Annotated in this window: 68 protein-coding genes and 1 pseudogene; 27 read left to right on the forward strand and 42 right to left on the reverse strand. The window is 66.2% G+C overall.

Going from position 1 to position 53,364, the window contains the following annotated elements:
• Both ACGFK1_RS22065 and ACGFK1_RS22070 read right to left on the reverse strand, forming a co-directional pair.
• Positions 1-245 (reverse strand): annotated as a pseudogene (locus tag ACGFK1_RS22065) (HNH nuclease); the annotation flags it as partial.
• A gap of 105 nt (positions 246-350) precedes the next feature.
• A complete protein-coding gene (locus ACGFK1_RS22070; RefSeq protein WP_393434131.1) occupies positions 351-1,736 on the reverse strand; it encodes a DUF4118 domain-containing protein in 1,386 nt (461 codons plus the stop codon).
• Positions 1,737-2,122: 386 nt separating this feature from the next.
• On the opposite strand from ACGFK1_RS22070, the gene ACGFK1_RS22075 reads away from it, so the two are divergent.
• Entirely contained in the window at positions 2,123-2,734 is a 612-nt protein-coding gene (locus ACGFK1_RS22075) for a sigma-70 family RNA polymerase sigma factor (protein WP_393434134.1), read from the forward strand.
• Here ACGFK1_RS22075 and ACGFK1_RS22080 read toward each other — a convergent pair whose 3' ends face one another.
• The 4 genes from ACGFK1_RS22080 to ACGFK1_RS22095 are packed head-to-tail and all read right to left on the reverse strand — an operon-like array spanning position 2,735 to position 6,546.
• Positions 2,735-3,457 (reverse strand): hypothetical protein, encoded by a 723-nt coding sequence (locus ACGFK1_RS22080; RefSeq protein ID WP_393434137.1) that lies wholly within the window; start codon positions 3,455-3,457, stop codon positions 2,735-2,737.
• Complete coding sequence (locus tag ACGFK1_RS22085; protein ID WP_393434140.1) at positions 3,454-4,656, reverse strand: zinc ribbon domain-containing protein; 1,203 nt, start codon at positions 4,654-4,656, stop codon at positions 3,454-3,456. The genes ACGFK1_RS22080 and ACGFK1_RS22085 overlap by 4 nt, the downstream gene beginning before the upstream one ends.
• The gene (locus tag ACGFK1_RS22090; protein WP_393434143.1) at positions 4,653-6,239 is read right to left on the reverse strand and encodes a protease pro-enzyme activation domain-containing protein; all 1,587 of its coding nucleotides are present in this window, start codon (positions 6,237-6,239) and stop codon (positions 4,653-4,655) included. The genes ACGFK1_RS22085 and ACGFK1_RS22090 overlap by 4 nt, the downstream gene beginning before the upstream one ends.
• Before the next feature lie 37 nt (positions 6,240-6,276).
• On the reverse strand, positions 6,277-6,546 hold the full coding sequence (locus ACGFK1_RS22095; protein ID WP_393434146.1) for a hypothetical protein: 270 nt from the start codon (positions 6,544-6,546) through the stop codon (positions 6,277-6,279).
• Between the two features lie 189 nt (positions 6,547-6,735).
• Here ACGFK1_RS22095 and ACGFK1_RS22100 point away from each other — a divergent pair, with 189 nt between their 5' ends.
• On the forward strand, positions 6,736-8,382 hold the full coding sequence (locus ACGFK1_RS22100) for an L-lactate permease (protein WP_393434149.1): 1,647 nt from the start codon (positions 6,736-6,738) through the stop codon (positions 8,380-8,382).
• Positions 8,383-8,409: 27 nt separating this feature from the next.
• Here the strand turns inward: ACGFK1_RS22100 and ACGFK1_RS22105 are convergent, their stop codons facing one another.
• A complete protein-coding gene (locus ACGFK1_RS22105; protein ID WP_393434152.1) occupies positions 8,410-8,766 on the reverse strand; it encodes an STAS domain-containing protein in 357 nt (118 codons plus the stop codon).
• A gap of 129 nt (positions 8,767-8,895) precedes the next feature.
• On the opposite strand from ACGFK1_RS22105, the gene ACGFK1_RS22110 reads away from it, so the two are divergent.
• From ACGFK1_RS22110 to ACGFK1_RS22145, 8 genes are read left to right on the forward strand one after another with little or no spacing between them, the layout of a single operon-like run.
• Positions 8,896-9,792 (forward strand): STAS domain-containing protein, encoded by an 897-nt coding sequence (locus ACGFK1_RS22110; RefSeq protein ID WP_393434155.1) that lies wholly within the window; start codon positions 8,896-8,898, stop codon positions 9,790-9,792.
• Positions 9,793-9,814: 22 nt separating this feature from the next.
• On the forward strand, positions 9,815-10,204 hold the full coding sequence (locus ACGFK1_RS22115; protein WP_393434158.1) for an STAS domain-containing protein: 390 nt from the start codon (positions 9,815-9,817) through the stop codon (positions 10,202-10,204).
• A gap of 7 nt (positions 10,205-10,211) precedes the next feature.
• Positions 10,212-10,625 carry an anti-sigma regulatory factor gene (locus ACGFK1_RS22120; RefSeq protein WP_393434711.1) on the forward strand — a complete coding sequence of 138 codons (414 nt, stop codon included), beginning with the start codon at positions 10,212-10,214 and terminating at the stop codon, positions 10,623-10,625.
• Complete coding sequence (locus ACGFK1_RS22125; RefSeq protein WP_393434161.1) at positions 10,618-11,244, forward strand: SpoIIE family protein phosphatase; 627 nt, start codon at positions 10,618-10,620, stop codon at positions 11,242-11,244. The genes ACGFK1_RS22120 and ACGFK1_RS22125 overlap by 8 nt, the downstream gene beginning before the upstream one ends.
• Positions 11,241-13,436, forward strand: a complete 2,196-nt coding sequence (locus ACGFK1_RS22130) for a SpoIIE family protein phosphatase (protein ID WP_393434164.1) — start codon at positions 11,241-11,243, stop codon at positions 13,434-13,436. The genes ACGFK1_RS22125 and ACGFK1_RS22130 overlap by 4 nt, the downstream gene beginning before the upstream one ends.
• Positions 13,437-13,472: 36 nt before the next feature.
• Positions 13,473-13,892: an ATP-binding protein gene (locus ACGFK1_RS22135; RefSeq protein ID WP_393434167.1), complete on the forward strand. Its 420-nt coding sequence runs from the start codon at positions 13,473-13,475 to the stop codon at positions 13,890-13,892.
• The gene (locus ACGFK1_RS22140) at positions 13,889-14,200 is read left to right on the forward strand and encodes an STAS domain-containing protein (RefSeq protein ID WP_393434170.1); all 312 of its coding nucleotides are present in this window, start codon (positions 13,889-13,891) and stop codon (positions 14,198-14,200) included. The genes ACGFK1_RS22135 and ACGFK1_RS22140 overlap by 4 nt, the downstream gene beginning before the upstream one ends.
• A gap of 14 nt (positions 14,201-14,214) precedes the next feature.
• Positions 14,215-15,015 carry an ANTAR domain-containing protein gene (locus tag ACGFK1_RS22145; protein WP_393434173.1) on the forward strand — a complete coding sequence of 267 codons (801 nt, stop codon included), beginning with the start codon at positions 14,215-14,217 and terminating at the stop codon, positions 15,013-15,015.
• On the opposite strand, the gene ACGFK1_RS22150 is transcribed toward ACGFK1_RS22145, so the two are convergent.
• From ACGFK1_RS22150 to ACGFK1_RS22160, 3 genes are read right to left on the reverse strand one after another with little or no spacing between them, the layout of a single operon-like run.
• Positions 15,004-16,128 (reverse strand): galactokinase, encoded by a 1,125-nt coding sequence (locus ACGFK1_RS22150; protein ID WP_393434176.1) that lies wholly within the window; start codon positions 16,126-16,128, stop codon positions 15,004-15,006. The genes ACGFK1_RS22145 and ACGFK1_RS22150 overlap by 12 nt on opposite strands.
• Positions 16,125-17,219 carry a galactose-1-phosphate uridylyltransferase gene (gene galT / locus ACGFK1_RS22155; RefSeq protein WP_393434179.1) on the reverse strand — a complete coding sequence of 365 codons (1,095 nt, stop codon included), beginning with the start codon at positions 17,217-17,219 and terminating at the stop codon, positions 16,125-16,127. The genes ACGFK1_RS22150 and galT overlap by 4 nt, the downstream gene beginning before the upstream one ends.
• Positions 17,216-18,001 (reverse strand): DeoR/GlpR family DNA-binding transcription regulator, encoded by a 786-nt coding sequence (locus ACGFK1_RS22160; protein ID WP_393434182.1) that lies wholly within the window; start codon positions 17,999-18,001, stop codon positions 17,216-17,218. Before ACGFK1_RS22160 ends, galT begins: the two co-directional genes overlap by 4 nt.
• Before the next feature lie 133 nt (positions 18,002-18,134).
• Between ACGFK1_RS22160 and ACGFK1_RS22165 the strand changes: the two genes are divergently transcribed.
• Together ACGFK1_RS22165 and ACGFK1_RS22170 are read left to right on the forward strand one after the other, a co-directional pair.
• A complete protein-coding gene (locus tag ACGFK1_RS22165) occupies positions 18,135-19,826 on the forward strand; it encodes a sodium:solute symporter family protein (protein WP_393434185.1) in 1,692 nt (563 codons plus the stop codon).
• Between the two features lie 15 nt (positions 19,827-19,841).
• Positions 19,842-20,117 carry a hypothetical protein gene (locus tag ACGFK1_RS22170; RefSeq protein ID WP_393434188.1) on the forward strand — a complete coding sequence of 92 codons (276 nt, stop codon included), beginning with the start codon at positions 19,842-19,844 and terminating at the stop codon, positions 20,115-20,117.
• Here ACGFK1_RS22170 and ACGFK1_RS22175 read toward each other — a convergent pair.
• Positions 20,114-21,007, reverse strand: a complete 894-nt coding sequence (locus ACGFK1_RS22175; protein ID WP_393434714.1) for a DMT family transporter — start codon at positions 21,005-21,007, stop codon at positions 20,114-20,116. The two genes, ACGFK1_RS22170 and ACGFK1_RS22175, sit on opposite strands and share 4 nt — an antisense overlap.
• 127 nt (positions 21,008-21,134) lie before the next feature.
• Between ACGFK1_RS22175 and ACGFK1_RS22180 the strand changes: the two genes are divergently transcribed.
• Positions 21,135-21,476 carry an aminopeptidase gene (locus tag ACGFK1_RS22180; RefSeq protein WP_393434717.1) on the forward strand — a complete coding sequence of 114 codons (342 nt, stop codon included), beginning with the start codon at positions 21,135-21,137 and terminating at the stop codon, positions 21,474-21,476.
• Here ACGFK1_RS22180 and ACGFK1_RS22185 read toward each other — a convergent pair.
• Both ACGFK1_RS22185 and ACGFK1_RS22190 read right to left on the reverse strand, forming a co-directional pair.
• Positions 21,473-21,748, reverse strand: coding sequence for a hypothetical protein (locus tag ACGFK1_RS22185; RefSeq protein ID WP_393434191.1), 276 nt, complete (start codon positions 21,746-21,748; stop codon positions 21,473-21,475). The two genes, ACGFK1_RS22180 and ACGFK1_RS22185, sit on opposite strands and share 4 nt — an antisense overlap.
• Before the next feature lie 56 nt (positions 21,749-21,804).
• Positions 21,805-22,203 carry a hypothetical protein gene (locus ACGFK1_RS22190; protein ID WP_393434194.1) on the reverse strand — a complete coding sequence of 133 codons (399 nt, stop codon included), beginning with the start codon at positions 22,201-22,203 and terminating at the stop codon, positions 21,805-21,807.
• 246 nt (positions 22,204-22,449) lie between these two features.
• Between ACGFK1_RS22190 and ACGFK1_RS22195 the strand changes: the two genes are divergently transcribed.
• Positions 22,450-22,725 carry a hypothetical protein gene (locus ACGFK1_RS22195; RefSeq protein WP_393434196.1) on the forward strand — a complete coding sequence of 92 codons (276 nt, stop codon included), beginning with the start codon at positions 22,450-22,452 and terminating at the stop codon, positions 22,723-22,725.
• A 34-nt stretch (positions 22,726-22,759) separates the two neighbouring features.
• Here ACGFK1_RS22195 and ACGFK1_RS22200 read toward each other — a convergent pair whose 3' ends face one another.
• The 7 genes from ACGFK1_RS22200 to ACGFK1_RS22230 all read right to left on the reverse strand — a co-directional run bounded on the left by ACGFK1_RS22200 (position 22,760) and on the right by ACGFK1_RS22230 (position 28,932).
• Positions 22,760-23,401, reverse strand: a complete 642-nt coding sequence (locus ACGFK1_RS22200) for a TetR/AcrR family transcriptional regulator (RefSeq protein ID WP_393434199.1) — start codon at positions 23,399-23,401, stop codon at positions 22,760-22,762.
• 4 nt (positions 23,402-23,405) lie between these two features.
• The gene (locus ACGFK1_RS22205; protein WP_393434202.1) at positions 23,406-24,713 is read right to left on the reverse strand and encodes an MFS transporter; all 1,308 of its coding nucleotides are present in this window, start codon (positions 24,711-24,713) and stop codon (positions 23,406-23,408) included.
• Positions 24,714-24,794: 81 nt separating this feature from the next.
• The gene (locus tag ACGFK1_RS22210) at positions 24,795-25,238 is read right to left on the reverse strand and encodes a hypothetical protein (RefSeq protein WP_393434204.1); all 444 of its coding nucleotides are present in this window, start codon (positions 25,236-25,238) and stop codon (positions 24,795-24,797) included.
• The gene (locus tag ACGFK1_RS22215; protein ID WP_393434207.1) at positions 25,235-26,524 is read right to left on the reverse strand and encodes a DUF58 domain-containing protein; all 1,290 of its coding nucleotides are present in this window, start codon (positions 26,522-26,524) and stop codon (positions 25,235-25,237) included. The genes ACGFK1_RS22210 and ACGFK1_RS22215 overlap by 4 nt, the downstream gene beginning before the upstream one ends.
• Before the next feature lie 4 nt (positions 26,525-26,528).
• Complete coding sequence (locus ACGFK1_RS22220) at positions 26,529-27,488, reverse strand: AAA family ATPase (RefSeq protein ID WP_393434720.1); 960 nt, start codon at positions 27,486-27,488, stop codon at positions 26,529-26,531.
• Between the two features lie 8 nt (positions 27,489-27,496).
• Positions 27,497-27,979, reverse strand: a complete 483-nt coding sequence (locus tag ACGFK1_RS22225; protein ID WP_393434210.1) for a hypothetical protein — start codon at positions 27,977-27,979, stop codon at positions 27,497-27,499.
• Positions 27,976-28,932 carry a DUF4129 domain-containing protein gene (locus tag ACGFK1_RS22230; RefSeq protein WP_393434213.1) on the reverse strand — a complete coding sequence of 319 codons (957 nt, stop codon included), beginning with the start codon at positions 28,930-28,932 and terminating at the stop codon, positions 27,976-27,978. Before ACGFK1_RS22230 ends, ACGFK1_RS22225 begins: the two co-directional genes overlap by 4 nt.
• An 85-nt stretch (positions 28,933-29,017) precedes the next feature.
• On the opposite strand from ACGFK1_RS22230, the gene ACGFK1_RS22235 reads away from it, so the two are divergent.
• The gene (locus tag ACGFK1_RS22235) at positions 29,018-29,683 is read left to right on the forward strand and encodes a class I SAM-dependent methyltransferase (protein ID WP_393434216.1); all 666 of its coding nucleotides are present in this window, start codon (positions 29,018-29,020) and stop codon (positions 29,681-29,683) included.
• On the opposite strand, the gene ACGFK1_RS22240 is transcribed toward ACGFK1_RS22235, so the two are convergent.
• Positions 29,676-30,473: a hypothetical protein gene (locus tag ACGFK1_RS22240; protein WP_393434220.1), complete on the reverse strand. Its 798-nt coding sequence runs from the start codon at positions 30,471-30,473 to the stop codon at positions 29,676-29,678. The genes ACGFK1_RS22235 and ACGFK1_RS22240 overlap by 8 nt on opposite strands.
• Positions 30,474-30,516: 43 nt before the next feature.
• On the opposite strand from ACGFK1_RS22240, the gene ACGFK1_RS22245 reads away from it, so the two are divergent.
• Positions 30,517-30,825 (forward strand): helix-turn-helix transcriptional regulator, encoded by a 309-nt coding sequence (locus ACGFK1_RS22245; RefSeq protein ID WP_393434723.1) that lies wholly within the window; start codon positions 30,517-30,519, stop codon positions 30,823-30,825.
• On the forward strand, positions 30,815-31,303 hold the full coding sequence (locus tag ACGFK1_RS22250) for a hypothetical protein (protein ID WP_393434223.1): 489 nt from the start codon (positions 30,815-30,817) through the stop codon (positions 31,301-31,303). Before ACGFK1_RS22245 ends, ACGFK1_RS22250 begins: the two co-directional genes overlap by 11 nt.
• Before the next feature lie 4 nt (positions 31,304-31,307).
• On the opposite strand, the gene ACGFK1_RS22255 is transcribed toward ACGFK1_RS22250, so the two are convergent.
• Positions 31,308-32,465, reverse strand: coding sequence for an alpha/beta hydrolase (locus tag ACGFK1_RS22255; RefSeq protein ID WP_393434226.1), 1,158 nt, complete (start codon positions 32,463-32,465; stop codon positions 31,308-31,310).
• 42 nt (positions 32,466-32,507) lie between these two features.
• On the opposite strand from ACGFK1_RS22255, the gene ACGFK1_RS22260 reads away from it, so the two are divergent.
• Positions 32,508-34,409, forward strand: coding sequence for a potassium transporter Kup (locus tag ACGFK1_RS22260; RefSeq protein ID WP_393434229.1), 1,902 nt, complete (start codon positions 32,508-32,510; stop codon positions 34,407-34,409).
• On the opposite strand, the gene ACGFK1_RS22265 is transcribed toward ACGFK1_RS22260, so the two are convergent.
• Complete coding sequence (locus ACGFK1_RS22265) at positions 34,406-34,672, reverse strand: hypothetical protein (RefSeq protein ID WP_393434232.1); 267 nt, start codon at positions 34,670-34,672, stop codon at positions 34,406-34,408. The genes ACGFK1_RS22260 and ACGFK1_RS22265 overlap by 4 nt on opposite strands.
• 28 nt (positions 34,673-34,700) lie before the next feature.
• Positions 34,701-35,417: an SDR family NAD(P)-dependent oxidoreductase gene (locus ACGFK1_RS22270; protein WP_393434235.1), complete on the reverse strand. Its 717-nt coding sequence runs from the start codon at positions 35,415-35,417 to the stop codon at positions 34,701-34,703.
• A 111-nt stretch (positions 35,418-35,528) separates the two neighbouring features.
• Between ACGFK1_RS22270 and ACGFK1_RS22275 the strand changes: the two genes are divergently transcribed.
• Positions 35,529-36,476, forward strand: a complete 948-nt coding sequence (locus ACGFK1_RS22275; RefSeq protein WP_393434238.1) for a sigma-70 family RNA polymerase sigma factor — start codon at positions 35,529-35,531, stop codon at positions 36,474-36,476.
• On the opposite strand, the gene ACGFK1_RS22280 is transcribed toward ACGFK1_RS22275, so the two are convergent.
• From ACGFK1_RS22280 to ACGFK1_RS22300, 5 genes are all read right to left on the reverse strand, one after another.
• Positions 36,418-36,951, reverse strand: a complete 534-nt coding sequence (locus ACGFK1_RS22280) for a GtrA family protein (protein WP_393434241.1) — start codon at positions 36,949-36,951, stop codon at positions 36,418-36,420. The genes ACGFK1_RS22275 and ACGFK1_RS22280 overlap by 59 nt on opposite strands.
• 51 nt (positions 36,952-37,002) lie before the next feature.
• A complete protein-coding gene (locus tag ACGFK1_RS22285; RefSeq protein ID WP_393434244.1) occupies positions 37,003-37,863 on the reverse strand; it encodes a rhomboid family intramembrane serine protease in 861 nt (286 codons plus the stop codon).
• The gene (locus tag ACGFK1_RS22290) at positions 37,860-38,273 is read right to left on the reverse strand and encodes a VOC family protein (protein ID WP_393434247.1); all 414 of its coding nucleotides are present in this window, start codon (positions 38,271-38,273) and stop codon (positions 37,860-37,862) included. The genes ACGFK1_RS22285 and ACGFK1_RS22290 overlap by 4 nt, the downstream gene beginning before the upstream one ends.
• Positions 38,274-38,309: 36 nt before the next feature.
• On the reverse strand, positions 38,310-38,549 hold the full coding sequence (locus ACGFK1_RS22295) for a hypothetical protein (protein ID WP_393434250.1): 240 nt from the start codon (positions 38,547-38,549) through the stop codon (positions 38,310-38,312).
• A 79-nt stretch (positions 38,550-38,628) separates the two neighbouring features.
• Complete coding sequence (locus ACGFK1_RS22300; protein ID WP_393434253.1) at positions 38,629-39,039, reverse strand: VOC family protein; 411 nt, start codon at positions 39,037-39,039, stop codon at positions 38,629-38,631.
• Between the two features lie 279 nt (positions 39,040-39,318).
• Here ACGFK1_RS22300 and ACGFK1_RS22305 point away from each other — a divergent pair, with 279 nt between their 5' ends.
• Entirely contained in the window at positions 39,319-39,717 is a 399-nt protein-coding gene (locus tag ACGFK1_RS22305; protein WP_393434256.1) for a heme-binding protein, read from the forward strand.
• 83 nt (positions 39,718-39,800) lie between these two features.
• The gene (locus ACGFK1_RS22310; RefSeq protein ID WP_393434259.1) at positions 39,801-40,250 is read left to right on the forward strand and encodes a hypothetical protein; all 450 of its coding nucleotides are present in this window, start codon (positions 39,801-39,803) and stop codon (positions 40,248-40,250) included.
• On the opposite strand, the gene ACGFK1_RS22315 is transcribed toward ACGFK1_RS22310, so the two are convergent.
• Positions 40,247-40,678 (reverse strand): PPOX class F420-dependent oxidoreductase, encoded by a 432-nt coding sequence (locus ACGFK1_RS22315; protein ID WP_393434262.1) that lies wholly within the window; start codon positions 40,676-40,678, stop codon positions 40,247-40,249. The genes ACGFK1_RS22310 and ACGFK1_RS22315 overlap by 4 nt on opposite strands.
• A 50-nt stretch (positions 40,679-40,728) precedes the next feature.
• On the opposite strand from ACGFK1_RS22315, the gene ACGFK1_RS22320 reads away from it, so the two are divergent.
• From ACGFK1_RS22320 to ACGFK1_RS22335, 4 genes are all read left to right on the forward strand, one after another.
• Complete coding sequence (locus tag ACGFK1_RS22320; protein ID WP_393434265.1) at positions 40,729-41,214, forward strand: peroxynitrite isomerase; 486 nt, start codon at positions 40,729-40,731, stop codon at positions 41,212-41,214.
• Positions 41,211-42,458 (forward strand): lipase LipE, encoded by a 1,248-nt coding sequence (gene lipE / locus ACGFK1_RS22325; protein WP_393434268.1) that lies wholly within the window; start codon positions 41,211-41,213, stop codon positions 42,456-42,458. Before ACGFK1_RS22320 ends, lipE begins: the two co-directional genes overlap by 4 nt.
• Before the next feature lie 83 nt (positions 42,459-42,541).
• Positions 42,542-42,904, forward strand: a complete 363-nt coding sequence (locus ACGFK1_RS22330; protein ID WP_393434271.1) for an STAS domain-containing protein — start codon at positions 42,542-42,544, stop codon at positions 42,902-42,904.
• A 33-nt stretch (positions 42,905-42,937) separates the two neighbouring features.
• Positions 42,938-43,378: an ATP-binding protein gene (locus ACGFK1_RS22335; protein ID WP_393434273.1), complete on the forward strand. Its 441-nt coding sequence runs from the start codon at positions 42,938-42,940 to the stop codon at positions 43,376-43,378.
• Here the strand turns inward: ACGFK1_RS22335 and ACGFK1_RS22340 are convergent.
• Genes ACGFK1_RS22340 through ACGFK1_RS22350 form a run of 3 tightly spaced genes read right to left on the reverse strand, consistent with a single transcriptional unit; the run spans position 43,375 to position 46,624 of the window.
• Positions 43,375-43,824, reverse strand: coding sequence for a response regulator (locus ACGFK1_RS22340; RefSeq protein ID WP_393434275.1), 450 nt, complete (start codon positions 43,822-43,824; stop codon positions 43,375-43,377). The genes ACGFK1_RS22335 and ACGFK1_RS22340 overlap by 4 nt on opposite strands.
• Positions 43,821-45,419, reverse strand: a complete 1,599-nt coding sequence (locus ACGFK1_RS22345) for an ATP-binding protein (protein ID WP_393434278.1) — start codon at positions 45,417-45,419, stop codon at positions 43,821-43,823. The genes ACGFK1_RS22340 and ACGFK1_RS22345 overlap by 4 nt, the downstream gene beginning before the upstream one ends.
• Positions 45,416-46,624: a PP2C family protein-serine/threonine phosphatase gene (locus ACGFK1_RS22350; protein WP_393434281.1), complete on the reverse strand. Its 1,209-nt coding sequence runs from the start codon at positions 46,622-46,624 to the stop codon at positions 45,416-45,418. Before ACGFK1_RS22350 ends, ACGFK1_RS22345 begins: the two co-directional genes overlap by 4 nt.
• Positions 46,625-46,793: 169 nt before the next feature.
• On the opposite strand from ACGFK1_RS22350, the gene ACGFK1_RS22355 reads away from it, so the two are divergent.
• A complete protein-coding gene (locus tag ACGFK1_RS22355) occupies positions 46,794-47,060 on the forward strand; it encodes a long chain fatty acid-CoA synthetase (protein WP_393434284.1) in 267 nt (88 codons plus the stop codon).
• A gap of 56 nt (positions 47,061-47,116) precedes the next feature.
• Here the strand turns inward: ACGFK1_RS22355 and ACGFK1_RS22360 are convergent, their stop codons facing one another.
• The 4 genes from ACGFK1_RS22360 to ACGFK1_RS22375 all read right to left on the reverse strand — a co-directional run bounded on the left by ACGFK1_RS22360 (position 47,117) and on the right by ACGFK1_RS22375 (position 49,343).
• Positions 47,117-47,284 (reverse strand): hypothetical protein, encoded by a 168-nt coding sequence (locus ACGFK1_RS22360; RefSeq protein WP_393434287.1) that lies wholly within the window; start codon positions 47,282-47,284, stop codon positions 47,117-47,119.
• A 113-nt stretch (positions 47,285-47,397) separates the two neighbouring features.
• On the reverse strand, positions 47,398-48,522 hold the full coding sequence (locus tag ACGFK1_RS22365; protein ID WP_393434290.1) for an FAD-dependent oxidoreductase: 1,125 nt from the start codon (positions 48,520-48,522) through the stop codon (positions 47,398-47,400).
• Between the two features lie 65 nt (positions 48,523-48,587).
• Positions 48,588-48,755: a hypothetical protein gene (locus tag ACGFK1_RS22370; protein WP_393434293.1), complete on the reverse strand. Its 168-nt coding sequence runs from the start codon at positions 48,753-48,755 to the stop codon at positions 48,588-48,590.
• Between the two features lie 135 nt (positions 48,756-48,890).
• Positions 48,891-49,343, reverse strand: a complete 453-nt coding sequence (locus ACGFK1_RS22375) for an Lrp/AsnC family transcriptional regulator (protein ID WP_393434296.1) — start codon at positions 49,341-49,343, stop codon at positions 48,891-48,893.
• An 80-nt stretch (positions 49,344-49,423) separates the two neighbouring features.
• Here ACGFK1_RS22375 and ACGFK1_RS22380 point away from each other — a divergent pair, with 80 nt between their 5' ends.
• Positions 49,424-49,855: a DUF2000 family protein gene (locus ACGFK1_RS22380; protein WP_393434299.1), complete on the forward strand. Its 432-nt coding sequence runs from the start codon at positions 49,424-49,426 to the stop codon at positions 49,853-49,855.
• Here ACGFK1_RS22380 and ACGFK1_RS22385 read toward each other — a convergent pair.
• The 5 genes from ACGFK1_RS22385 to ACGFK1_RS22405 form a co-directional block, all read right to left on the reverse strand.
• Entirely contained in the window at positions 49,827-50,528 is a 702-nt protein-coding gene (locus ACGFK1_RS22385) for a haloacid dehalogenase type II (RefSeq protein ID WP_393434301.1), read from the reverse strand. The two genes, ACGFK1_RS22380 and ACGFK1_RS22385, sit on opposite strands and share 29 nt — an antisense overlap.
• On the reverse strand, positions 50,525-50,953 hold the full coding sequence (locus tag ACGFK1_RS22390) for a VOC family protein (RefSeq protein WP_393434304.1): 429 nt from the start codon (positions 50,951-50,953) through the stop codon (positions 50,525-50,527). Before ACGFK1_RS22390 ends, ACGFK1_RS22385 begins: the two co-directional genes overlap by 4 nt.
• Positions 50,954-50,960: 7 nt before the next feature.
• Positions 50,961-51,824 carry a DUF427 domain-containing protein gene (locus ACGFK1_RS22395; RefSeq protein ID WP_393434307.1) on the reverse strand — a complete coding sequence of 288 codons (864 nt, stop codon included), beginning with the start codon at positions 51,822-51,824 and terminating at the stop codon, positions 50,961-50,963.
• Between the two features lie 94 nt (positions 51,825-51,918).
• Positions 51,919-52,548: a TetR/AcrR family transcriptional regulator gene (locus ACGFK1_RS22400; RefSeq protein WP_393434310.1), complete on the reverse strand. Its 630-nt coding sequence runs from the start codon at positions 52,546-52,548 to the stop codon at positions 51,919-51,921.
• A gap of 45 nt (positions 52,549-52,593) precedes the next feature.
• Positions 52,594-53,271, reverse strand: coding sequence for a TetR/AcrR family transcriptional regulator (locus ACGFK1_RS22405; RefSeq protein WP_393434313.1), 678 nt, complete (start codon positions 53,269-53,271; stop codon positions 52,594-52,596).
• Positions 53,272-53,364 lie beyond the last annotated feature (93 nt).

A 53,364-nucleotide genomic window follows, 5' to 3' on the forward strand; every position in this document is an offset into this window, starting at 1 on the left:
CTGTTGACCATCCTGGGGGCCATCCTGGCCTCATCGGGCGGATCGGCGATCTGACCGAAGAACCGATACATCAACCCCCGATTGGCGCGCGCCTGAGTCTCCAACCGTTCGGCGAACCGGGTCCGATACGCATTACCTACCTCCGTCGAGCACAACTGCCGCATCTGGGCATAAGCGGCATCGACCTGATCGGCCAGCGCGTCAAACTGCTCCCGCGCCGCCGCACCGGTCATGAATTCGCCCACACCACAACGCTATCCACCACCCCCGACCAATCCCAGCGGCCAACCCACCACCTGTGGACAAACACCAGCCTGGGGACAACCACCCCAAAATGTCACACCCAAAAGCTAGGACGCACACGGGATACTCGCGGCCAGCGATGTGCCGACCCCGACCGGGCTGTTCACCCATAGGTGCCCGCCGACCGCTTCGACCCGGTCGACCAATCCGATCAGGCCAGACCCGTTCGACGGGTCGGCGCCGCCGGTGCCGTCGTCCGCGATCATCAAGTCCAGGTTGCCGCCGGACGCCGTCACCGTCACCTTGACCTCGCCGGCATGGGCATGCCTGACAGTATTGGTAAGCGCTTCGGCCACAACGTAATACGCAGCCACTTCAACACGGTCCGGAAGTCGGCATGGCACGTCGACATCCAACACCACCGGCACAGTCGAGCGACACGCCAACGACCGAAGCGCCGGTCCCAGCCCGCCTTTGGACAAGATCACCGGATGAATGCCGCGCGAGATCGCGCGCAATTCCTCGGAAACATCGCCCAGGCCTTGCACTATCTCGTTCAGGTCGTCGCGCAATTCCTGGTGACCGGCCGGCAACGACTGCTCCGTCACTCGAGCCTTCAGCGCCAGCGACACCAGCCGCTGTTGCGCTCCGTCGTGCAGGTCACGCTCCAACCGCTTGCGTGCGTCGTCGGCCGCCGCCACGATTCTCAGCCGCGATGCGGTCAAGTCCGCACGCGCTTGCGCATTCGCGACAGCCATCGCGACATACTTCGCGAAGTCGGCAAGCCGCGCCTCGGTCTCCGCTGGAAACGGTTGAGCGCGAGACGAGCTCACCGCCGCCACGCCCCACTCCTGTCCGTCCACCATGATCGGTGCGGTGCGGCCGTCGCGCAGGACAGCCTCTGCCACGTCGCCGCCCGAATCGTCGTGGGCCGCAACCAGGACCGCACTTCCGTCGAGTTCATAGCGAAACAGCGCCGCCTTCTGGGCGCGCAGCGCGTACGCCAACTCCTTTGTCACCGTGGCGAATACCTCACCCGGCGGCAGACCCTCGGCGACCGCCGTGGCGACCCGGCGGAGCGCGGCCTGCCGTTCGGCCGTGCGCTCGGACTCCGCGGCCCTTGCCCGGGCGACGCCTGCCAACGAGTTCGCGGTCAGTGTGATGACGAGAAAGACACCGATCACCACCCAGTTGCGTAGATCCGCCGCATCGAAGGTGTCGTCCGGCCAGTCGCGGAAGTAGCCGAATCCGAAGGCACTCACCACGGACGTCACCGCGGCCAACCCGGTCCCCCACCCGATCGCGACCACCAATGCACCGAGCAGATAGACCACACCGAAGGTGTCCATCGGGGCAAGGCTTCTGAGCACGACGACCAGAACGGTCTCCGCCGCCGTCGCCGCGGCCGCAACCACCAATCCAAGCCACACCGGGGGTGCGGTGGGACGCACCAGCAACGACAGCAGGTGGCCGCCGGGCCCGCGCGTGAACATTTCATCTGCATAACTCGGGCCGCTGTCAAACGCCTGTGCGCGGCCTGAACGCCGCCTGGGACGTCGACAAGTGGCGCTAGCGGTAACGCCGAATGGCCGCCAGCGCTGACGACATGGGCATGACCATCCGCGATCGTTTCAAGACATGGACACCAGCACCGGTACCCGACTGGTCCGCCATATCGTCGGCACTGCGATTCTCCTCGCATTCGTGGTGGCCGCCGCCTGGCAGGTCCTGTTCACCGGCCCCCCTATGGGGGCTAGCCGGTATACGCAATGTCGGGTTTCCGGTACCGGCGTTAGGGGGGCAGCCATGCAGACAACATCCCGCCGTCACATCAGAGTTGTGAGCAACCATCGAGTTAAGTTGCCGTCAGGAGTGCCGAATGCACAGTAGCGCCGCAACACCCGAGTCCGAGACCGTTCGCGACGAGGCACTGGCCGCGAGATTCACCCGTGACGCGATCCCTTTGCTCGATTCCTTTTATCCGCAGGCAATGAAGATGACCCGCAATCGCACCGAAGCCGAGGATCTGCTGCAGGAGACCGCGGCCAAGGCGTTCGCCGGTTTCCACGGATTCCGTGACGGCACGAACCTCGGTGGCTGGCTGTACCGGATCCTGCTCAACACCCACATCAGCGGCTACCGCAAACAGCAACGCCGGCCGACACAGTGGCTCACCGAGGAGATCACCGACGGCCAACTGCTCGCCGAGGCCAGGCACACGTCCACCGGTCTGCGCTCCGCCGAAGACCAGGTGCTCGACTCTATGGGCGACACCGACGTGCGGGAAGCCATGCGACAGTTGCCCGAAAAGCTACGCACCGCGGTCTACTACGCCGATATCGAAGGCAGGCGGTTCAAGGAGATCGCCGAGTTGACCGGCGCTCCGATCGGAACCGTGATGTCACGGCTACACCGCGGGCGGCACCGGTTACGCACGCAGTTGGCCGACGTGGCACGGGACAGAGGCTACGGCTTGACCGACGTCGCCTGATCAGCGTGGCGGATCTCCCCGCCACGCGAAGCTGTTGACGTACTTACCCATGTCCAAGGCGATCTGCAGGTTTGCCCCCGACGGCTTTCCGCTGCCGAAGTCCGGACCGAACTGACGGAACGGCCCCACCGCCGCGGCGATCAACGCGAGGTCATTCTTGACCGCCACCATCACCAGCACCCGCATTTTCATGTAGCTGCTGTTGGCGCCCTGCGGCCAGCAGTCGGCGGCCTCGCCATATCCGGGCTGGTAACCGACCATCGCATTCGGGATCTTGTAGGCGGTCCGCGCATCCGGAAAGGTCCGGCGTATCAGGCTTTTGGCGATCTGCTCCGGAGAACGGTCCCCCGCAGGCTCGCTGAACAATTGCAACGTGCCGCCGTCACCGGCCTGCAGATCGGCCGTCACCCCGTTGGGCTTTGTGCTGATCTTGTACGCCGTGCCCTCGGCGGGATACGACACCGAGAATGCGCCGTCGGGTGCCATGAACCTGGGATTCGTCTCGACCGGTGTGCCTGTCGGCGGATGCCCGCAACTCGGCGGGCACATGTATCGCGCGGGCGGCTTGCTTCTCAACACGGTGACGCCAACAAGGGCCACGGCGACCACCGCGATCGCGCTGAACCAGATCAGCAGCACGCGGAAACGCGAATGTCGCACCGGCGCAGCGGCATACGTGCTCGACGGAACCGCATAGCCGGGGAAGAATTTCGGTTCGCTCATGTCGCGCCGGTCTCATTGTCACTGCGCACGGGACGCCGGTTACGCCGTGCTGACCGTGATGACCTCGACGACGCCCGCGTCGCCACACCGCACGCCGGGCAGAACGCCATGTCCGGAACGACGTGCCCGCAGTGCGGGCACAGCAGCGGCTCGTCGGACTGGATCTCGTCGTGCGCTTCGTGCAGCAACGCGAGGTGCAGCCCGAGGCGCAGCAGGAACAACGCCGCGGCCGCCAGCACCAGATAGATCACCAGCATCAGCACCTGCGGGAAATGCGAGACGTCGATCAACCCCAGGCCGACATACACGGCCAGCACCGCCACCGCGAAGAACACCAGCAGTGCGCGTACCACGCCGGGGCGCTGTTTCTCCTTGCTCGGCGGCCGCTTGAACCACAGTGCGGCGCCAATCAATCCGCCGGCCGCCGCGGCGGTGAGCGGCACCGCCACTCCTCTGATACCGGCCTCGACGAGCAGGCTGTCCATCGGCCGCTTGCTCACCACGCCGCTGCCGAATTGCGGGGTCAGCCGCGCCAGCGTCGCCGCCGCGGTGAAGGACAGCGCGCCAAGCGCCCCAACCATGAAACCGTCCAACGCCTCCCGCGTCGGCGGTCCCAGCAGTCGAACGAGCACCACGGGCGCCAGCATCAGCAGCACGCCGCCCAGCGGTATTCCGATGCCCGTGCTCAACATCCGGGTCGCGGCAACGCCTGAGTCCAACCCGATACCGTACGACCGGGCCACCATCATTCCGGTCAGCAGCACCCAGCCGACCCCCAGCACGATGCCGACCACCGCCGCGAGCCCCCACGTCCTGGCGGGCAGGTCGTTGAATCCGTCTGACTCGTGCAGATACAGCAGAAACAGCAACGGGAAGCCCAGGGCGGACACAGCCACAAGCGCGCCGGGCATCCGAAGTACCGCGAATGCGACCAGCGCGACCAACACCAGCGCAAGCCCGATCCGAAACACGTTGCGGGACTTCGGCGGTAGGTGCGGGAACAGCGAACTCGACAGCGACGGCTGCAGCAGATGCTCACCGGGCGCCGCGCCGAAATCGCGGATGCGCAACCAGTCCGGTCCTTCACCTGGCCGAGGGGTGAGGTGACACCCGCACAACCCGCAATACTCACCCGCTGGAACGTCGACCTTGCAGATTCGGCATTCTTCGGTCGGGACCTGCTCGTCGTTGGTGCTCATGATGTCGCCTTCTGCGCGACGAGCAGGTTGCGCACCAGGTTGTCGATGTCAGGGGTCCCGAGTCCGGTGACCAAGTCGTAGCCCGGCGCCGCGGTATCGACGGCGTTGCCACCCAGAGTGACGTCCCTGAACCCGGGCAGGGGCGCACCGGCCGCGGTCCGGTACAGCAGCGGGTTGAGGTCGCCGAGTTCGCGGCCGCCGTTCGCGAGCATGTACTGATTCATCACCGCTGCCAGGCCCGCCCACACCGGCGCCGACTGTGACGTGCCGCCCCCGACGAGGTCCTGTTGGTCGAACACGATCCGGACACCGGTGAACGGGTCGGCGACAGCGGCGACGTCTGGGGTCAGCCTGCGATTCGGATCCTTGCCCGTCAGCACGCCTCGCTGCCAGTCGGGTCGGTCGAACAACGACGACACCCCGCCGCCGGTGCCCTGTGACAGCGGTACGTCGAACCAGGCCTGTTCGGCTTGCCACACACCTTTCGCGTCGGTGGACAGCGTGGTGCCGCCGACGTCGACCATCTCCGGCAGCGACGCCACCGAGTCCAGCCCCACGTCGCTTGCTCCCGGCGGCGACGACCAGTCGTCACCGCCTTTGCACTCCAGGCCCGCGAGGTCGCCGCTGGCGTTGAAGGCGGTGGTGCCGTGGGAATGCGCGGTTCGCAACGCCGATCGGGTAGGCGCCAGGTCGGCCGCGGTGATCAGCTTGTCGCAACCCCAGCCGATCGAAAAGCTCCATATCGCTCCGGGAAACTGCCGATCGGCATCCTCGAGCATCCGGCCGATCTTCTCGTAACCGCCGTCGCCTTTGACGGTGGGCCTGGCGTTCCAAACCACCTTGCGCGCGTCCGGGGCGACGGCGTGCGCGACCTCGAGGTCCATCGTCGTCTCACCGCGCGCATGTTCGGGCTTGCCGCCGACGACCGTTGGCGTAAACTTCGGCAGCTTGTAGGTGGTGGCGAACGTGTCGAGGTCGGCCTGCTCGAACCCGTCGAACGCGAAGAAGATGATCGTGGTGCCCTTGCCCGTGTAGCCCTGCGCGGCCAACTTGTCGGCGTTGTAGGTGGTCAACAACGCCGCAGGGGTCAAGCCCCGATCCGGGACGTCGAGCGGCAGGATCGACGGCCGCGACGTGTGGTGCGGCGTGTAGCCGAGGATCCTGCCGAACTCGGTGACCTCGCCGCGAAGCGCTCCTGGAATCGACGGCTGCTGCGGTGACGCGTAGAACACCTGCCCGCGCTGTCCGCGGTAGTCGTGCACCTCGACGTCAAATGCCTTCGCCACGCTCTCGGCGGCGCCCTCGACAACGGCCCACTGGTCGCCCGGCCGCCAACGCACGCCCAGACCGTTGTCCTCGGCCCACCCGTACAGCGCATCGGGCCTGCCCGGGTGGCTCAGCGCGGCGGTCAGTTGGGTGTCGGCGCTGTGCGACGGTCCCAGGTCGGTAGAGCTGGCCAGCAGGTATGCGTACGGTCCGCCGATCAGCCCCGCGGTGCCCGACACCGACGGGCGCAAGTCCGAGACGAGCGCGAACACGCCGACGGCGACAACCGCCAGCGTTGTGAAATGCCGGGCAACCACAGAAGCCAGCGTACGTCCGGGCTGGCCAGGGGGCGTTCTAGTTATCGCCGGGGATGGCGGTAGCCGGCGGCGGCGCCTTCACCGGCGGCGTGAAGAGGTTGCCGCCGGTCGGGTTGATCGACTTCTCGGTGGGCGCGGGCGGCAGCGGCGCCGGGGTGGCCTCCGTCGTGGTGGTGGTGGTCGTGGTGGTGGTCGTCGTCTCCGGCGCCTTTTCCTCTTCCTTCGCGCACGAGGCGGTCAAGCCGACCATCGTGACAATCGCGGCGCCACCGGCAACCGCCGCGATGCGGCGACCCATCCGACCCATGATTCTGTCCTTCCCGACCTTTGCCAGCAGTTTTGAAGATCAATCTGGCTGTCGAAACTCTACCCATATGTGCCAGCAGGCGCACAGCGATTGCGCAGGGACCGGCAAGGGACGAGGGTTGAATGTAGTGCCGCAAGGGTATTACCGTTTGTCCTCCGTGTTTCTGTGCCCTGCGAGGTGGTGGTCGCCGTGTACCAACAGATTCTCGATCCGGTTGCGCATTCTCTGGCGTGGAGTTCGTTGATCGCGGCACTGCCGCTGCTGTCGTTGTTCGTGATGCTTGGCGCCCTGCGGATCACCGCATGGGTGGCATCGCTACTGTCCCTCGCGCTCGCGATCGTGCTGGCGATCTTCGTCTACGGGATGCCGCTGGGGCAGACCTTGTTGGCAGGCACAGAAGGTGCCGCGTTCGGCTTCTTCCCGATCCTGTGGATCGTGATCAACGCGATCTGGGTGTACCAAATGACCGTTGAGACAGGACATTTCGATGTGCTGCGGCGGTCCTTTGCCCGAGTCAGCGACGACCAGCGGGTGCAGGCGGTCATCATCGCGTTCTCGTTCGGCGCACTGCTGGAGGCGCTGGCGGGGTTCGGCACACCGGTCGCGGTGACGTCGGTAATGTTGATGGCGCTCGGATTCAAGCCACTGAAGGCCGCGGCGCTGGCGCTGACCGCCAACACCGCGCCCGTCGCGTTCGGCGCGATGGCCACGCCGATCCTGACGCTCGGCAAGGTGACGGATCTGCCGAGCGACACCCTCGGTGCGATGGTGGGCCGGCAGACCCCGATCCTTGCGCTGTTCGTGCCGTTGGCGCTGGTCGCGATCGTCGACGGTTGGCGCGGGTTGCGCGACACCTGGCCGGTGGCCCTCGTCTGCGGCATCGTGTTCGCGATCGCGCAGTACGCCACCTCGAACTTCGTGTCGGTGCCACTGGCCGACGTGGTCGCGTCGCTGGTGTCGGCCGCCGCGGTGGTCGGCATGGTCCGGGTTTGGCACCCGCGCGGTCAGCACGCACCCTCGGTGGTTGCCGGCGGCGCGGCCGACGAACCAACCCCCGAATTCGCACGGCGCGTGAGCGACTCGGCGGTCGATCCAGACGATCGCGCAGAGGTGGTGAAGGCCTACGCGCCCTACGCCATCATCATCATCGTGTTCGTGATCTGTCAGATCACGGCGGTGAAGAATTTGCTCGACAAGGCGACCGTGAAGATCCGATGGCCGGGGCTGCATATCGTCAGCCCGACCGGAAAGCCGGTGTCGCTCACCGAGTTCACGCTCAACCTGTTGACCACCCCTGGCACACAGATGCTCGTCGCGGGCCTGATCACGATGATCGTGCTCAAGCTCTCGGTGCCCCGTGCGATCAAGGCATATGGCAGCACACTTTTCCAACTGCGCTTCGCGATCCTCACCGTGATGTTGGTGTTGGCGCTGGCGTTCGTGATGAACTTGTCGGGGCAGACCATCACCCTCGGCACCTGGATGGCGGGCGCGGGCGGCGCCTTCGCGTTGCTGTCGCCAGTGCTCGGCTGGCTGGGTGTTGCGGTCACCGGTTCGGACACTTCGGCGAACTCGCTGTTCGGAGCGCTCCAGGTGACAGCGGCCAATCAAGCCGGCTTGTCCGACGTGTTGATGGCGGCATCCAACAGTTCAGGCGGTGTGCTGGGCAAGATGATCTCCCCGCAGAACCTGGCCATCGCGGCGGCCGCGGTCGGCATGAACGGCAGGGAAGGCGACATCTTCCGTCGGGTTGTGGTGTGGAGCCTGGTGTTCCTTGCGATGCTGTGCGTGCTGTCCGCGCTGCAGTCGTCGGTGCTGTCCTGGATGGTGCCCTGACCCAAACGGCTTGTCGGCCAGGCAGTTTCAGCTCGCCAGGATGGCGGCTAGTGCCTCGTCGAGCGTCGGGAACAGATCGAAGATCTTGTCGAGGCCGGTGAGCTGGATCGGCCTACTGGTGGCGGCGCTGTTGGCGACGACGGCGAAGTGCGCGCTTTCACTGACGGTGTTGTGCGTCGCCACCAACGCCTGAAGGCCCGCTGACGCCAGGAACCCGACATCGGTCAGGTCGACAACCAAACCCGTCGGCTTCGATGTCAACGCTTCCTCAATGGCGGCTTCCAGCGTGGGGACCGTGGCCAGGTCGATGTCACCGTCGACTCTGAGCACCGCGACCCCGTCCTGGTAGGCGAGCGCGGTGGCGATCGCTTCGTCGGCGGGCATGGCATGAGCCTAATAGGCGATCGCCCCTGACGATTACCGACTTCGACGCCTGCCTCCCAGGCGCGGGGGCTAATGTCAGCTCAGAGGACTGTGCCCTCCGACCGCGCGTGAGCCGAATTGGGAGCCTGAATGTCTGAATCGACCACAGATTTTCCTGCAGTAGCCACCCAACAGGCCAAACTCGTCGGCGAGGACCTGCTGCCCCAACTCGTCCAGCACCTGCGCCAGAACCGCACGATACTTCGCGAGGAATGGGCGCGCCGGATCACCGAGGCCGAACTGCTGACCGCGATGTCGCCGGAGGAGATCTTCTCCGAGGCGACGACGGTGTACGACAGCTACGTCGAGGTGCTCGAGACCGGCAGCGTCGAAGCGCTCCAGGACTACGCGCGCGACCTGTCGGAACGCATCATCCCGCGCGGGGTGGAAACCGACGAGGTGGTCGGCATCGTGCTGCTGCTGCGCGACGTGCTGGCACGTTCGCTGTTCGAGAAGTACCAGACCGACTTCGATCTACTCAACCGGGTGCTCGACGCATATGAGCCCGCCGCCAACCGGATCGCGAACACCGTGGCCGTCGGCTTCGTGCAGGAGCGCGAGCGCATCATCCGCCAGCAGCAGGAGGCCATCCGCGAGCTGTCCACCCCGGTGCTGCAGGTGCGTGAACAGTTGCTGATCCTGCCGATCATCGGTGTGCTGGACAGCCAGCGCGCCCGCCAGGTCACCGAGCAACTGCTGCGCGCCATCCGCGCCAACCGCGCCAAGGTCGTCGTCATCGACATCACCGGTGTGCCGACCATCGACTCCACCGTGGCCAACCACCTGGTTCAGACCGTGGACGCCTCGGGTCTGATGGGTGCCAGCGTGATCATCACCGGCCTGTCCTCCGACATCGCGCTGACCCTGGTGACCATCGGGCTCGACCTGTCGAAGATGAACGCGGTCGGCGACCTGCAGGGCGGTATCGAAGAGGCCGAGCGCCTGCTCGGCTACGAGGTGACCCGGACCGGCGACCAGAATGGATGACAAGCGCTAGCGCGACCAACTCATGCCTGTCCCCATCCTGAAACAAGGCGCGATCCTGATCGCTTCGGTACAGGCTGCGCTCACCGATTCGGACGCCGAGCGGCTGCGCCACGACCTGATGGAGCGGGTGAGCCGCTACCGCGCCCACGGCATCATCGTCGACGTCACCGCGATCGACGTGATGGACTCGTTCGCCGCCAGGTCGCTACGCACCATCGCGCATATGACGCGGTTGCGCGGGGCGGACACGGTGATCGTCGGCCTGCAACCCGAAGTGGCGTTCGCAATGGTGCAACTCGGGCTCGTCTTCGACGACATGTACACGGCGCTCGATCTCGAAGAAGGCCTCGCGTTTCTCCACCGGCAGCTCGAAGCGCGCCAGCCGACGATCGGACGCGACGGTGCCGATTGACGCCGAGATGACCCCGAGAGGTGAAGTGATCGAGGTCAAGAATTCCGACGACATCGTCGCGGCGCGCCAGGTAGGACATCAGCTCGCGCGCGACCTCGGGTTCTCGTTGACCGATGTCACGATGATCGCAACCGCGATCTCGGAGATCGCGCGCAACATCACCAGCTACGCCGGCTCAGGTGCGATCCGGGTCGGCGTGGCCGAGCGGGACGGCCGCATCGCGCTGGTAGTCCGCGCCGAGGACGAGGGCCCCGGAATCGCCGACATCGAACGAGCGTTGGAGGATGGTTATTCGACCGGAAGAGGACTCGGGCTCGGACTGCCCGGTGCGCGACGTTTGATGGACCGCTTGGTCATCGAGTCGAAACCCGGGCGCGGCACGGTCGTCGAGATGTGGAAGTGGATCCCGGCCAATGCGTAACCAAGGTCAGATCGGGCCCATCGAATGGGCAACGGCGCGTCGCCCCCTACCCGGTGAAAAAGTGTGCGGCGACTATCCGATCGCGGTCGACGTCGCGGGCGGCGCCGCGCTGTTCGGGGTGGCCGACGGGCTGGGCCACGGCGCGGCGGCCGAGACGGCGGCAGTACGCGCTGAGGCTGTGGTGAGCCGTTGCCGCACCGAGCCTCTCGATGTGCTGCTGCAGCTGTGCCACCGCAACCTGACCGACACCCGCGGCGCCACAATCACTTTGGCGCGCATCGACTACGAGCTCGGCACGCTGAGCTGGATCGGCATCGGCAACGTGACGGCCGATCTGGTCGCCAAGCATCCTGGTGGCGCCCGAATTCGGGCATCGGCCCTGCTGGCAGGCGGCATCGTCGGGTATCGCATACCCGACGCCCTCGCCACCCATCAGGTGGCGATCTCGCCCGGTGACCTTCTGGTCATCGCCACCGACGGCATCCTCGAAGACCACATCCAGGGCATCGACTTCGCCGCACCCGCGACGGCGATCGCCGAGCACATCCTCGACGCGTACAGCAGGGAGTCCGATGACGCGCTGGTGCTGGCCGCGCGTCATCGGGGCGTCTCGTCATGACGAGCCCGACGAATGAGGACTTCCATGCTCAGTACGCCGCCGCGCTGAGCGCCCACCTCGCCGACAACGGCGAGGACACCCTGGCCGTCGGCCATGAGCTCGGCCGCCGGGCGCTGGCCGAGCAGATCAGCATGCTGGAGATCATCGAGAACCACTCCCGGTTGGTCGAAGGCGCCGGTGCCGCCGCGGACGCGTCCGCCGCGCTGCAGTTTCTGCTGCAGACACTGGCGGCGCTGGACGTGGCCACCCGCGGATTCATCGACGGGACAAGGCGATACGAACAACAGCGGGCCCGAGCCGACGATCTGGCCGACCGCGACGAGTTTCGCACCGCGTTGGTCAACTCGCTGCAGGAGGGCTTCTTCGTGGCCGACGCCAGCGGGGCGGTCGTCGAGGTCAACGATGCATTCGCCGACGTCACCGGCTACGGGCCTGAAGGGCTGCCCTACACCTGGCCGCACCCGTGGATGGGCGACGACAACCGTTCGGGCGACCCTCTGGCCCGGCTACTCGCGCAGGGCAGGCTCGAATCGGAAGTGCCGATCCGGCACCGCGACGGCCGCATCATCTGGGTGGCGATGAGCGTGAACGCGGTCGCGTCCGCGAACCACGGACAGGACGCCTTCGTCGGCACCATCCGGGACATCACCGCCGCGAGGGCGGCGACCGTCCGCGACCGCGCGGTGGCGCAACTGGCCGCCAAGGTGAGCGTCGCCAAGAGCGTCGACGAGGTGCTGTCCAGCACACTCGACGAGTGCCGCACCGCGCTCGGCGTGGCGCGCGTCGCCGCCGTCATGTGGCCGGCCGTCGAGCACGACCCGACAGTCCACCAGTCTGGAACGCCGTCGACGCCGCAGTGGCGCGACCTCGACCCGCAGTTGCGCTCACGCCTCGACGAAGCGCGTACCTGGCTGCCGCTTACCGTCGAATCCGTAGGGTGGACAACGGATTCCGACGTCGCGAACGGCATGGTGGCGACACTCTCCCGCGACACCGCGCTGTGGCTGGAGTTCAGCACACCGCGCAGGGTTCCCGCCGAGGACGGGCAACTGATGAGCGCTCTGGTCGGCCATCTGAGCCTTGCCATGCAGCATGTCCGCCAGTTCGAGCAGGCACGCGACACGTCGTTGACCCTGCAGCGCGCGATGCTGGCGCCCACCGACCTGCCCGCCGGCTTCGTGGTGCGGTACGAGCCTGCGGTGTCCCCGCTGGAGATCGGAGGGGACTGGTACGACGTGCTGCCGGTCGGCGACGACCGCATCGGCATCATCGTCGGCGACTGTGTCGGCCGCGGCTTGGCCGCCGCCGCGGTGATGGGTCAGCTGCGCAGTTCGGGCCGCGCGCTACTGCTCACCGGGGCGTCGCCTGCCAGGCTGCTCGAGCAACTCGATTCGGTGGCGGGCTTCATCCCCGATGCGTTCTGCACCACGGTGTTCGTCGCGATGCTGGACACCAGGTCCGAGACGTTGACCTACAGCAGCGCGGGCCACGTTCCCGCGGTGCTGACCGCACCCGAGGCGGCCCCGCAGCTGTTGACCGAGGCCAAATCGGTGCCGCTGGCGGTGCACCGGGACGAGCCGCGCCCGCAAGCCACCGCTGCGCTGACCGACGGATCCACGCTGCTGCTCTACACCGACGGCCTCGTCGAGCGTCGTCACGAGCCGATCGACAGGGGGATAGCCCGCGTCGTCGACGTCATGGCCCGGATGACACACTCGCCCATCGACACCGTCGCCGATGTGATGCTGGGCGAGTTGGCGCCGGACTCGGGCTACGACGATGACGTCGCGATGGTGCTGTACCGCCACCCTGATTCGACGCTGGTCATCGAAATCGACGCGGTGCCAGCCCGGTTGACCGATGTGCGGCACCAACTCACAGCGTGGCTTCTCGGCGCGGGGGTGGCCGAGCCACTGGCCGGGGACATCGTGTTGGTGGCCAACGAAGCGTGCAGCAACAGCGCGGAGCACGCGTACCGGGGCCAGCAGCCCGGGCCGATGCGTGTCGAGGCCACGGTGGACGCCGAGCACGTCCACATCCAGGTCATCGACTCCGGGTCATGGAAGACGCCGCCCGCAGATCCCGGCACCCGCGGCAGGGGCATTCTTCTGATGCGGACACTGAGCGAACAGGTCGACGTCGACGGCACCGCGCACGGCACAACCGTAGGCATGCGGTTCCCGGTCGGATAAGTTCAGGCAGTATCGGCTGGTCGGTCGGAGGTGCAGGTGACGAGCGTTTCTGGGGCTGGCGCGCGCCAACCCGCTCCGCTGAGCCTGCGGCTACCGGCCGTGCCTGCCAGCCTCGCGGTCGTCCGCGACCGACTGCGCGGCTGGTTGCCGACCGCAGCGGTCACCGCCGCCGCGGCCGCGGACGTGTTGCTTGCCGTCGGCGAGGCCGCGTCGAACGTCGTCGAACACGCGGTCCGCGGCGCACCCCGCACCGTCATGTTGGAAGTGACGGCCCGCACCACCGAAACCGGACTAGCGTTCACGGTCAAGGACAACGGCCGCTGGCATGCGCCACCGAGTTCGAGGGACCATCGCGGACACGGCAGCAGGTTGATGAAGGCACTCGTTGACAGAGTGACGATCACCCCGTCCCCGCAGGGGACCACGGTGGAATTGCACAAGGAGCTCCATCCATGACGACCAGTCAGTTCCGAATGTCTGCAGCGGAGGCCGAGCAACCGCCGGTCGTCACCGCCAGCGGGGATATCGACCTGGCCAACGTCAACGAGTTCTCCGCCGTGTTGACTGACGCGGCCTGCGGCAGCGAGGCGATCACGGTCGATCTCTCCGAGGTGACGTACTGCGACAGTGCGGCGGTGCGCGCGTTGTTCGCGGTCGCGGCGACAACCAAGCTCAGCCTGATCGTGCCCAGTTCAGGGGCGTTCATCACGCTGCTCAGCATCTCCGGGCTGGATCGCGTCGCCACCGTGGTGACCCGCGACTGACCCTACGACCCACGATGGCCGCCGCGTACTTCCAACCCCATCTGCATCCGCAGTTGGTGGCGTTGATGCATCGCATCCTGGAGCGCATGCAGGCCGATCTGCTCGACGCGCTCGGGCTGGCGATCGTCATCCACGACAAGCGCCACGACCAACCGGCCGCGGTGGTGGCGGCTGCCGGCGTCGGCGCCGATTTCGTCAACGCCCAACTGGGCAGCATCGGGGGCCCGGTCCCCGATGCATTGGCTTACCAGGTGCCGGTGCTCAGCATCGATCTGTGGACCGACGACCGCTGGCCCGATCTGACCTTGGAGACCATCAAAAGCATTGCGCCGCATCATGAATCGTCGTGGGACGAGTCCCACGGTGCCGCGGCCGTTCCCGGTGTCTGGGCCGACGACGCGACCGTCGTGGTCTGCTGCGTGCTCAAGCAGCCCGCAAACGCGGCCACCGTGGCCACCCTGATCACCTACGAACAACTGGTCTCGGCAGCGCTGATCACCTCCGCGGCCGAGAACGCGTCGGCGATCGCCGACATCATCACCGTGTTGCAGTCACGCGGTGCGATCGAACAGGCCAAGGGCGCGCTGATGGGCCTGGTGCGGTGCGACGCCGAACATGCGTGGCGGATGCTGCGGCGCGCCAGCCAGGAGTTCAACGTGAAACTGCGTGAGCTGGCGGTGGCGCTCGTGGAGCACATCAGCGGGGCGCCTGCCGAACAGCCCGACACCGGAACGCCGATCACGCCGGACGAGCGGACCCGCGAGGCGGCCCAGTTGATGTGGGCTGCGCTGTCGGAGACGCCGTCATCGCAGTAGTTCGGCGCCTCGACCGGCTTTGGTGCGCGTGATGGTCGGTGCGTTGAATCCCGCGTCGTCGACCGCTTCGAAGATCGCGTCGGCGATGCCGTCGGCCTTGTCGACGGGAGCGAGCGCGATGACGCATCCGCCGAAGCCGCCGCCGGTCATCCGTGCACCCAGCGCGCCTGCAGCAACGGCGGTGTCGGCGATCAGGTCGATGTGGTCGGTGGTGATCTCGAAGTCGTCACGCATGGATGCCTGCGACTCGGTGAACAGTCGGCCCATCGTGGTGTAGTCGGCGCTCTCAAGGGCGGCAACGACTTCGAGTACACGCTGGTTGTCAGTGAGGACATGCCGGGCTCGGCGCGCGTCGACGGGGTCGGAGACTGCGGTCAGTGCGGCGACGCCGCGGTCCTGGACCTCCCGCAGCGATGAGACACCGAGATCCGCCGCGGCCCGTTCACACGACGCACGGCGCGACGCGTACTCCCCTCCTGCATGCTGATGCGGTGCGCGCGAATTGATCAGCAGCAGAGCGATGCCCGCGGCGGCGGGATCGAACACCACCGGGCGCACGGCCGGGTCGCGGAAGTCGATCAGCAGCGCCCTGTCCGGCTCACCGCACAACGAAGCCAATTGGTCCATCATGCCGGTGGGCGCACCGACGTAGTCGTTCTCGGCACGCTGAGCGAGCCGCGCGAGCTCTATTCGGTCGAGATCGACGCCCGCGCCGGTGATCAGCGCGCCGAGGACCGCACACTCCAATGCCGCCGAGGACGAGACACCGGAACCCATTTCCACGTCGCTGGCGATCGACATGTTGCCGCCACGGACGCGGTGGCCCGCTTGCCGCAGCGCCCAGACCACCCCTGCCACATAGCCTGCCCATCCGCTGACGTCTCCCGGCGCGGTGTCGAGCGATATCGATACGTCGCCGTCCCCGTGGTCGCTTCGCACCGTCAGTTCGGGGCCGTCATCGGGCAGATAGCTGACCACGGTGCGCTCGGGCAGTGCGATGGGCAGCGCGAAACCCAGGTTGTAGTCGGTGTGTTCGCCGATCAGGTTGATCCGGCCCGGTGCCGCATACCTGATCGCGCTCATATCGATGATCCGCTCGCAAGCTTCGCTCATGTTCCGAGCTCTCGCAGTCGCTCGGCCACACTTTCCGGGGTGACATCGCTGATGAAGGCGTCCATCGCCGATTCGGAGCCTGCCAGGAACTTCAGCTTGGTCGCGCTGCGCCGTATCGACATCAGCTCGACGTGGAAATAACCCTCCCGCTGATCCGCGGTGTTGGCGTACTGGTGCAGCGCCGAAATATACGGCAGCGCAGTGGGATACATCCGGTCGAAGCGGCCGAGCACATCGAGATAGATCTGGGCGAAGCCGTCCAACTCGGCGTCGGTGAGGTCGACGATGTTGTGCACGAAGCGGTTCGGATAGATGTGCACCTCCACCGGCCACCGCGCCGCGAACGGGACGAACGCCGTGAACAGCCCGTTGCTGGCAATGACGCGGCTGCCTTCGGCGATCTCACGGGCCAGAATGTCGGTGAACAGGTTGCCACCGGTGCGGTCTGCGTACGCGCGGGCTTCGCGCAGCATCTCCGCCGCCCGCGGCGGAAGATACGGGTAGCCGTAGATCTGACCGTGCGGGTGCGTGAGCGTGACACCGATCTCCTCGCCGCGATTCTCGAAACAGAACACGTAGGCGATGCCGGGCCGCGACATCAGGTCTGCCGTGCGGTGCCGCCACGCGTCCACCACGAGGCGCGCATGCCGGTGCGCCAACTGGCTGAACGAGCCGGTGTGATCGCTCGAGAAACAGATCACCTCACACCGCCCGTGGCCGGCTGCCGACTGGAACAGGTCGCCGACGAGCGCAGGCAGATCAAACGGCGCGGTAGCCGCGCCGGACAGGCTCGGGAAGCGGTTCTCGAACACCGCGACGTCGTAATCGGCCGCGGGGATCTCACTGGTGAGCCCGGTTGGGCCCGGGCAGAGCGGGCATTGGTCGGCGGGCGGTTTGTACGTCCGGTCCTGGCGCAGAGCCGCGACGATCACCCATTGCCCGGTCTGGCGGTCGAATCGCAACTCGGACTGCTGCTCATCCCGCTCCGGTAACGGGCGGCGGTCGGGCACCGGCGCCGGGGTGTTTCCCGGGAGCGCGAACAACAACAGATCGCGGCCGTCGGCGAGCGGCCAGCGCAGCGGGTCGGTCATGGCTGCACCACGGCGATGGTCAGGCGCCCGACGTGTTGTTCGATGATGCCGCGGTCGGCCACGGACAACCCGTCGTCGACGATCAGGTTGTCGACGCGCCGCATCCTGGCGAACACATTGGTGCCCACTTCGCGGTACTTGGTGTGGTCTGCCAGCACGGTGAGTTGCGCCCCGATCCCGATCATCGTCCGATTCGTCTGTGCCTCAGCGATATTCGGTGTCGTCAAGCCCGCCTCCGGATCGAACCCATGCACACCGAGATACGTACCGTCCACCCTGAACCTTCCGATCGAGGCCTCGGCGACCGGTCCGACGAGCGCATCCGACGGTGTGCGGACGCCGCCGGACAGGTACACCTGCGGGGCGTCGCTGGCATCGCCACCGGGATCGGTGAGCACCTCGAACACGCTGAGCGAGTTCGTCACCACCGTGATCGACGACCGGTGCCGCAGCCTGCGGGCGAACTCGGTGGTGGTGGTGCCTGCGCTGATCGCAATCGTCATACCGTCCTCGACGGTGCCGGCGGCCACCGCGGCGATCGCCGCCTTTTCGGCGCGCTGTTGGCCTGCCTTCACCGACGACCATGGTTCTTCGCCGCGGTTGTGCCGGGTCACCGCGCCGCCGTGCACTTTGCGCAGTAGGTTCTGTGCGTCGAGTGCGTCGAGATCGCGCCGGACCGTCATCTCGGACACGTCTAGTTCGGCGGCCAGATCGGCCACGCGGACCGCCCCGTCGGCGTTCAACGCGCGCAAGATCGCGTATCGGCGTTCGGCGGCGAGCATGGGAACGCACAATATCAAACACAATTTCTTGATTCGGACTGGTTCGCTGCGGCGGTGCTGTTAGTTTCTGGTTGTTTGTGACCGAACATGTGCTCGCTCCGACTGTGTCGCCAAAAGGAGTTGATTACCGGAGATGACCGACAACGTGCTGCGCCTCAACCTCGGCTGGCTCGACTACATGCTCGTCGCCATCTACTTCGTCTTCGTGCTGGGCATCGGGTTCATCGCCCGCAGCCAGATCTCGACGAGCCTGGACTTCTTCCTATCCGGCAGGCGGTTGCCCGCCTGGGTGACCGGCTTGGCCTTCATCTCGGCGAACCTCGGAGCCGTGGAGATCATGGGCATGTCGGCCAACGGCGCCCAGGTCGGATTGTCGACCATGCACTACTACTGGATCGGCGCCATCCCTGCCATGCTGTTCCTCGGCGTGGTGATGATGCCGTTCTACTACGGCTCGAAGGTGCGCAGCGTGCCGGAGTTCATGCGGCGCCGCTTCGGCCCTGGCGCACACCTCGTCAACGCGATCAGCTTCGCCACCGCGCAGGTGCTGATCGCCGGTGTCAACCTGTTCCTGCTGGCGACCGTGATCAACGCGCTGCTCGGTTGGCCGCGGTGGGTGTCGCTGATCGTCGCGGCGCTGGTGGTGCTCAGCTACATCACGCTCGGCGGCCTGTCCGCAGCGATCTACAACGAGGTGCTGCAGTTCTTCGTGATCGTCGCGGCACTGGTGCCGTTGACGATCTTCGGCTTGGTCAAGGTCGGCGGCTGGAACGGCTTGAAAGACAAGGTCATTGCTACCGTCACCGAGGGCAAGGTGACCGCTACCACACACGAGCAGCTGACTACCTGGCCCGGTACGGCGTTGTCCGGCTTCTCCAGTCCGGTGTGGTCGGTGATCGGCATCGTCTTCGGTCTCGGTTTCGTGCTGTCGTTCGGCTACTGGACCACCAACTTCGTCGAGGTGCAGCGGGCGATGGCGTCGGATTCCATTTCGGCGGCGCGGCGTTCACCGATCATCGGTTCGTTCCCGAAGATGTTCATCCCGTTTGTGATCATCGTGCCCGGCATGATCGCCGCGGCCTCGATCGGCGACATGATCCGGCTGAAAACCACTGGCGAGGGCGACATCACCTACAACGACGCGATGCTGCTGATGATCCGCGACATCCTGCCCAACGGCCTTCTCGGTGTCGCGATCGCGGGTCTGCTCGCCTCGTTCATGGCCGGTATGGCTGCCAACATCTCGGCGTTCAACACCGTGTTCAGTTACGACATCTGGCAGGACTACGTCGTCAAGGACCGGCCGGACAGCTACTACATCATGGTCGGCAGGATCGCGACCATCGCGGCGACCATCCTCGCCATCTTCACGGCGTTGATCGCCGCGGGCTACTCCAACCTGATGGACTACCTGCAGACACTGTTCGGCTTCTTCAACGCCCCGCTGTTCGCGACCTTCATTCTCGGCATGTTCTGGAAGCGGATGACCTCGACCGCGGGCTGGACGGGTCTGGTCTCTGGAACCCTTTCCGCCATCGTCGTTTTCATTCTCTCCAAGGTCGGCGTGCTCAGCCTGCCCGGCCAAGGTGTGCCGTTCGTCGCCGCGTCGGTGGCCTTCGTCGTCGACATCGCCGTCAGCGTGGCCGTCACCATGGTCACGACTCCGAAGCCGGCAAGCGAGTTGGTGGGGCTGGTGTACTCCGAGACGTCGAAGGACGTCTTCTCCGACCCCGAGAGCGCCGGAAAAGCCTGGTACTACAAGCCCGTTCCGCTCGCGGCCGTCTCACTGGCCATGGTCATCGTGCTCAACATCGTCTTCCACTGATCGGGGAATGCCAACATGCGACACCTATTCGACGTTCGCAACATCATCGGCTCGCTGCTCGGCATCTACGGCATCGTGCTGACCATTGCCGGCTTCGCGCCAGGGTTGCTCGGCGACCACCACAGCAGCGCCACCGACAATCCCGTCGACCTGTACGTGGGCACAGATGCCAACTGGTGGGTGGGTCTGGTGCTGATCGGCGTTTCCGCCGTGTTCATCGGCTGGGCGCTACTGCGCCCCGTCAGGATCACCGAAACAGAACCGGAGCCAACCGAACCCGAGCGGCACTAGCCGCCCCGGCGCGCCACTGCCGCCTCGAGTTGCTCTTCGTAGGCGCCCTCGTCACGACCGAGCGCGATGGTGGCCGCCACCATCGCGATGGTGCTGATCGTGATCAGCGCGGCATCGAGATGGCTGACGTCGAGGTTCTCACCAAGCACCACCGCTCCCAGTAGGACGGCGATCAGGGGCTCCAGCACCAGCATCGTCGGCACCGAGGTCTGCAATGAACCGGCGTGGAACGCAGATTGCTGCAAGAACGTAGCGAATACCGCGATCAGCACCAGCAGGTACGGCACCGGGGTGAGCAGCAGCGGACGTACGCCTTCGTGGATCAGCACATGCATCAGCAGCTTGGTCAGCACCGCGACGACGCCGAACAGCACGCCGACCGCCAACGCCAGCAGCACCGCGCGTTTCCATCCCAACGTGCGGGTGGCGACGATGACGCACGCGCATACCGCCGCCATGCAGATCACCGCGACCAACGCCGACAACGGCAGCGATGCCTCGTAGTCACCGGGCCTGGCCTTGGCCAAGACCACGAACACCGCAAGGGCGAGGGTCAACACCACCGCCCATGCCCATTCGCCGCGCGTGACGCGCCTGCGGGCCAGCCGTGCGCTGAGCGGCAACGCGAACAGCAGCGCGGAAACCAGGATCGGCTGCACCAGCAGCAGGGAGCCCTTTGCGAGGGCCAGCGCCTGGAAGACGTAGCCGGCGACGGCTGCGCCTGTGCCCGCCCACCACAGCGGACGACGCAGCAGGGTCAAGAACATCACCGAGCTCACACCGTGTTCCTGGGGCACATCCATCGTGGCGCGCTGACGCACCACGATGCCGATCGCCAAGAAAACAGCGGCAAGTACGGCGCACACCACCGTCAGACCATGGCCTACCAAAGCGTCGAGCTCCTTTCGGGCCACGGCCACCACACCAGACAAGAACAACATATTCGTCCAGGCGCCTCGAGCGCGAGGCGATCTCGACATGGTTTCGAACATGCCTGGCCCGGGCATAGAACCGCACATGAACGTGCGACGGTTGATTTTGCTGGTGGGTGCGGTTGTGCTTGTCGTCGGTGTGATCGGCCTGCTGATGCCGGTATCGGTGCCCGGCCCCGACAACGGCAGCATCGGGTGCGGCAACGCGCTGGCTCAGGACTCCTCGGCAGCACAGCAAGCCGACAACCAGAACCCGGCGAACCTGCCGATCATCAACCAGGTCGTCCCGCACACCAATTACACCGCTCAATGCGAGTCGGCCGTCTCGGGGAGGCGCGCGTGGACGATTCCGGTCGCGATCGTCGGCCTCGTGGTGCTCGCAGGATCCTTCTTCGTCGGCGGTAGGACGGGCGCCCGAACCCCCTAGCTGGCTTCGCGCCCGCCGACCAGATGCAGATGGGGCTCCCGCGGTTCGTCGGGGGCAAGCCGGTCGTTGACCCGCTCGACCACCGAGTCCACCCGGTTCACGGCGCGGTCGCAAAGGTCGCGTACCCGTTCGCCCGCCGCGTCCACATCGTCGGCTGCGCTGAGCAGGTAGGCCCTGACGTTGACGCGTAACCGTTCTCCCGCACCGCGTACCCGACGGCGTAGCCGGTCGTCGATCTCGACGGTGACGTAGGGCAACACCTGAAGCTTCATACGCCTCCCCTTCGTGGATGCCTGGCCTAAGACTACTGGGCATCCAATACCGCGGGTCAGCCTCCTGCGGCGGCCTTGGCCTGGTCCTCCTGCGCCTTGGCGATGGCGGCCCTGCCCTCCGGGCTGGCCGCCGAATTGCCGGGGTCCTTCGCGGTCGCCACGGTGGCATTGCAATTCAGGTACACCAGCACCGTGTCGGTCACGGGAGAGAAGTCGTCGCCCTTGAGCCATGGGGCGGACTGCGAGTGGCTGACGATGCAATCGTCATCGGCGAGCGTGTCTCCGGCCCTGCTCGCGATCACGGCCTTCTTGCCCGCATCGCTGATCGCCTTCGACGCGTCGGCGTACGTCTGGCCGCTGTAGTCGTCGGCGACGGCGACGCCCGACCCGAAGAACGCCATCGACACTGCTGTCGCACTGACAGCGGCGAACCCGTAGACGCCGACCTTCTTCATGTTCGCCCTCCGTGTGATGTACCTGTGGTTGTGCTTCCGGGACACTGAGTGTCTGGTGCACAGGACGTTAGAGTTGCGGGCTGGCAGGACGCTGGTAAGAAATAGGCAACTTGCTGCCAATTCCACGTCGCCCTTGACACCAGATGGCGGGTTGGACCACCGGGTCTGGCCAGCTGGCGATTTACGCGTTGACTAGCCCCTTTTTTGGACGATATAGTTCAATTCTCTATACAGATAGGACACAGCATGATGTCTGGCCGTACGGCTCGTCGCCTCGCCGCCACCGCGGCCATGGGCGCCACCATCGGGATGGGCGCACTGACTGCCTGTGGCGAGGGCGAGAAGGCACCCGAGACCACCACGCCAACCACCACGACGACCACCAGCGCAACGACGCCGGCCCCCGCGCCCGCACCGACGGAGAAGTCGATCAACCCCACCGGCGGCAACCTGTTCACGCCTCCGGTCAAGGCACCGTCCGCGCCGACGGCTATTCCCGGCAACAAAGAGAACACCGGATAGGAACGCCTAGTCCAATTCGCGGCCGCCGGTACCGTCAGCGCAGTGCTGTCCCGGCGGTCGCGTAGGACGCGACATGGCCGATGGCCATGTTCAGCGCCGCCTGCATGAGTCGGGGATCCCGCCCGGTCTGCGACAGCAGGTAACCGCCCTCCACGGCCGCGAGTAGTCCTGTGGCAAGGGATTTCACGTCGATATCCGCGACGAGCACACCGTTGTCGCGCATCCGCGCCAACGCCGCTCCCAGCAGCCCGCGCCACTCTGTGAAGTGCTCGGCCAGCGACGCCCGTGCCTTGTCATCGGTGTCGGACAATTCGGCGGCGAGAGAACCGAGTTCGCAACCCCATAGCCCTCGCCGCAGCGCACACCGTTGCACCATCGCGTCACGCCAGTTGTACAGCCCGCGAAACGAATCGACCTTCTCCAACCGAAGCCGCTGCCACGACAAAATCTCGTCGGCGCGCATCATGATGACCTCGTACACCAATTCCGATTTGTCGTCGAAGTGTTGGTAGAACTGAGATTTACTGGTCGCGCTGGCCGCCAGCACGTCATCGATCGTGGTGGCCGCGACGCCCTGCACATGCATCAACTCGGCGGCCGCAAGGACGATCCGGTTGCGGGTGGCCGCGCCGCGAGATGTCAGCTTGGGCCGCGTCGCGGGATCGGTCTGCGGCACCCACTCACTGTAACCCCGCCGATTGGAACGTTTGGTCCGATATGCGGTGTGAAAGCGGTCGGTTTGCGGTCTCCCTGATGGTCAGGATCGCCACCAGCGATACGACCGCGGCCACCACGACGTAGAACGCGGGCGCGGCGTCGTTCCCCGTCTCAGCGGTCAGCCAGGTGACCACATACGGTGTCGTGCCGCCGAACGCGGCGACGCAGATGTTGTACCCGATGGAGAAGCCGCTGTAGCGGATCCGGGTGGCGAACAGCTCGACCCCCGCGGCGACCGCCACCGACGCGTACACCGCCTCGATCGCGGCCAGCCCGCAGTGCGCAACCATCGCCGCCCCCAGCGATCCGGAGTCGAGCAGCAGGAACAGCGGATAGCCGAGCAGGGCGAACGCCGCCGAGCCCGCGAGCAAGATGGGCCGTCGACCGATCCGGTCCGACAGCGCGGCCAGCGGAAGGATGAGGATCAGCGCCACCAGGCTGGCCAGCGTGATCGAGGCGAACGCGCTGATCTTGGAGAAGTGCAGCGTCTTGATGAAGTAGGTCGGCAGGAACGCGAACACCACGTAGTAGCCGACGTTGAAGATGATCATCAGCCCGATCACCTGCAGGATCGGCCGCCGTCCCGTGCCGACCGCCTCTTTCAGCGGTGACTTCGCGACCTGGTCCGCCCTGCTGAGTTCGGCGAACTGGGGGGTGTCGGCCAGCCGCAGCCGGACGTACAGCCCGACGAGCCCAAGCGGCCCGGCGAGCAGGAAGGGGATGCGCCAGCCGTAGCTCTCCATCGCGGCGGCGGGCAGCAGCGCCTGCAGCAATGTCACGGTCACCGAGCCGACCAGGAATCCGAGCACACCTGACCACACCACGAACGTGACCGTCAGGCCGCGACGTCTGTCTGACGCGAACTCGGCCAGATACACCGCGCCGCCGCCGTATTCACCGCCTGCCGAGAAGCCCTGCAGACAACGCAGTAACAACAGCAGCAGCGGCGCGGCGACGCCGATGGTGGCGTACGTCGGTAGCAGCCCGATGCCCAGTGTGGCGATGGACATCAGCAGGATGACGACGGCAAGCACCCGTTGTCTGCCGACCCGGTCACCGAGTGGTCCGAACACGAATCCGCCGAGGGGCCGCATGAAGAATGCCGCCGCAAAGATCGCGAAGGTGTTCAGCAGCGCCGCTGTTTCGTTTCCCGACGGGAAGAAGTTGGCGGCGATGAACGTGGCCAGCAACCCGTAGATGGCGAAGTCGAACCACTCGACGGCGTTGCCGATCGACGCACCGGTCACGGCCTTGCGAACACCTTGTGGCACGGCGGCCTCCCCGAAAGTAAGCGCCCCGCTTAGCATTTCGCTCACGGAAGCGTAGGTCACCTCCCTGTCAAGATAATCGGCTCAGGTCGTCCAGTACGGCCGGGTCATCAAGACGAATACCGCCAACACCGCCAGTGGTGCCAGCAACGGGACCCACGGCAACTGGAACGGGAGCGACGCGGCCGCCAACCCCGCCGCGGTAAAGCCTAGGGCACCAAGGACACTCGGTGTGCCGACCGTAGCGGTGTGCCGAAGCAGCAGATATGCCGCCGCGCACAACCCTGACGTGGCGGCCAGCAGTGGGGGTGCGTCGGCGAGCACGGTGACCGCGACGGTAGCCAGCACGGCGACGACGGCGGCGGGGCGAAACACGCTGCCGATCAACACCGCGGCCGCCGCCGCGGTCGCCGCGAACAAGGCCGGTCTGTCGGCCTGCATCGCGGCCGACGCCACCATCAGGAAGCCTAACGCCGTCGGGACGGCGCGGGTGGCAAACGCCGTCGGGACGGCGCGGGTGGCGGTCACCTCAGCACCGCGCCCCTGCGCACCGACCGGCGGCGGTCGGGCACCAACTGCATCGCCTGGTCCAGGGCGCTGTCGCCGTGCCACGCCACCACATCGACGCCTATGGTTCGCATATCGCGGTACATGAACGACCGCTGCAGCGACCACATCCTGCCCACCAACGCATCGCGGTCGTCCTCGAACGGCGCGCCCTCCAACACGTCGACCGCCACCACGGTGTGGCCGCGCTTGCGCAAATCGATCAGCGCGAGGGCGAATTCGGTGTCCAGCAGGGTGGAGAACGCGACGACGATCGCGCCTGGAGGGACCGCTGCCAGAGGCGCGAGTGTGCCCGGCGTGTCCTCGAATCCGTCACCCGCGGTCAGCATGGCATCCAGAATGCGATAGAACTGCCTGCGCCCGATGTCGGCGCCCAACCAGCGCGGGTGTCGGTCGCCGAGCACGACGAGGCCTGCACGGTCACCGCCGCGCAACGCGCTCTGCACCACCTGGACGGCGCCACGCGCGATGCGGTCGGTCGCGGTGGTGGCCGGCCCCGGCGGTTGGGGGTAGCCGTCGATCATCACCACGACGTCGGCGGCGCGGTCGGTCAGTCGCTGCGTCACGTGCAGGCTTCCCCGCCGAGCGCTCACCGGCCAGTTGACGGTGCGCAGCTGGTCACCCGGCACGTACCGCCGAACGTCGGCGTATTCGACACCCGGCCCGATGTGCCGGGTCAGGTGGGTGCCGAGACGGTCGAGCAATTCGGTACGCGGAATCGCGGTCGCCTGCGGCGAGGCCAGCGGGAACACGAACACATGCGCGGCGTCGACACGGCCGGTACCGAGCAGAAGACCGCCGCGGGCAACGACATTCACACGCGCGATGATCGGATAGCGGCCCCACCTGTCGGCCGCGGCGATCACAATCTGACGCTGCCCCGAGTCGATGCTCTCCAGCCGCATGCCGTCGGGCGACTCGAGACGCAGATCGATGGTGAAGCCCGTGCTTTCAATGCCTTCACCGCCTTCACTGCTCTTGCCGGTGGCCCATATTTGTAGTTGCGTCTCCTCGGCCTCGAAGCACCGCTGTGCCGACGGATCCGCATGCACATGCACCGTCGGCACCCCGCGTTGCCAACCGATCGACACGAGCACACCGACCAGCGGCGCCGCGAACGCGACCAGTTGCCAGTAGCCGCCTATCACCGCCACCGCCAGCGCCGCCGTCGCACATGTCACCAGCGAACGGGTCAAAGCCGATGGCCGCCAGCGCAACTCGACTTCGGTGGCGCGGGTTTCGATCACTTGGTCAGGCCTTCGCCCTTGGCACCGGCAACCGGCGCAGCAGTTCCTCGACCACGTCGGAGCCGTGCACACGGCGCACCCACATCTCCGGGCGCAGGCTGATCCGGTGCGCCATGGCCGGGACGGCCAGCGATTTGACGTCCTCGGGTATCACGTAGTCCCTTCCCAACAACAGCGCCCTCGCGCGGGACAACTGCATCAGGTCGAGTTCTGCGCGCGGGCTGGCGCCGACGGCCACCTGCGGGTGCTGGCGCGTCGCGGTCGCCAGCGACACCACGTAGCGCAACACGTCGTCGTGCACCGTCACTTGTTCCACCGACTCGCGCATGGCGAGAAGGTCGTGCGCGTCGACCACCTGTTGCACGCTCGGTTGTGCGGAGCCACGGTCAAGGCGCCGCCGCAGCATCGAGGCCTCCTCCTGCTCGGTCAGATACCGCAATTCGAGGCGGATCGCGAAGCGGTCGAGTTGCGCCTCGGGCAGCGGATAGGTGCCCTCGTACTCGATCGGGTTGTCGGTGGCCAACACGATGAACGGAGCGGGAAGTCGGTGAGTGACGCCATCGATGCTGACCTGGCCCTCGGCCATCGCCTCCAGCAGTGCGGCCTGCGTCTTCGGCGGCGTGCGGTTGATCTCGTCGGCGAGAAGGAGGTTGGTGAAAATGGGTCCCCTGCGGAATTCGAAACGGCCCGACTGCATGTCGTAGACCGTGGAGCCGAGAAGGTCGGCAGGCAGTAGGTCAGGGGTGAACTGCACACGGGTGAACTCCAGCCCCAGCGCCGCCGCAAAGGACCTGGCGATCAGGGTCTTGCCGAGGCCGGGCAGATCCTCGATCAGTACATGTCCGCCCGCGAGCACTGTGGTGAGGATGAGGGCGAGCGCGCCACGCTTGCCGACGACCACCTGGCCGATCTCGTCGAGCACCGCCTCGCAGTGCGCGGTGGTGGCGGCCGCAGGCAGTCCCATGTTCGCCGTCATACTTGCTCCAACCGTCGCAGGATCTCGTCGAGCGCGGCACGGCCGGGGCCGGGTTCGCTGTCGCCGGTGTGCGATACATTTTGCGGGTCTACCCACGCCCACAACTCCGCGCCGAACAGCATGGTGCCGGTGGCGCGAAACGCATTGCGATTTCTGGTCTGTCGTTGCCCGGTGGCCAATTCGAACTGCCGCGCCAACATCGGGCGCAGATGCCGATCCCAATCTCTGCGTGTGGTTTCCGACCTGCTCACCAAGGTTTCGGTCCTGGACAGCCAGCGGCGCAACGACTCGGCGGCGTCGTTGGTCACCGCGCAGTCGTCGTAACTCGACTCGCGGACGAGGGAGACGCGCAACGCCAGAAGCACCACCGCCACGATGACGCCGACGACGGCCAACACCCAATCGCGGTCCAGCACCGCGACCGCCATCACCTCTACCGAGACAACGATGAAAAGCGCGGCGACGACGAGTTTTTTCACGCCATGCTCCGCAGGTCGGCGAGGACGAGTCTCAGCGCGTCGACCGCGTCGTCCCGGTGGCTCTCGTTCATCACGTGTGGGGAGAACCGCGCCTCCTCGAACAACTCGACCAGTCGGGTCGCGCTGTCAGCGTTGAGGGCATGGCGCCCGACCGCGCGAGCCAGCACCTCCGACGGGGTATCGCAGTCGAGAGGAGCGGCGCCGGGCACGTGGGTGAGTTCACGCTCCATCGCGGCGTAACACGCGATGATCGCCTCACGTGGTTCACGGCTGAGGTCACCGATCTCGGCGAGCCCGACTTCTGCTGCGCGCGCCAGTGATTCGGCCGCGCCGGGCGACGCAGCGCCGTCGGGCACGGTCTCGGCAGCACCCCATGACGCCGTGGGGTGGCGCTGGCGGCGGGACACGATGACGGTCCCGACGACGATCAACACCATCAGGATCACCATCGGCGGAACGAGGTATCCGATGACGCCGGGCCCCCCGCTGTCGGGTGAATCAGGCTGCGGGAGTGGGGGGTTGGGTGTCGGCGCCGGAATGCCCGGATCGGCGGCCGTGGGCGTACCGGCCGGCGCTTGGTCCGCGTGCTCGCCAGGACTCAGTTGCGTCAGCGTCATCACCAGCAGAAGCCACGCGATGATCACGGCCAGTGCGATCAGTGAGAACCGCCACGTCGGTCGGCCCATGGTGCCGCGGCTGAGCGGCAGCGCTGCCGGGCCCGGACGCCGTGCCTCGCCGGCGCGCAGGCGCGCCACGATCGCGAATCCGATGATCCCGACCGACACGCACAGCAGGGCGACATCGACGATCAATGCGGCAGGACTGCCCGGCGGCCGCTGGCGGTCGGTCGCCGGTTCATCGCCTGGCAGATAGCCGCGCAACGCCCACGCGGTGACGAACAACAGCGTGAGGACCGCGACCACTCGCGCCGTCGACTTCTCCATAACTGCCATCGGCTCACCAATCAGCTTGGCTTGGTCCCATCCTGCCTTCAGGTAGACCCCCGCGGCGCACGTTTCGGAGGCTATCTTTGGCCCGGTGACCAGCACGCTGCAGGACGCCCGGGTGGCGTCCGCCCTAGATCGGATGTACGCCGAGTCCACCGAACAGTTCGCCCAGCTGAGGGAACGGTCCGGTGACTTCGAGCGGCTTGCCGACGCAAGCCCACAGGAACGCGCCGACGCCTTCAGCGACTTCTACCTGCCCGTGACGCCCGAAGCCGGCCGACTGCTGTACGCGCTGGTGCGCGCGTCGCGGCCGAGCACCGTCGTCGAGTTCGGCATGTCGCTGGGAATATCGGCCATCCACCTGGCCTCCGCGGTGCGCGACAACGGCAGTGGCCGCCTCGTCACGACGGAGCTCAGCGCCACAAAGGTCGCGACCGCCAAGGAGACGTTCGTCGCAACGGGTCTCGACGACCTGATCACCGTGCTCGAAGGCGATGCGCTGCAGACCTTGGTCGGCATCGACGGCCCGGTCGAGTTCGTCCTGCTCGACGGCTGGAAGGAGCTGTATCTCCCGGTGGCCAAGCTGCTCGAGCCCAAGTTGTCGGCTGGTGCACTGATCGTCGCGGACAACACCTCGATGGACGACACCAAGCCCTACCTGGACCATGTCCGCGACCCCGGCAACGGCTATGTCAGCGTGAACTTTCCGGTCCGCGAGGGTGACAGCATGGAAATCAGTTGCCGCGCGGTCACTTAGAGTTCAGCTGCGCCTTGGCTTTTTTGACCGCGGCCGCCGCATCGCGGCTGGCCTGCTTGCCCTTGTCGTAGGCGTCTTCGGCGCCGGCCAACCCGTCCTCAGCATCCTTGAGTCGCCTGCGCGCATCGTCACGGCGCAGCCTCGCGGTGGCGAGATCGGACTGCAGTTCGGCCAGCGCCGCGTCCGCGTCGGCCTTCGCGCGCTCGGCAGCGGCCAATGCGGCCCGTGCCTTCTGGCGTTCCCTGTCGTCGCGCTTGTCCTCGCGCTTCGGCGGGGCCGCGACCTTCTCACTGGCCGGTTTGCGTGTCGGCGTGAAAACGATTGCGGTGTCGCCGAATTCGCCAAATCCGGACCACTGCTCAGCCTTGGTCAACCTGCCGAGGCGGCCGGCCACGTCGGGGTCGGCGATCGCGGCCTGCAGGGTTCCGGTCACGTCCTCGCGTAGCGCGGCGGTGGGGTTCGCGAGTTCAGCCTCCTCGAAGGCGGCCCGCGCCACGTCGTCGACGAGGCGGCGCTGTTCACGGGACAACTCGCGGATGCGGTCGCCAGCCATTGCCGAATGGGCGTCTTTCAGGCGTTCGCCCAGATTCGCCAGACGTGTCCTGGTGTCGTGCTCGCGGATCGCCAGTCGGTTGACGACCCATGCCGCCGTCGTCGGTTTGCGTGCCGCGGATATGGCCGTGGCCGCGTCGGTGTCCCCGCGCTTCTTCGCCGCTGCGGCCAGCTTCGTGCGCAGCGCGGTGAACTCATCGGGCTTGGCCTCGTAAAGCTCGTCGAGTGCGTCGGCCATCCAGGTATGATAACAGAACTGTTATACTCGGGGCGTGGGCGCGATGGGTGGCAATCTGATTCGCGAAGCTCGCAGAAGGGCCGGGCTGACGCAGGCGGAACTGGCGGAGGTGGCGGGCACATCGCAGTCCGGAATCGCCCGCTGGGAGTCCGGCCGCACCTCGGTCAGCCTCGACGACGTCATCCGCCTCGTCCGGCTGTGCGGGTTCGACCTCGAGTTGATGCTGATGCCGCACGATGACAGCGATATGGCGCAGGCGACGCGGCTGGCCGGCCTGACCGGGCAGGAACGCATCGACAGGCACGCCCGGCTCGCCAGGCAGTTGAGCGGGCTGCGCAAGCATGGAACTTGACCTCGCGCGGCTGCTCGACACGCTGCACCGGTACAAAGTCACCTACGTGTTGATCGGCGGCCTCGCCGCGGTGTATCACGGGTCGCCGTTTCCCACCGAGGACGCTGACATCACACCGCAGGCGGACCGGCGCAACCTGCAGCACCTCGCCGCGGCGCTCACCGCGCTCGATGCGCGCATCCGCACCGATTCCGAGCCGGCCGGGGTGCCCTTCCGGTGCGACGCCGAATGGTTGGCGACCTGCAAGACGGTCAACCTGACCACCGCGGCCGGGGATCTGGACCTCACCTTCGAGCCCGCGGGCACCGCGGGCTATGAGGATCTACGGCGCGACGCCACCCGAGCCGAGTTGTACGGCGTCACAGTGCAGATCGCGTCCCTGGCGGATGTGATCCGATCCAAGCAGGCGGCGAATCGGCCGAAGGATCAACGTGTGCTGTCGACGCTGCGCGCGATCCTGGCGCAACGCCCGATTTGACGGCTCACGGCGCCTGGCCGTGGTCGCGCAGCCATCGCGCGGTGATCTGCCGGTACGCCTGCTCGCCGATGCTGCCGCGGCGGCCGTCGAAAACATGGTCGGCGTACGGCACGGTGACCAGTTCGACCTCGACGCCGGCGCCCCTGGCCCGATCGACGAACCGGTAGGTGCCGTCGATAGGCACCAGATGGTCGGCCTCGCCGAGGATGACAAGCGTCGGCGGCGCTGCCGCCGTGAGGTGGCTGTCGGAGGAGATGCGGGCGTACCGGTCAGGAAACTGTTGCGGTGAGCCGCCGGCGTAGGCGCCCACCATGCCGCGTGCGATGCCACCCAGTGCCGCATCGGGGTTGTCGTACAGACCGGCAGCATCGACGACGGGATACATCGCCGACACCGCCGCGACCTTCGGCATCGTGCCGCCACATGACGACCGCAGTCGACCCGACGCGGCAAGATAGCTGGTGTTGATCGCGAGATTTCCGCCCGCGGAGTGGCCCGACATCGACAGCCGCGCCGGATCGCCGCCGTACTTGGCCGCATTGGCGACGATCCAGCCCAAGGCACAGCCGATCTGCTGCTGGGTCACGTCCCACAGATGCCGGTCTGCGGCGGACAGGGTGTAGCCGACGCTGATCACCAGCCAACCCCGCTCTGCCAGCCAGCGCAGCGCGGTGCTGCGGGACGCTAGATCACCTGCGACCCAGCCGCCTCCGTGAACGTAGACGAGAATCGGTGCAGGCGTAGGGGATTGGCGCGGCCGGTAGATGCTCAGCGGAATCGGCAGGCCCTGATACATCCCGTATGTCGCCTCTTCGTCGGGTGCGGCGTATTCGGGCACTCCGACGCCGAACGTGTCGATCACATTGATGTCGGCGCCGGCACGCTGTACCGCCGCGATCATCCTGGCATCGATGACCACCGCACCCGCGACGGTCATCGCTGCGACCACAGCGATCGCGGCTCCGATGCGACCACGCCGCATCCGCCAGTGGATCCCCGCGAGCACACCACCGACCGCACCGGCCAGCATCAGCCATGGCAGGTACCACGGCACGAACGCGGTGGCCAAGCCCAGGTAGGGCACGCGGTAGAGGAAGGTGCCCAGCATCCCGGCGGCGGCGGGCAGCACCAGCAATGCCGCGACGACGATCACAACAGGCACGATTCATCCTGCCCGACAGCCGAGGATGCAACGATGTGACCCGTGGACAGTCGTCGAGGTCTTCGCCCCACGATCGTGATCGGCGCGTTGGGCGTGGTGTTCGGCGACATCGGCACCAGCCCCATCTACACCCTCCAGACCGTGTTCAATCCCGGTGACCCACACCCCGTGCCGATCTCCACCGCCAACGTGTACGGCGTCGTGTCGACCATCTTCTGGTCGGTGATGATCATCGTCACGCTGACCTACATCACGCTGGTGATGCGCGCCGACAACAACGGCGAGGGCGGCATCATGGCGCTGATCACGCTGCTGCGCAGATGGTCGGGCCAGCGGGGGCGCCGAACCGCGATGGTGCTGGCTGCACTCGGGCTGTTCGGTGCCTCACTGTTCTTCGGCGACAGCATGATCACACCGGCCATCTCGGTACTCTCCGCCGTCGAGGGGCTCAAGGTCATCGAGCCAGACTTCAAGGATTTCGTCGTGCCCATCACCGCGGTGATCATCGTCGGGCTGTTCGCCGTTCAGCGACACGGCACCGCGGTGGTCGGCCGGTTCTTCGGACCGGTGATGATCGCATGGTTCGTCGCGATCGGCGCGTGCGGTGCCAACGGAATCATCGACAACCCGGAGATCCTCAAGGCGTTGTCGCCGGCCTACGCGGCCACATTCTTGTTGAGCCACTTCCACATTGCGTTCTTCTCGCTCGCGGCGATCGTATTGTCGGTCACCGGTGCCGAGGCGCTGTACGCCGACATGGGTCACTTCGGCCGCAAGGCCATCACATTCGGCTGGCTGGGCCTCGTGTTGCCGGCCTGCACGCTGAGCTACTTCGGCCAGGGCGCGCTGGTGCTCGCCGACCAGTCGAAGGTCAGCGCGCCGTTTTTTCTGCTCACTCCAAAGTGGGCCCTAGTTCCGATGGTGCTGCTGGCGACGGCGGCGACGGTCATCGCGTCGCAGGCGGTGATCACGGGCGCCTTCTCGGTGGCGTCGCAGGCGGCTCGGCTGGGCTACCTGCCGCGGCTGCGCATCGAGCACACGTCGGCATCGACGATCGGCCAGATCTATGTGCCGTGGATCAACGGCGTGCTGCTGGTGATGGTGCTGATCCTCGTTTTTGCGTTCCGCAGTTCGGCCGCACTGGGTTACGCCTACGGCATGGCGGTGACGGGCACCATCACCATCGTGGCCGCGCTGTTCTTCTACTACGCCCGCACCAAGTGGAGTTGGCCGCTGTGGTTCGTGCTCAGCGTCGGCGGCTTCGTGCTGCTGGTGGATCTGACGTTCTTCGCGGCCAACATGACCAAGCTGGTGCATGGCGCCTGGCTGCCACTACTCATCGCGGCAGTCGCGTTCACCGTGATGACCACGTGGCAGCAGGGCCGCGAAATCGTCACGCGGGCAAGGGAGAAGGCCGAGGGGCCACTGCGGGAATTCATCGACAGCCTGCGCGACTGCAAACCGCCGTTGGTGCGAATGGCGGGCACCGCCGTGTTCCTCAATCGCGGCAACGAGACAGCGCCGCTGGCGATGCGGGCCAACGTCGAGCACAACCGCGTGCTGCATCGGCATGTGGTGATTCTGTCGGTCGACACGGTGCCGGTGCCCCGACTGCTTGACGACGAGCGGATCACGATCGACGAACTCGGCTACAAGCGCGACGGCATCATCCACGTCAGCGCCTCCTACGGATACATGGAACGACCGAACATCCCGCACGCGCTGACCCTGCTCGACCCGGCCCGCACCGAAGGTCACATCGATGTCGACACGGCGTCGTATTTCCTGTCGAAGCTCGAATTGGTGAGCGGCGACGAACCCACCATGGCTCCGTGGCGCAAACGGTTGTTCATCGCGACGTCTTACATAACCGCCGATGCCGCCGCGTATTTCAGCCTGCCGCTGGATCGGACCGTGGTCATCGGGTCGCGCATCGAGGTCTAAGAGTCGTCGTCGTCCTTCTCGTCGGCGTCTTTCTCGTCGCCCTTATCCTCGTCCTTCTCGTCGGCGTCCTTATCGTCGCCCTTCTTATCTTTCTTCTTCCCGGTCGCGCCGAGTTCGATCGTGGCCCAGTGCCCTGGGGAGACCAGAACCGACCAGCCACCGTCACCGCGGCCCAGCTTGAGGACACCGTCATCGATTTCCCACTTGGTGTCGTCGTCGTAGGTGTCTTCTTGTCCATCGATGTATGTGAGTTTGAAGGCCATGCGTACGGATACCCACATTCGCCCGAACTCAGCCCACCGGCGCCAACCCTGCCGGGCTGAGGGTGTAGGCGCGATGCTCAGGAGGCCCCGCGGTGGCGATCTCCAGAATCGATTTGCCGACCTGCTCGGCGGTGAGCGCCGGTTGTAGCGACTGCACAAACTGCTCGACATCGATGCCCTGCCGCGCCGCGTACGCCGCGACCGCCTTGGCGCCGAGTTCGGTGGCCGGCGTCAACGACGGCAGTACCGAGACGAAATTGATGCCGAGGCCTGCTCGCTCGGACTCCAGCGCGGCGTACCCGGTGATCAACCGGACCGTGGCCTTCGCGCCCGCGTAGCCGCCACTGAGCGGCGACCCATTGATCGCCGCACCGCTGGACACCACGATCACCGTGCTTCCGGGCGCCAACGGCCGCAGCAGCGCTTCGCGGAGCCAGTGGAACGCCTGCGCCACATCGACATTCCAGTTCTCGCTGAAGGACTCCCACGTTTGTTCCTGAAGTGGGCTCATCTGCGGTGCGGCACCGGCGCAGAGCACCACCGTGTGGGGCGACAATTGGTCGATGAGCCGGTGGGCGGTCGCGGCGTCGGCCACGTCGGCGTTGACCGTCGCGCCGCTGCGGGCGACCCCGACGACGTGCGCTCCCGCGGCGGTGAGTGCCTCGGCGATGCCTCGGCCGAATCCTCTGCTGGCACCGGTGACGATTGCTGTCGAACCGGCCAGGGTGATGTTGGGTTGGTTCATACCAACTCAGAGCCACCGCACCGGTCGAAATCATCGGACGGCCCCGCCGATGAATTGGGGCCGTCGCTCGCATCTGTATTGGGGAAGCATGTTTCGTAGAGGAGGACACCCGTGCCGGCCCAGCAGGAATTCATCGAGCAGGCGGCGCCGTTTCGCGCCGAGTTGATCGCGCACTGCTACCGGATGCTGGGCTCGGTGCAGGACGCCGAGGATCTGGTTCAGGAGACCTATCTGCGTGGCTGGCGGGGATACGAAGCCTTCGAGGGGCGCGCGGCGCTGCGGACATGGCTGTACCGCATCGCGACCACCGCGTGTCTGCGGGCGCTGCAACACCGTGCCCGCCGGGTGCTGCCCGCCGGACTGGGCGCGGGTTCGGTCGACCCGGACATCGACATCGATGCGAGTAAGGCCGGGTACCCGTGGCTGGAACCGATCCCCGACACCTTCACCCCCGAGGTCGCGGCGGCGACGCGACAGAGCATCCGGTTGGCCGTTGTCACCGCGTTGCAGGAGCTTCCCGCGCGACAACGCGCGGTGTTGATCCTGCGGGATGTGGTGCAGTTCAGCGCCGCCGAAGTGGCCGAGCTGCTTGAAACCACACCGGCCGCGGTGAACAGCGCGCTGCAGCGGGCAAGGGCTCATCTGGCCGAGGTGGCACCGAGCGAAGACGACCTCGCCGAACCCGAGGATCGTGAGTTGATCGCATTGGTCGAACGCTATTGCGCGGCGTTCGAAAACGGTGACATGGCCGCGCTGACGGCGTTACTGCGGGACGACGTCAAGCTCGAAATGCCGCCGTTCGCAGTCTGGTTCACGGGCCGAGATGCAGTGACGAGATTCCTCTCCGCGCGAGGGTTCGGGCAGCCAGGCGCGGTGCTGATGGTGCCGACCTCCGCCAACGGGCAACCCGCGGTTGCGGATTACCGCCGCGACGCCGCCGCGGTGCTGCGGGCGCATGCGATCCATGTGCTGACCCATGGCGGCGACGGAATATCCGCCATCACCGTGTTTCTCGACCCAGGCCTTTTCGACGTATTCGGGCTGCCGCGGACCCGTTAGGCGGTCGACGCCGGAACACCACCCAGCGCATCGCGCTGTACATGTAAACCGCTTCACAGCCGCCTGCCAGTACCCGCGCGGCGTGGTACTCGACACCGAGTGCCACCAGTCCGCTGGACGCGCCGAGCACAAACGCAAAGTAGTTCACCGCCACCACCACGACGTAGACCGCGAATTGCGGCCCCACCGGGTCGTGTGATCGGAAGTTGAAGACGCGGTTCAGGACATAACTCATCGCGAATGCACATGCGTAGGCCACCGTCACCGCAACGGCCAGCGGCGCGTTGAGTCCACCATGCAGCACGGTCAACAGCACAAGGTCGACCGCGAACGTGAGGCTGTTGAGTACCGCGAAGCCCAGAAACGTCGGGGCCACAACGGAATCCAAACCGAGCGGAAGGCGGGCAACGACTCGTTCGCACATTCGATGGAACGTGTCGACGGGCCGAGGCGATGCCTCGGACTTCACGCTCATGTTGCCACGCTGACATGCTGAGGTGGCCGGCGGCTGAGCGGTGGACGAACGTCAGGTGACGCCGAATCGGGTGAGTAGATCCGTTGTCCGCCACCCGATCAGCGCGATGAAGATGACCAGCAGGGCGACCGACGCGGACGCCTGGATCAGCGTGCGCCGCTCGCGGGGGGCGTAGGCGTACGCGGCCGCGACGACCGCTCCGGTGACCAGCCCGCCGATGTGGCCCTGCCAACTGATCTGCTGACCGCCGAGCGCCGGAATCACGAACGTGAACGCGAGATTGAGCGCGATCAGCCCGACCACCCAACCGACGTTGAGGTTGAGCCGCTTGCTCACCACGAAGTACGCGCCGAAGAGCCCGAACACTGCACCCGACGCTCCGGCGGTCGCCGCGCCGAGCGGGGAGAGCAGGTACACCAGCACCGAACCGCCCAGCGCGCTCAGCGCGTACAACGCGGTGAACCGCACTCTGCCCAGCCAGTTTTCGAGCGGGGCACCGATCACGTAGAGCGCATACATGTTGAACAGCAGGTGCGCGATGCCATAGTGCATGAACGCCGACGTCACCAGCCGGTAGTAGTCGCCGTCGGCGACAGCGGGGGCGAACAGCACGAGCGTGCGCTGGAGGCCGGGCGTCGCCGCTTCCAGAACGAACAGCAGCACGTTGAGCGCGATCAGCGTGTAGGTGACGACGGGGGCGCGGTGACCTTGGCGTGCGCCCGTCACCGTCTGCGGCTGACGTACCGACTTGGCGGCCTCGTGTACACACTCCGCGCACTGATGGCCGACCGCCGCGCTTCGCATGCATTCCGGGCAGATGGGCCGGTGGCAGCGCGTGCAGCTGACATAGGTGACGCGGTCGGGATGTCGGTAGCAGGTCGGTGGGGCCTGCGGCGTTGGCGGGTAGCTCACAGCGTGCCGAACAATTCGATCCAGTTGCCGTCCGGATCGGCGACGAACATCCAACCCATACCTGGCACCGGCGCGAACTCCGTCACAGGCTCGACGATCTCGTAGTCGGAGGCAGTGAACGCCTCAGCGACGGCGCGCAGGTTTTGCACCCCGATGGTGAAGTATCTGACCCCGGCTTGGGCGCGGCCGCCGCCCGGCGCGGCCGGTTCCGGTGGCGGCGGGTCGTACGTCACGAGCTTGATCACGTTCTTGCCCAGCGAGTAGCGCCGCTGTGAGCCGCCAGGGAACTCGACGTCACCTTGGCACTCCAGCCCGAGAAAGCCTTCATAGAAGCCGACCATCGCGTCGAGGTTCGTCGTCACAAGACCGACTTCAATGCCGGGAGTGAGCAGGTCGAATCGCACGGCCACGAGCGTACCGATGGCCGTCGCGGGTGCCTGCCGACGCTAAGTGCAGGGGATGCCGTGCGGGCCGCCGATCCAATGACCGGGCGGGGAATGCCAGGGACACCACTGTGCCATGTCGCCCGGTCCCGGCCACACGTTCACATCCGGTACCCAGTCTCCCGGCCCGGGGATCCATGGAATGTTCGGGCCCCAGTGTGGATCAGCCTGGGCCACCCCCGCGCCGACTGCCACCGCGCCGAGTGACACCGCGATGGCAGTCGCGGCCGCAGTTTTCTTCATATACATCTCTGCCCCCTCTTGAGCAGGGCTCACCTTCGACCATACGACCGGCGAGCGATCGCCGAAAGGGCGCGCAGATCTAGTCGTCGACGCCCCACACCAGGCAGAAGGTGTGTCCCGCCGGATCGCGGAACACCCTGAACTGGGTTTCGCCGACCTCGTCGGTCACTCGGCTCGCACCGAGGTCGAGCGCCGCACGCTCGGCGACCTCGATGCTGTCGACGACGACGTCGAGGTGGAACTGCTGGGAACCATGCGGATCCGGGAACGTGGGCGGTTCGTGCTCAGGTGAATATTGGAACGCCAACCGGTGGCCCCCGTGGTCGGTGAGTACCACCCAGGTGTCATCAGCAGCGTCGACGGTCCCGCCGATGAGGCCGGCGTAGAACGTCGCGAGAGCCCTCGGATCCTTGCAGTCGACCACCACTGAGCGAAGTTGTCCGATCATGACGTCCGGGTTGCCGTTCGCGCCGCCGACCAACCGCGCCACCGCGCCTTGAATAACAATTCGGTCACTATGCAAATCACGATCAGTTAAGAACTCCCGGCAAATTCTGAGAGTTTTCAAGATCTAATTGCCGATTCGTTCGTTGTGCATACCGAATTCGGGCCGTTTTGAGGCCTTTCTCACGCCGTTGAGCGGTAACGCTTTTCGCGCCACCGCCGTCGTCCCCGCGCGCGGAGTTTGAGCGCTTTTCCATTCGGTTACCTTGGTATTCGGGGCCGGGGGAATCAGCGACAAACCGCAATTCGAAGGAAGAAATTGATCATGAAATTCAGTGGTATCACTGCACGCCGGCGCGTCGCCGGTGTCGCTGCCGGCTGCCTGCTCGGGGGCGTAGCTGTAGCAACCATCGCCGCGCCCAACGCCGTGGCGGCGCCCGACTGCTCGGCAGCAGGCGTATCCAACACCGTCAGCTCGACGCTGGGCTCGGCCCGCGGCTACCTGAACACCCATCCGGCCGCCAACCAGGCCGTCGGGGCGGCTTTCAGCCAGCCCCGCGACCAGGCGTCGGCCACGTTGCGGGACTACTTCACCGCCAACCTTGGTGAGTACTACGACCTCAAGGGCATCCTGGCGCCGATCGGTGACACCCAGCGTCAGTGCAACGTGTCGGTGTTGCCGCCCGAGCTTGCGTCGGCCTACAGCGAGTTCATGGCCGGCTAGTTCGACCCACCACGACCGCCCGCTGCAGCGCTTGGCTGTAGCGGGCGGTTTCGTTAGCACGGCTTAACGACTACTCTGTGGGCATGAGGCCGACAAGAACCGCCGCTGTCGCGGCAGCGCTCGTCTTGGTTGGCTGTGGCGCATCGACGGCGGTCGCCTCCGCGGATCCACCGCCGACACCGCCGCCACCCGGACCCAAGACCACCATCGACGCCGACGGCACCTACGCGGTTGGCAAGGACATCCAACCGGGCACCTACAGCTCGGCCGGCCCGGTCGGTGACGGCGCGTGCTACTGGAAGCGCACCAGCGGAACGGACATCGTCGACAACGCATTGTCGAAGAAGGCGCAGATCGTTGCGATCGAGCCCACCGACACGTCGTTCACCACCAACGAATGCCAGGCTTGGCAGCTGACGGACCAGCCGGTCCCGCAGAGCGGCCCCGGTGACCTGATCGGCGCGCTTGGTCAGCTGGGCCAGATCATCGCCCGCAACCCTGGCACCCCGCCGCCCGCCAATCCCGGCGGCTAGCGCAGCTTTTCGCCATACACCCGGTCCACCGTCATCGCCATCAGCACGCGGCGGTCGGACACCATCGCCGCGCGGTACTCGTCCCAATCGGGGTGTTCGCCTGCCGCCGCGCGGTAGTAGTCGACAAGCGCTTCCACTTCGGGACCGTGCGGGTCGCTGCCCGGTCCGGTCAACGTCACCGCACCCTCTGCCGTCGCCCACGACCAACCGTCGGAACTGGTGACCTCGAGCGCGGCTCGTGGATCGCGCCGAAGGTTGGTCGTTTTGGCGCGGCCCTCGGTCATCGACACATAGATGATGCCCGCGCCGCGGTCGTAGAACGGGGTCACCGGCGACAGTTGCGGCAAGCCGTTGGCCTTGATGGTGGCCAGCACGCCGAGCCGGCTGTCTTCGATCAAGGTGTGGGGGTCAAAAGTGATGGCGGTCATGTCAACCGCCAACCCGCGATCCCCTGCCTGCTATTCCGTACTCTGACGGCGTGGCCGATCTGCATGCGGGCATCGCTGCCCTGGCGCCGTTGTTGGGCACCTGGTCGGGGCGCGGCGACGGTGTTTACCCGACGATCGAATCGTTCGGCTATCTCGAGGAAGTGACCTTCACCCACGTCGGCAAGCCATTCCTGATCTATCGGCAACGCACGAGTGCTATCGAAGACGGGAGGCCGTTGCACGCGGAGACCGGATACCTGCGCTCCCCGTCGCCTGATCGGGTCGAACTGATGCTGGCACACCCGACCGGCGTCACGGAGATCGAGGAGGGCACGCTGTGCACCGAGACCACGATCTTGGCGTTGGAGTTGACCGCGACGGCGATCGGCCGCACCGCGTCGGCCAAAGAAGTGACCGCAATGAGCCGCTCGATACGCATCGACCGTGACCAGCTGACCTACACGGTCCGCATGGGCGCGGTCGGCCAGCCGCTGCAGGATCATCTGATGGCAACGCTGCACAGGACAAATGCATGACAGAAGACGGACGGATTCGCGTTCCCGCCGACCTGGACGCGGTCACCGACATCGGTGAGGAAGACCACTCGGCGGTCGATCCCGCGTCCGTCGAACGCATCTGGCAGGCTGCGCGGCACTGGTATCGCGCAGGCATGCATCCCGCGATCCAACTCTGCCTTCGGCACAACGGCAGGGTGGTGCTCAACCGCGCGATCGGGCACGGCTGGGGCAACGGGCCCGGTGATCCGCTGGACGCCGAAAAGGTAGCTGTCACAACCCAAACCCCGTTCTGCGTGTATTCCGCGGCCAAGGCGATCACGACGACCGTTGTGCACATGCTGGCCGAGCGCGGCGCGCTGTCCCTCGACGACCGGGTGTGCGACTACCTGCCCAGCTACACGAGCCACGGCAAGGATCGGACCACGATCCGGCACGTGCTGACGCACAGCGCTGGCGTGCCGTTCGCGACGGGACCTCGACCGGACCTCAAGCGCATGGACGACAGCGAGTACGCCAGGGAGATGCTGGGCAACCTGAAGCCGATCTACCGTCCGGGCCTCGTGCACATGTACCACGCGCTGACCTGGGGCCCGTTGGTGCGTGAAATCGTTTCCGCCGCCACCGGCAAGAACATTCGCGAGGTGCTGGCCGACGAGATCCTCGATCCGCTCGGCTTCCGGTGGACGAACTACGGCGTTGCCGACGCCGATGTCCCACTGGTCGCCCCGAGCCACCCGACGGGCAGGCCGCTCCCGGCGCCGATCGCGGCGGCGTTTCGCACCGCAGTCGGGGGCACGATGCACCAGATCATCCCGTATTCGAACACCCGCCAGTTCCTCACAGGGGTAGTGCCGTCGTCCAATACCGTGTCGACCGCCGACGAGCTGTCCCGCTTCGCCGAAATCCTGCGTCGCGGCGGCGAACTCGACGGAGTGCGGGTCATGAGTGTTGACACCCTGCTGGCGGCGACCAGGGAGTGCCGCAGGCTGCGGCCCGACATCGCTACCGGGTTGATGCCCCTGCGTTGGGGCACCGGGTACATGCTCGGCTCGAACCGGTTCGGCCCGTTCGGGCGCAATGCGCCCGCCGCTTTCGGCCACACCGGGCTGGTGGACATTGCGGTGTGGGCCGACAGGGAGCGGGGGCTGGCCGTCGGCGTCATCAGCAGCGGCAAACCGGGCAGACACCGGGAAGCGAACCGTTACCCGGCGCTGCTCGACCGGATCTCCGCGGAGTTTGCCCGGACACCGGTGAATGTTTAAAGATCGGGGAAACGGTTAATGGGGAGGTAGCCGCCGGACCACGCGCAAATGGCCGACGGTTTCAGTCATGTTGGAGGTAAAACGTGTCGAGCCAATCTGCAGCTAGTCAGTGCACCATCGCGCGCAAGCGCATCGATGCGGTCGAGGTGCTGTCCGTAGCAGGGGTGGTCGACATGCTCACCGCTTCGCAACTCGAGGAAGCGATCGCCGCCGCGGCCGAAGATACGCCGCATGGCGTCGTCGTCGATCTCAGTGCCGTCGAATTTCTCGCCTCGGCAGGCATGGGCATCCTCGTCGCCGCGCGCGACGAACTGCCCGAGTCCGTGCACTTCGCGGTCGTCGCCGACGGGCCCGCCACCAGTCGCCCGCTCAAACTCGTCGGGGTCGCCGACGTTGTCGGGCTGCATGCCACACTCGACGAAGCCCTTGCCGCGTTGGCGGCATAACAAGGCCGCGAACGGGGTAGCCAGCAGGCCGAGATGTCATCTTCCGGAACGCTTTGTAACAGATCACAGTTCGCGTATAGCGACGCCCGTGCTGACCCTTCGACCGCTGCGGCCATCCGACGGGAATTCTCTGAGTGGTTGCACTCGCACTTCGTGCTCGACGCGTCGAAGGCCTGTGATGTGGTGCTCGCCGTCAACGAAGCGATGGCCAACGCCGCGGAGTACGCCTACGCGACCGCCGACGAACCCGGCGTGATGCAGGTGCAGGCTCAGTACGACGAGAATGCAGCCACGCTGACAGTCACGGTTGCAGACCGAGGCGCGTGGCGTGACCGCGATCCCGGCGCCCGGGAACTCAAGCGGGGCCGCGGAATCCCGCTCATGCAGGCGCTCGCCGACCAGGCCACAGTCGACACGTCGCCGACAGGCACCCGAGTGTGCCTGGAATGGACCGGGGTCGACGCGGCGCGCTAGAACTGGGGCAGCCGCACCACCTGAACGAAGAACTCGTCGATCTGCCGGACCGCGCTCATGAACTGGTCGAGGTCGACGGGTTTGGTCACGTAGGCGTTGGCGTGCAGCTTGTAGCTGCGCAAGATGTCCTCTTCCGCCGATGACGTGGTGAGCACCACGACGGGAATATGGCAGAGGTCCGGATCGGATTTGATCTTCTCGAGTAGCTGCCTGCCGTCGTATTTGGGCAGGTTCAAATCGAGCAGGATCAGATCGGGACGCGGGGCGTCGGTGTACGGACCACGTTGGTAGAGGAAGTCCAGCCCCTCCTCGCCGTCATGCGCGACGTGCAGGGTGTTCTTGATCTTGTTGTGCTCGAACGCTTCCCGAGTGATCAGTTCGTCGCCAGGATCGTCTTCGACAAGTAGCACGTCGATCGCTCGACCGTCGTCGCGTTGTGACGTCATTCGGAAGCTCCTTCCAGCATGGCCGCCGGCTTCTGCTCCGGTTCGGCCTTCGATTGAACGGGCAAGGTGAATTGAAAGCGCGTGCCCCCGGTGTACGAGGAGTCGATCCAGATGTTTCCGCCGTGGTGTTCGACGATCTTCTTGCACAGGGCAAGTCCGATGCCCGTGCCACTGTATGCATCACGGCCGTGCAGGCGCTGGAAGATCACGAAGACCTTGTCGGCGAACTCCTGCGGGATGCCGATGCCGTTGTCCGACACCGTGAAGATCCAGTCGACCTCGCCGTCGCGGACCCGTTGCTCGCACTCCACGACGACCTTCGGCGCCACCCCTTCCCGGCGGAATTTGACCGCATTTCCGATCAGGTTCTGCCACACCATCGCCAACAGCGTGGGGTCGCCTTCGACGAGTGGCAAACCCGTTGCGGGCGTAATGATCTCGGCGCCGGACTCGTCGATGGCGGTGGACAGGTTGCCGAGGGCCACGGACAGGGTGGCGTTCAGGTCGACTTCGGTGGAGGTGGCGTTGAGCCGGCCCACCCTCGAGAAGGTGAGCAGATCGTTGATCAGTACCTGCATGCGCTTGGCGCCGTCGACAGCGAAACCGATGTACTCGATGCCCCGCTCGTCCAGCTTGTCGCCGTAACGCTTCTCGAGCAGCTGACAAAACGAGGTCACCTTGCGCAACGGCTCCTGTAGATCGTGGGATGCGACGTAGGCGAACTGCTCAAGTTCCGCGTTCGAGCGTCGCAATTCCACGGTCTGCTCGTCGAGCGCCTCGCTCGCCGACCTCGACGCGTCGAGTTCTTCGACGATGCGCTGCCGCATGTCCTCGACGTCGGCCGCGATGCCTCGAATGTCCTTGGGGCCGCGTGGAACAATGCGTTCGCCGAAATTACCTTCAGTGATGCGTTGGCACGCCGCGGCCAGCGCAGCCAGCGGTCGGGTGACCACGCCTCGCACCAGTACGGCAAGCAGCACTGTCATCACGAATAACGTGACGATCACCCCGATGAGCACCACGTTGCGCCAGTCGCGCGCGGTCTGCAGCTCGTCGACACCTGCTTGCCGCGCCGCGGCCAAGTTCTGGTTCTGGGTGTCGAACAGTGCTCGCAGCCGGTCGAATTCGGCCTTACCACGCTCCGCAGTGACGTTGTCCACCACCGACGGCCTGCCCGGCGTGACGCTGGCGATCAGCGGGTCGGCATAGTTTCTTCGCCAGTCTGCGGCCGCCTCTTCGATGGCATCGAGGTCGTCGACCGCTTCACGGTGATATCCCATCCGGGCGCGGATGGCGTCGGCGGCCGCTTGTTCGGCGCGTTGCCCCGCGAAGTAGGGGTCGAGGAACTGACGGTCTGCCGCGATCGCGTATCCGCGCAGCGCGGTCTCCTGATCGCGCAGCGCCGCCTGCAACTGATAAGCCGCCACCCGCGCCGGCTGAATGTTGTCGACCAACTCGGCGGAGACGTCGTCGGTGCGGTGCAGCAGGATGCCGCCTGCGATCGCTCCGGCGAGCACGACCGCACCCATGACCGACAGCACGAGGTTCTGCCAGCCCTGCACAGTCAACCGGCGGGCGCCCTCGGGTGCCGTCATCGCGGCGTCCGCTCGACACGAACCACCGCGATGTCGTCGGTGTGCCCGCCGTGCGTCCGCGCCCGTGCCTCGACCTCGCCGATGAGCGCGTCAACGAAGGCGGCGCCCGGCAGCGCAGCGAGTGAGCGGGCCAATTCGAGCAGGCCGTCCTCTCCGAGACGTTCGTTGCCTCGACCGGAATGGCCCTCGAACAAGCCGTCGGTGAGCAACAGCAGGCCGTGGCCCTCCGGCAGTTCGTGCTCGTTGACCGGCCACTCGCGTGCACCAAGACCCAGCGCGGGGCCCGCAGCCGGTTCGATCCACTTCACATCACCGTTGCCGTGCATCAACATGCCGGGATGCCCCGCGCGGACCGCGTCGAACCGCCGGCTGTCGGGGGCGAAGGCCAAACTCAACAGCGTGGCGAAGATGCCCTTCGCCGGACGTTCGGTCAGCAGAATCCGTTCCAGTTGATGCATCCGCTCGTTGCCCCGCAGCCCGGCGAATGTCAGTGCGCGCCAGCCGATGCGCAAGGCCACCCCCAGCGCGGCTTCGTCCGGCCCGTGCCCGGCGACGTCACCGACCATGACATGCACCGTCCGGTCCGGTGTCTGTACGACGTCGAAGAAGTCGCCGCCGAGAAGGGCATACGCCCGGCTCGCGCGGTACCGGGCTATGACGTCGACGCCAGGATCGTCGAGCAGTAGTGGCGAAGGTTGGAGGCCGCGCTCGAGCCGGGCGTTCTCCCCGGCGCGCAACTGGCTGGCATGCAGTTCGACCGCGGTCAGTTCGGCGCGCTTGCGCTCGATCGCATACAACAGCGAGCGCCGAAGCGTTTCTGGATCGACCCGGCCCTTGACCAGATAGTCCTGCGCGCCCGATGCGACCGCAGAGACACCGAAATGCTCGTCGTTCAGCCCGGTCAGCACCACGATCGGGATGGCTGGATCGCTCTTGCTCACACGCTCGAGGGCGTCGATGCCGTTGGCGTCGGGCAAGTTCAGGTCAAGCAGCACACAGTCGGGGCGCTTGCGCACCAGCGATCGTTGCGCCTCGGAAACCGATGGCGCCCATGCGAAGTCGATGTCGACTGCGGCGTCGGCAATCAGTTCCTCGACCAAAAGAGCGTCGGCCCTGTCGTCCTCCACCAGCAGCACCGATAGCCGGCCCAGTCCAGGCACGCGAGCGACAGCGGGGTTGTCCTGCGGGTAGTGCGGGGCGCGCATCGGTTATCACGTCCTTACGTAACGTCACCCCGGCCGCGCTGACCCTTCTTCAGTGAACCCCACGACCATACAGACTCAGTCGAAATGCCTCATCCGGCGCTCACAGATTAGGCCTTGACGCCGTCAGGCAGTACGCTTTCCCGCGGTTCCTCGTCGCCCAGGAGAGAGCATGCCCACGCAGTTCGCCTCACGGAGCGTTTCCGCACAGCCCGCCCGCAGTGGCCGTTTCATTCGCAGGGTGCCGGGACTGACCGCAGGTCAATGCTTTGAGATCGAGGTCAGCCCCGAAGTCACCGGCTGGGTCATCCGCGTCCCCGAGATCGGCGGGGTGACGCGCACCAGCCACCGGGTCGCGGTCGAGGTCACCGCGCGCAAGTACATCGCCGCGCATACCGGCATTCCGATCGGCTACATCTCGGTCATCGTCCGCGATTAGCCCCAGAACATGACAAGAGGGGCACCCCATAGGGGCACCCCTCTTGCTTGCGGGGGTCAGCGGCCGTTGCCGAAGCTCGGGGTGGTGCTGCCGACGGTGGCCTTCTGCTGGATGTCGTGCACCCACTCGTGATGACCGACGTCGGCTTGGGCGGCTCCCGCGAAGCCGAGGACCGCGGCGGTCAGCCCGCTTGCGATGACTGTGGCAAATCCAAACTTCTTCATTGTGGTGCCCTCTTCTGTGTGTTCTTCTTTGGTCTTCAACCGGTCTGATTGATCAAACACACAGGTCAAAGCTTTAATTCCGGTGGCAGTAATTGATCGCCGGTTGGCAGCAATCAGTCCAGTGGACGGTTTTCCCGCACACCCCGGTAGATGCCCCAGCGGACGATGAGCGGCATCAGTACCCGCTCGAACGACCATGCCGGGAACGTGAACGCGCGACCGTTCGGCGCGAAGACCTCGAGCCCGTCGGGTTGGATCCCGACCACCGAACCCCATCGCCGCTTCGGCGGGCGATAACTGCGCATCGGCTTGCCGGCGAACGACGCGCGGACATTGTGGGCGAGCAACGCGTCGGCCCGGTTTCTGGCGGAGGTGCGCAGCGGGTCCGTCGCCGCGACATCGCCGACCGCGAACACATCCGGGTACCCGGGCACCCGCAGTTCCGGGGTGACGCGGACGAAGCCGTCTTCGTCCAGCATGTCGGGAGGCAGCCAGTCGGTGTTGGGCCGTACCCGGCCGATCGCCCACACCACGGCGTCGGCCGACGCCGGTGGCTGCCCGGTGCTCCACTGCACCGGGTCGCTGCTGATCCGATCGCACGCGAAGCCCTCGGGTATCACCGCGCGATGCCCGGGATGCGACACCACTGCGGCCTGATCGAGCCTGCGCTTCACTCGCTCCCACGCGCGTGGGTGGTGGTCGACGAGCGCGCGATCTTTCGGGAAGTAGAGGTCGACCCGCGTGCCGGGCCACGTCCTGGCGATGTTGACCGCGCTGCTGATCGCGGCGGCCCCGCCGCCGACCACGATCACCGAATCCGCCTCGGCGAGCCGCTGGTGGGCGGCGCGAAGGTCGGCGGCCACCTCGTCGGCGGACTGGAAATGCGGCCTGCGCCAGAACCCGTTGCTCACACCGGTGGAGATGATCAATACGTCGTACGCCTCGGCCGAGGTGGAGCCATCGTCGTGGCGCACAACGACTTTGCGCGCGGCCACATCGAGTCCGGTGAGCGTGCCGTGCACGGTCCGCACCCGGTCGAGCCCGCGAAACTTGTCGAACGGGATCCAATTGGCGCGCGCCCAGTCGTGTGGCCGCGACAGCCGCCAGCCGAGTTCCTGGCCGCTGACCAACGCCGGTTTGGCCGATATTCCGACAACGTCGGCGTGCCGGGCCAATCGGATGGCGGTGAGGACGCCGCTGTCGCCGAGGCCGGCGATCACGACGTGACGGGTTTCCATGCCGACACGCTGACATAGCAAGAGGGGCACCCGCAGCGGGATGCCCCTCTTCCAGAATTCGTTGATCAGCGGCTCTGGTGCACGCTCGTGTCGACGTGCGGTACGGACACCTGCGGCTGGATGTCGTAGATCCAGTCGTGGTGGATGGCGTCCGCCTGTGCCGGGCCTGCCAACCCGAGGACCGCCGCAGCCAATCCGCTGGCGATCATGGCGGCGAATCCGAACTTCTTCATTTCGATGCCTTCTTCTGTCTGTGTTGCCGGCCGATTTTGTAACTGGATTGGCCGGTCTGACCGGTTAAACCACGAGCTCAACACTTTAATTCCGCTGGCAGGAATTGATCGCGGGTTGGCAGTATCGAACCGGTTTCAGGCCGGACCGACGACGTGATTCTGCAGATGGTCGAACACCACTTCGGTCCGCACCCCCGCCACTTCCCGCCGCTTCGTCAGTGAGTCCAGCACAAAGTCGCGGAGCGCCTCGGTGGACTCGACGGCCACCAGGATCAGCAGATCCTCGGGACCGGTCGTGACGAACACCTGCAGCGTCTCCGGCAGGCCGATCACGAAATCACGGAAGCCCTGGACGATCTCACGCGACTGCGGGCGAAGCCGGACGGTGACCATACCTTTCACCGGTCTGCCCATCTTGGCCATGTCGGTGCTGGCGTGGATGCCGGTGATCACCCCCCGCGACCGCAAAGCGCGAACCCGTTCGAGTGCCGTCGACGGCGCGACGCCGAGCATGGTGGCGAGGTCGCGATTGCTGCGCCGACCATCGCCTTGCAACGCGGCGACAATCGCCGAATCAAGTTCGTCCACCGGCGCTCCTGACGTCGATCAGCCGAATTATATTCGGCAAACGCGCCGATCAACGCTTCAACCGCCTAGCTTTCTGCGCTATGACTGCTCAACTGATCGGTCCGGCGCTCATCACCAAGATCGCCGTCGTCATTCGTGACGACCTGGCGGTGTGGCAGAAGCTGAACATGACCGCATTCTCGGCCAGCGGGGTGGCGGCCACCGCGCCGGAGGCCATCGGCGAGAACTACGCCGATGCGGACGGTACCCGATACTCGCCGATGTTCGGGCAGCCGGTGATGGTGTTCACCGCCGACGCCGGACGCCTGGTCCGCACGCTCGAACGGGCGTTGTCGCGCGGCGTGGTGCCGACGGTGTTCACCGCGGAATTGTTTTCCACCGGCGACGACGAGGCGAACCGTGCGGCAGTGGCGGCGGTACGCCGCGACGAACTCGATCTGGCAGGCATCGCGATTCGCGCCGACCGCAAGACCGTCGACAAGGTCACGGCGGGCTTGCGGCTGCACCCCTAGCCAATTGCCGCGCGAGCGCGGGTAGATCGTTCGCCACATACGTCGGCTGCGGAAGTCCGTCGAGCCGTAGCGGCGCGTTGCCGGGGCGGGTGATCAATGCCCCAGCGAAGCCCGCGCTCTGCGCCCCGATGAGATCCCACACATGCGCGGCGACCATCATGCAATCCTCCGGCGCAACCCGTAGCTCGTGGCACACATGGTCGTAGACGTGCCTTGCCGGCTTGAATGTGCGGCAGGCGTCGACGCTGAACTGGCGCTCGAAGTAGCCGCCGAGTCCGGCGTTTTGCAGCGGGCTGGGCCCGTCCGGAACGGGTGGCGAGTTGGTCAGCGTCACCAGCCGAAACCCGTTGTCGCGCAATAACTCCAGTCCCTCGGCGACGTCGGGATGCGCAGGCATGGTGAGCATCGCGCGCCTGATACCGGCCAGGTCTGCCTCGGTGATCGCTTTGCCGTGGACTTCGCCGAGCATCCGCAGCACGCCCTGGCCGAGTGTGAAGAAGTCGAGGTAATTTTCGGAGACGGCGGCGGTCATCGAATACGTCACGAGCTGACCGAACCACGTCCGCACCATTCGCGCGTCACCGAAGATTTGCTCGAAAACCGGTGCGATGGCGTCGAGTTCGATCAACGTCTCGTTGACGTCGAACACCAACACCGTCGGTGCCGCGGTCATCGGTGGCCGACTTCCTGAAGTACCCATCCGTTGCCGTCGGGATCGCGGAATTCGGCGAAGGTGGCGTAGTCGGTCCTGTCCGGATCGAGGCCGGGACTGTACCCGCCCTGCCATTGGCCGTCGTGGGTGTCCTTGTGCCGGATCTCGCCGACATCGACGCCCCGCTCGCCGAGTTCACGTCGCACCGCGTCGACGTCGGGCACCACCAGGTAAAGGCCCCGCATCGAACCTGCGGGCGCATCGGTCAGTCCGACGCCGAATTGAATCGAGGTGGCCGACCCTTTGGGTGTCAACTGGATGACCCGGAAGTTTGGGGCCGGCGCGTAGTCGACGTCGAGGCCGAAGCCAACCTTGTCTCGGTAGAAGGCCAGTGACCGGTCAGGATCCGTGACAGGGAGGATGACGACTTCCAGTGAAGCCTGCATCTCGGCCTCACACCTTCTGCAGAATCTCGTCGACGTCGAGACCGCGGTCGACGCCGTGTGGCACCACGTTCTGGCCCGGTTCGAGGTGCAATTGTTCACCGTCGAGGAAGACGTCGATCTTGTCGGGTTCGAACGACAGCAGGTTGGTCACGCGCGCCACCTCGGGCCACGCTTCGACGTATGACCAAGCGGCGCGTTGGTGGGCGCCCACGGTGTAATAACTGGCCAGTCCCTTGTAGGGACAAAACGTCTGACCCTCGACGAGGACAAGTGCGGATTCGTTCACATCCTCACGCGGGACATACCACCGCGGCGCGAAGCCGGATTCGTAGAGGGCGAGCGGTCGATGAGTGTCGGCGACGACCTGGTCGCCGTCCCGGACCACGAGATGGCGTGAGGTGGAACGGATGTCGATGCGGTGGTAGAAGTCGGCGGCATGTCCGACGATGCGCTCGTCTTCTTCGTAGAACGCATCCATTGCCCGCCATGCAAACGCCACCCGGTCGGCGAGGACGCCGGCATGCTCCGGCAGCGAGTCGAACTCCCACGCCGCGTGAGTCGCCTGATGTCCCTCAACGCGAACCGTGAACCAGTGAGTGTCGCCGAGGTCCCGGTGTGGGGTCACTCGGTCCTCTGAGGTCAACACGCCCTGCTGGATATCGGCTCTCGGGAAGTAGGCCACCGGATAGCGCCCCGGTTCATGGAGCAGTACGACGTCCTTGCTGTCCGCGACGAACTGGTCACCGAACTTGACGCGCATCCGGCGGCGCAGCGGCTCTGCGTACAAAAGCCGCTCCGGCATCGGCTGTGGAGTCAGGAAATGCCCGACCGCCGCGGTGGCCAATGGTCCCTGTTGCCACGCGAGTCCCATGGTTACATCCTCTCGAATTGGGCTATATAACCCACTATTCTGCCCCTGTGCCCACAGATGTCCAGGCTCGTCCCACTGTCAGAACGCTGTCAGATCAGCGCCGGCGCTTCGGCGCGAAGCCGCGCACGTAGTCGACCGCGGCATTGACCGCAACGCGCATCGGTTCGACGCTGTCGCTGGCATGGGTGAGCATCGCGCCGCCCTGGTGCGCGATGACCAGCGCGACGGCGAGGTGGCGTGGGTCGGCATCCTCGCGGAGATCGCCGCGGTCGCGCATGGCCGTCAGCCCGGCACGGAACAGCGCGATCCACTGGTCATAACACCCGGCGAAGTCGTCATGGATCTGGTCGTCGGCTTCCAGCAGTTCGCCGACCAGCGAGCCGAAGAAGCATCCGCCGCGGCGGTACACCTTCTCGGCATCGGCCACACATGCGTCCGCCCAGGCCTGCAGCGCATCCAGATTGTCAAGGGATCCGAGGCTGGGTTGCGCGTGGAATCGCAGCGTGTCGTCGCGGCGCGCGGCGATCACCTGACGAGTCAGGTCGCGCTTGTTACCGAAATAATGGCCCAATTGCGAACCACTGACGCCCGCCGCGGCGCGTATCGCCTCCAGGCTGGTGCCCTCGACGCCGTGCTCGAACATCAACTCGGCGGTGGCGTCGACGATGCGTTGACGTACCGCTCGCCCTTTGCGGGTGAACCGGGTAGAGCCGTCGTCGGTCACGGTCTCGCCACCTTCGGCACACACAACTCGTTTTGCGGGCCGAGCCTACCTCGGCCTGCGGCGGGCACGTGGACGGCGCGGCGGGCGCGGCAACCGCTCCGCCGGGTCCTCGGCGAACGTCCTCAAATAGTTGACCGCGTACCGGACCGCATCGGCGTGCGGCCACTCCTGGCGGTATGCGAATGCGAGTGTGCCCCCACCCTGATGAGCGGTGACGATGACCAATGCCAACTGGTGCGGATCGGCGTCGGCGACCAGCAGTCCGCGCCGCCGCATGCCGGCAACAGCCTCCTCGAGCAGTTCCACCCACCGCCGGTAACCGGCCGCGAGGGTCTCGCGCGTCTGCGCATCAGACTTCATCAGCTGTCCGGCCAACGCGTGGTAGGTCGGCGTGCCTTCGTAGCCAATCTGCTTGAGATAGCGCATGTTCAGGTCGATCCAGCGCTCGAAATCGTCGAACGACTGCAGGCCACCGAGTTTGGGCTGCCGGTGAAAGGTCAGCACGACCTCCGCCTGTCGATTGATCACCGCACGAATCAACGCCTGCTTGTCCGTGAAGTAGTGCGCCAGCTGAGACCCACTGACCGAGGCCGCCTTGCGCACGTTGGCCATGCTCAGCGATGACAGGCCGTCGGCGAGGATCAGCTCAGCGGCGGACCTCACGATTCGTTCGCGAGTGGACCTGCCCTTCGCTGTCACCGGTTGGTCGTCGGCACACGCCACGGCGTCAGGCTACCCGCCGATGACGCGATTATGGGCCAGCTGGCCCATTCCTGTCAGTTCCGTGTCCGCCCATCGGTGTTACGTTGAGGAACC

The sequence above is a fragment of the Mycobacterium sp. NPDC048908 genome (assembly GCF_043197955.1).
Lineage (GTDB): Bacteria > Actinomycetota > Actinomycetes > Mycobacteriales > Mycobacteriaceae > Mycobacterium.

Coding starts and splice junctions, on each gene's coding strand:
- ACGFK1_RS22070 (WP_393434131.1), bottom strand. CDS start 1,736: ATGTTCACGCGCGGGCCCGGCGGCCACCTGCTGTCGTTGCTGGTGCGT.
- ACGFK1_RS22075 (WP_393434134.1), top strand. CDS start 2,123: ATGCACAGTAGCGCCGCAACACCCGAGTCCGAGACCGTTCGCGACGAG.
- ACGFK1_RS22080 (WP_393434137.1), bottom strand. CDS start 3,457: ATGAGCGAACCGAAATTCTTCCCCGGCTATGCGGTTCCGTCGAGCACG.
- ACGFK1_RS22085 (WP_393434140.1), bottom strand. CDS start 4,656: ATGAGCACCAACGACGAGCAGGTCCCGACCGAAGAATGCCGAATCTGC.
- ACGFK1_RS22095 (WP_393434146.1), bottom strand. CDS start 6,546: ATGGGTCGGATGGGTCGCCGCATCGCGGCGGTTGCCGGTGGCGCCGCG.
- ACGFK1_RS22105 (WP_393434152.1), bottom strand. CDS start 8,766: ATGCCCGCCGACGAAGCGATCGCCACCGCGCTCGCCTACCAGGACGGG.
- ACGFK1_RS22110 (WP_393434155.1), top strand. CDS start 8,896: ATGTCTGAATCGACCACAGATTTTCCTGCAGTAGCCACCCAACAGGCC.
- ACGFK1_RS22115 (WP_393434158.1), top strand. CDS start 9,815: ATGCCTGTCCCCATCCTGAAACAAGGCGCGATCCTGATCGCTTCGGTA.
- ACGFK1_RS22120 (WP_393434711.1), top strand. CDS start 10,212: ATGACCCCGAGAGGTGAAGTGATCGAGGTCAAGAATTCCGACGACATC.
- ACGFK1_RS22125 (WP_393434161.1), top strand. CDS start 10,618: ATGCGTAACCAAGGTCAGATCGGGCCCATCGAATGGGCAACGGCGCGT.
- ACGFK1_RS22130 (WP_393434164.1), top strand. CDS start 11,241: ATGACGAGCCCGACGAATGAGGACTTCCATGCTCAGTACGCCGCCGCG.
- ACGFK1_RS22140 (WP_393434170.1), top strand. CDS start 13,889: ATGACGACCAGTCAGTTCCGAATGTCTGCAGCGGAGGCCGAGCAACCG.
- ACGFK1_RS22145 (WP_393434173.1), top strand. CDS start 14,215: ATGGCCGCCGCGTACTTCCAACCCCATCTGCATCCGCAGTTGGTGGCG.
- ACGFK1_RS22150 (WP_393434176.1), bottom strand. CDS start 16,128: ATGAGCGAAGCTTGCGAGCGGATCATCGATATGAGCGCGATCAGGTAT.
- galT (WP_393434179.1), bottom strand. CDS start 17,219: ATGACCGACCCGCTGCGCTGGCCGCTCGCCGACGGCCGCGATCTGTTG.
- ACGFK1_RS22160 (WP_393434182.1), bottom strand. CDS start 18,001: ATGCTCGCCGCCGAACGCCGATACGCGATCTTGCGCGCGTTGAACGCC.
- ACGFK1_RS22165 (WP_393434185.1), top strand. CDS start 18,135: ATGACCGACAACGTGCTGCGCCTCAACCTCGGCTGGCTCGACTACATG.
- ACGFK1_RS22170 (WP_393434188.1), top strand. CDS start 19,842: ATGCGACACCTATTCGACGTTCGCAACATCATCGGCTCGCTGCTCGGC.
- ACGFK1_RS22180 (WP_393434717.1), top strand. CDS start 21,135: ATGAACGTGCGACGGTTGATTTTGCTGGTGGGTGCGGTTGTGCTTGTC.
- ACGFK1_RS22185 (WP_393434191.1), bottom strand. CDS start 21,748: ATGAAGCTTCAGGTGTTGCCCTACGTCACCGTCGAGATCGACGACCGG.
- ACGFK1_RS22190 (WP_393434194.1), bottom strand. CDS start 22,203: ATGAAGAAGGTCGGCGTCTACGGGTTCGCCGCTGTCAGTGCGACAGCA.
- ACGFK1_RS22195 (WP_393434196.1), top strand. CDS start 22,450: ATGATGTCTGGCCGTACGGCTCGTCGCCTCGCCGCCACCGCGGCCATG.
- ACGFK1_RS22220 (WP_393434720.1), bottom strand. CDS start 27,488: ATGGGACTGCCTGCGGCCGCCACCACCGCGCACTGCGAGGCGGTGCTC.
- ACGFK1_RS22230 (WP_393434213.1), bottom strand. CDS start 28,932: ATGGCAGTTATGGAGAAGTCGACGGCGCGAGTGGTCGCGGTCCTCACG.
- ACGFK1_RS22240 (WP_393434220.1), bottom strand. CDS start 30,473: ATGGCCGACGCACTCGACGAGCTTTACGAGGCCAAGCCCGATGAGTTC.
- ACGFK1_RS22245 (WP_393434723.1), top strand. CDS start 30,517: ATGGGTGGCAATCTGATTCGCGAAGCTCGCAGAAGGGCCGGGCTGACG.
- ACGFK1_RS22250 (WP_393434223.1), top strand. CDS start 30,815: ATGGAACTTGACCTCGCGCGGCTGCTCGACACGCTGCACCGGTACAAA.
- ACGFK1_RS22265 (WP_393434232.1), bottom strand. CDS start 34,672: ATGGCCTTCAAACTCACATACATCGATGGACAAGAAGACACCTACGAC.
- ACGFK1_RS22270 (WP_393434235.1), bottom strand. CDS start 35,417: ATGAACCAACCCAACATCACCCTGGCCGGTTCGACAGCAATCGTCACC.
- ACGFK1_RS22280 (WP_393434241.1), bottom strand. CDS start 36,951: ATGAGCGTGAAGTCCGAGGCATCGCCTCGGCCCGTCGACACGTTCCAT.
- ACGFK1_RS22295 (WP_393434250.1), bottom strand. CDS start 38,549: ATGAAGAAAACTGCGGCCGCGACTGCCATCGCGGTGTCACTCGGCGCG.
- ACGFK1_RS22305 (WP_393434256.1), top strand. CDS start 39,319: ATGAAATTCAGTGGTATCACTGCACGCCGGCGCGTCGCCGGTGTCGCT.
- ACGFK1_RS22310 (WP_393434259.1), top strand. CDS start 39,801: ATGAGGCCGACAAGAACCGCCGCTGTCGCGGCAGCGCTCGTCTTGGTT.
- ACGFK1_RS22315 (WP_393434262.1), bottom strand. CDS start 40,678: ATGACCGCCATCACTTTTGACCCCCACACCTTGATCGAAGACAGCCGG.
- lipE (WP_393434268.1), top strand. CDS start 41,211: ATGACAGAAGACGGACGGATTCGCGTTCCCGCCGACCTGGACGCGGTC.
- ACGFK1_RS22335 (WP_393434273.1), top strand. CDS start 42,938: ATGTCATCTTCCGGAACGCTTTGTAACAGATCACAGTTCGCGTATAGC.
- ACGFK1_RS22340 (WP_393434275.1), bottom strand. CDS start 43,824: ATGACGTCACAACGCGACGACGGTCGAGCGATCGACGTGCTACTTGTC.
- ACGFK1_RS22345 (WP_393434278.1), bottom strand. CDS start 45,419: ATGACGGCACCCGAGGGCGCCCGCCGGTTGACTGTGCAGGGCTGGCAG.
- ACGFK1_RS22350 (WP_393434281.1), bottom strand. CDS start 46,624: ATGCGCGCCCCGCACTACCCGCAGGACAACCCCGCTGTCGCTCGCGTG.
- ACGFK1_RS22355 (WP_393434284.1), top strand. CDS start 46,794: ATGCCCACGCAGTTCGCCTCACGGAGCGTTTCCGCACAGCCCGCCCGC.
- ACGFK1_RS22360 (WP_393434287.1), bottom strand. CDS start 47,284: ATGAAGAAGTTTGGATTTGCCACAGTCATCGCAAGCGGGCTGACCGCC.
- ACGFK1_RS22365 (WP_393434290.1), bottom strand. CDS start 48,522: ATGGAAACCCGTCACGTCGTGATCGCCGGCCTCGGCGACAGCGGCGTC.
- ACGFK1_RS22370 (WP_393434293.1), bottom strand. CDS start 48,755: ATGAAGAAGTTCGGATTCGCCGCCATGATCGCCAGCGGATTGGCTGCG.
- ACGFK1_RS22380 (WP_393434299.1), top strand. CDS start 49,424: ATGACTGCTCAACTGATCGGTCCGGCGCTCATCACCAAGATCGCCGTC.
- ACGFK1_RS22385 (WP_393434301.1), bottom strand. CDS start 50,528: ATGACCGCGGCACCGACGGTGTTGGTGTTCGACGTCAACGAGACGTTG.
- ACGFK1_RS22390 (WP_393434304.1), bottom strand. CDS start 50,953: ATGCAGGCTTCACTGGAAGTCGTCATCCTCCCTGTCACGGATCCTGAC.
- ACGFK1_RS22395 (WP_393434307.1), bottom strand. CDS start 51,824: ATGGGACTCGCGTGGCAACAGGGACCATTGGCCACCGCGGCGGTCGGG.